Annotated in this window: 43 protein-coding genes and 1 pseudogene; 16 read left to right on the forward strand and 28 right to left on the reverse strand. The window is 42.1% G+C overall.

The window, feature by feature from the left end:
- Positions 1-98: 98 nt before the first annotated feature.
- The 3 genes from cysW to ACM0OY_RS28950 all read right to left on the reverse strand — a co-directional run bounded on the left by cysW (position 99) and on the right by ACM0OY_RS28950 (position 3,219).
- Positions 99-980 (reverse strand): sulfate ABC transporter permease subunit CysW, encoded by an 882-nt coding sequence (gene cysW / locus ACM0OY_RS28940; RefSeq protein ID WP_414572227.1) that lies wholly within the window; start codon positions 978-980, stop codon positions 99-101.
- On the reverse strand, positions 967-1,827 hold the full coding sequence (cysT, locus tag ACM0OY_RS28945) for a sulfate ABC transporter permease subunit CysT (protein ID WP_414572228.1): 861 nt from the start codon (positions 1,825-1,827) through the stop codon (positions 967-969). The genes cysW and cysT overlap by 14 nt, the downstream gene beginning before the upstream one ends.
- 246 nt (positions 1,828-2,073) lie before the next feature.
- A complete protein-coding gene (locus tag ACM0OY_RS28950; protein ID WP_414572229.1) occupies positions 2,074-3,219 on the reverse strand; it encodes a sulfate ABC transporter substrate-binding protein in 1,146 nt (381 codons plus the stop codon).
- 585 nt (positions 3,220-3,804) lie between these two features.
- Here ACM0OY_RS28950 and ACM0OY_RS28955 point away from each other — a divergent pair.
- A pseudogene (locus tag ACM0OY_RS28955) lies at positions 3,805-4,076 on the forward strand (gamma-glutamylcyclotransferase).
- On the opposite strand, the gene ACM0OY_RS28960 reads toward ACM0OY_RS28955, so the two are convergent.
- The 7 genes from ACM0OY_RS28960 to ACM0OY_RS28990 all read right to left on the reverse strand — a co-directional run bounded on the left by ACM0OY_RS28960 (position 4,073) and on the right by ACM0OY_RS28990 (position 10,936).
- The gene (locus tag ACM0OY_RS28960) at positions 4,073-4,837 is read right to left on the reverse strand and encodes a sulfite exporter TauE/SafE family protein (RefSeq protein WP_414572230.1); all 765 of its coding nucleotides are present in this window, start codon (positions 4,835-4,837) and stop codon (positions 4,073-4,075) included. The pseudogene ACM0OY_RS28955 and the gene ACM0OY_RS28960 overlap by 4 nt on opposite strands.
- A 426-nt stretch (positions 4,838-5,263) precedes the next feature.
- Positions 5,264-6,043 (reverse strand): class II glutamine amidotransferase, encoded by a 780-nt coding sequence (locus ACM0OY_RS28965; RefSeq protein WP_414572231.1) that lies wholly within the window; start codon positions 6,041-6,043, stop codon positions 5,264-5,266.
- Between the two features lie 39 nt (positions 6,044-6,082).
- Entirely contained in the window at positions 6,083-6,256 is a 174-nt protein-coding gene (locus ACM0OY_RS28970) for a hypothetical protein (protein WP_414572232.1), read from the reverse strand.
- Positions 6,257-6,446: 190 nt separating this feature from the next.
- Positions 6,447-6,746, reverse strand: coding sequence for a putative quinol monooxygenase (locus tag ACM0OY_RS28975; protein WP_414572233.1), 300 nt, complete (start codon positions 6,744-6,746; stop codon positions 6,447-6,449).
- 66 nt (positions 6,747-6,812) lie between these two features.
- The gene (locus ACM0OY_RS28980) at positions 6,813-7,511 is read right to left on the reverse strand and encodes a DevA family ABC transporter ATP-binding protein (RefSeq protein WP_414572234.1); all 699 of its coding nucleotides are present in this window, start codon (positions 7,509-7,511) and stop codon (positions 6,813-6,815) included.
- 805 nt (positions 7,512-8,316) lie between these two features.
- Positions 8,317-9,492: an ABC transporter permease DevC gene (gene devC, locus ACM0OY_RS28985; protein WP_414572269.1), complete on the reverse strand. Its 1,176-nt coding sequence runs from the start codon at positions 9,490-9,492 to the stop codon at positions 8,317-8,319.
- Between the two features lie 136 nt (positions 9,493-9,628).
- Positions 9,629-10,936, reverse strand: coding sequence for an HlyD family efflux transporter periplasmic adaptor subunit (locus tag ACM0OY_RS28990; RefSeq protein ID WP_414572235.1), 1,308 nt, complete (start codon positions 10,934-10,936; stop codon positions 9,629-9,631).
- 473 nt (positions 10,937-11,409) lie between these two features.
- Here ACM0OY_RS28990 and ACM0OY_RS28995 point away from each other — a divergent pair, with 473 nt between their 5' ends.
- Complete coding sequence (locus ACM0OY_RS28995; protein WP_414572236.1) at positions 11,410-12,027, forward strand: TetR/AcrR family transcriptional regulator; 618 nt, start codon at positions 11,410-11,412, stop codon at positions 12,025-12,027.
- 118 nt (positions 12,028-12,145) lie between these two features.
- Here the strand turns inward: ACM0OY_RS28995 and ACM0OY_RS29000 are convergent, their stop codons facing one another.
- Positions 12,146-12,361: a hypothetical protein gene (locus tag ACM0OY_RS29000; RefSeq protein ID WP_414572237.1), complete on the reverse strand. Its 216-nt coding sequence runs from the start codon at positions 12,359-12,361 to the stop codon at positions 12,146-12,148.
- 399 nt (positions 12,362-12,760) lie between these two features.
- On the opposite strand from ACM0OY_RS29000, the gene ACM0OY_RS29005 reads away from it, so the two are divergent.
- The 6 genes from ACM0OY_RS29005 to ACM0OY_RS29030 all read left to right on the forward strand — a co-directional run bounded on the left by ACM0OY_RS29005 (position 12,761) and on the right by ACM0OY_RS29030 (position 18,503).
- A complete protein-coding gene (locus ACM0OY_RS29005; RefSeq protein ID WP_414572238.1) occupies positions 12,761-13,246 on the forward strand; it encodes a glutathione peroxidase in 486 nt (161 codons plus the stop codon).
- Positions 13,247-13,638: 392 nt separating this feature from the next.
- Entirely contained in the window at positions 13,639-14,463 is an 825-nt protein-coding gene (locus tag ACM0OY_RS29010) for an SDR family oxidoreductase (protein ID WP_414572239.1), read from the forward strand.
- A 21-nt stretch (positions 14,464-14,484) separates the two neighbouring features.
- Complete coding sequence (locus tag ACM0OY_RS29015; protein WP_414572240.1) at positions 14,485-15,414, forward strand: alpha/beta fold hydrolase; 930 nt, start codon at positions 14,485-14,487, stop codon at positions 15,412-15,414.
- A gap of 76 nt (positions 15,415-15,490) precedes the next feature.
- On the forward strand, positions 15,491-16,225 hold the full coding sequence (locus tag ACM0OY_RS29020; RefSeq protein WP_414572241.1) for a redoxin family protein: 735 nt from the start codon (positions 15,491-15,493) through the stop codon (positions 16,223-16,225).
- A 202-nt stretch (positions 16,226-16,427) separates the two neighbouring features.
- Positions 16,428-17,675: a hypothetical protein gene (locus ACM0OY_RS29025; protein ID WP_414572242.1), complete on the forward strand. Its 1,248-nt coding sequence runs from the start codon at positions 16,428-16,430 to the stop codon at positions 17,673-17,675.
- A gap of 66 nt (positions 17,676-17,741) precedes the next feature.
- Entirely contained in the window at positions 17,742-18,503 is a 762-nt protein-coding gene (locus ACM0OY_RS29030; RefSeq protein ID WP_414572243.1) for a phosphatase PAP2 family protein, read from the forward strand.
- A 46-nt stretch (positions 18,504-18,549) separates the two neighbouring features.
- Here the strand turns inward: ACM0OY_RS29030 and ACM0OY_RS29035 are convergent, their stop codons facing one another.
- Positions 18,550-19,281, reverse strand: coding sequence for a class I SAM-dependent methyltransferase (locus ACM0OY_RS29035; RefSeq protein ID WP_414572244.1), 732 nt, complete (start codon positions 19,279-19,281; stop codon positions 18,550-18,552).
- 157 nt (positions 19,282-19,438) lie between these two features.
- Entirely contained in the window at positions 19,439-20,092 is a 654-nt protein-coding gene (locus ACM0OY_RS29040; protein ID WP_414572245.1) for a hypothetical protein, read from the reverse strand.
- Positions 20,093-20,712: 620 nt separating this feature from the next.
- Between ACM0OY_RS29040 and ACM0OY_RS29045 the strand changes: the two genes are divergently transcribed.
- The 4 genes from ACM0OY_RS29045 (at position 20,713) to ACM0OY_RS29060 (ending at position 24,441) form a co-directional block, all read left to right on the forward strand.
- Positions 20,713-22,170: an APC family permease gene (locus tag ACM0OY_RS29045; protein ID WP_414572246.1), complete on the forward strand. Its 1,458-nt coding sequence runs from the start codon at positions 20,713-20,715 to the stop codon at positions 22,168-22,170.
- Between the two features lie 114 nt (positions 22,171-22,284).
- A complete protein-coding gene (locus ACM0OY_RS29050) occupies positions 22,285-22,920 on the forward strand; it encodes a cadmium resistance transporter (RefSeq protein ID WP_414572247.1) in 636 nt (211 codons plus the stop codon).
- 104 nt (positions 22,921-23,024) lie between these two features.
- Positions 23,025-23,861 (forward strand): sulfite exporter TauE/SafE family protein, encoded by an 837-nt coding sequence (locus ACM0OY_RS29055; RefSeq protein WP_414572248.1) that lies wholly within the window; start codon positions 23,025-23,027, stop codon positions 23,859-23,861.
- Position 23,862: 1 nt separating this feature from the next.
- Entirely contained in the window at positions 23,863-24,441 is a 579-nt protein-coding gene (locus ACM0OY_RS29060; RefSeq protein ID WP_414572249.1) for a DUF1634 domain-containing protein, read from the forward strand.
- 89 nt (positions 24,442-24,530) lie between these two features.
- Here the strand turns inward: ACM0OY_RS29060 and ACM0OY_RS29065 are convergent, their stop codons facing one another.
- The gene (locus ACM0OY_RS29065; protein ID WP_414572250.1) at positions 24,531-24,803 is read right to left on the reverse strand and encodes a hypothetical protein; all 273 of its coding nucleotides are present in this window, start codon (positions 24,801-24,803) and stop codon (positions 24,531-24,533) included.
- A gap of 267 nt (positions 24,804-25,070) precedes the next feature.
- Between ACM0OY_RS29065 and ACM0OY_RS29070 the strand changes: the two genes are divergently transcribed.
- A complete protein-coding gene (locus tag ACM0OY_RS29070) occupies positions 25,071-25,532 on the forward strand; it encodes a hypothetical protein (RefSeq protein ID WP_414572251.1) in 462 nt (153 codons plus the stop codon).
- A gap of 206 nt (positions 25,533-25,738) precedes the next feature.
- Entirely contained in the window at positions 25,739-26,104 is a 366-nt protein-coding gene (locus tag ACM0OY_RS29075; RefSeq protein ID WP_414572252.1) for a class I SAM-dependent methyltransferase, read from the forward strand.
- Here the strand turns inward: ACM0OY_RS29075 and ACM0OY_RS29080 are convergent.
- Positions 26,059-26,832 carry a class I SAM-dependent methyltransferase gene (locus ACM0OY_RS29080; protein WP_414572253.1) on the reverse strand — a complete coding sequence of 258 codons (774 nt, stop codon included), beginning with the start codon at positions 26,830-26,832 and terminating at the stop codon, positions 26,059-26,061. The genes ACM0OY_RS29075 and ACM0OY_RS29080 overlap by 46 nt on opposite strands.
- Before the next feature lie 384 nt (positions 26,833-27,216).
- Here ACM0OY_RS29080 and ACM0OY_RS29085 point away from each other — a divergent pair, with 384 nt between their 5' ends.
- Positions 27,217-27,576 carry a type I secretion C-terminal target domain-containing protein gene (locus ACM0OY_RS29085; protein ID WP_414572254.1) on the forward strand — a complete coding sequence of 120 codons (360 nt, stop codon included), beginning with the start codon at positions 27,217-27,219 and terminating at the stop codon, positions 27,574-27,576.
- Positions 27,577-27,680: 104 nt separating this feature from the next.
- Here ACM0OY_RS29085 and ACM0OY_RS29090 read toward each other — a convergent pair whose 3' ends face one another.
- From ACM0OY_RS29090 to trxA, 6 genes are all read right to left on the reverse strand, one after another.
- Positions 27,681-28,370, reverse strand: coding sequence for an SDR family NAD(P)-dependent oxidoreductase (locus tag ACM0OY_RS29090; RefSeq protein WP_414572255.1), 690 nt, complete (start codon positions 28,368-28,370; stop codon positions 27,681-27,683).
- Between the two features lie 4 nt (positions 28,371-28,374).
- Positions 28,375-29,667: an MFS transporter gene (locus tag ACM0OY_RS29095; protein WP_414572256.1), complete on the reverse strand. Its 1,293-nt coding sequence runs from the start codon at positions 29,665-29,667 to the stop codon at positions 28,375-28,377.
- Between the two features lie 112 nt (positions 29,668-29,779).
- Positions 29,780-30,445, reverse strand: a complete 666-nt coding sequence (locus ACM0OY_RS29100) for a nitroreductase family protein (RefSeq protein ID WP_414572257.1) — start codon at positions 30,443-30,445, stop codon at positions 29,780-29,782.
- A gap of 31 nt (positions 30,446-30,476) precedes the next feature.
- Complete coding sequence (locus tag ACM0OY_RS29105) at positions 30,477-31,589, reverse strand: alkene reductase (protein ID WP_414572258.1); 1,113 nt, start codon at positions 31,587-31,589, stop codon at positions 30,477-30,479.
- Positions 31,590-31,679: 90 nt separating this feature from the next.
- Complete coding sequence (locus tag ACM0OY_RS29110; protein ID WP_414572259.1) at positions 31,680-32,474, reverse strand: SDR family NAD(P)-dependent oxidoreductase; 795 nt, start codon at positions 32,472-32,474, stop codon at positions 31,680-31,682.
- 161 nt (positions 32,475-32,635) lie between these two features.
- Positions 32,636-32,959, reverse strand: coding sequence for a thioredoxin (gene trxA / locus ACM0OY_RS29115; protein WP_414572260.1), 324 nt, complete (start codon positions 32,957-32,959; stop codon positions 32,636-32,638).
- 81 nt (positions 32,960-33,040) lie between these two features.
- Here trxA and ACM0OY_RS29120 point away from each other — a divergent pair, with 81 nt between their 5' ends.
- Complete coding sequence (locus ACM0OY_RS29120) at positions 33,041-33,409, forward strand: ArsR/SmtB family transcription factor (RefSeq protein ID WP_414572261.1); 369 nt, start codon at positions 33,041-33,043, stop codon at positions 33,407-33,409.
- A 16-nt stretch (positions 33,410-33,425) separates the two neighbouring features.
- Here the strand turns inward: ACM0OY_RS29120 and ACM0OY_RS29125 are convergent, their stop codons facing one another.
- The 7 genes from ACM0OY_RS29125 to ACM0OY_RS29155 all read right to left on the reverse strand — a co-directional run.
- Positions 33,426-34,205, reverse strand: coding sequence for a nucleotidyl transferase AbiEii/AbiGii toxin family protein (locus ACM0OY_RS29125; protein ID WP_414572262.1), 780 nt, complete (start codon positions 34,203-34,205; stop codon positions 33,426-33,428).
- On the reverse strand, positions 34,202-34,438 hold the full coding sequence (locus ACM0OY_RS29130) for a hypothetical protein (protein WP_414572263.1): 237 nt from the start codon (positions 34,436-34,438) through the stop codon (positions 34,202-34,204). Before ACM0OY_RS29130 ends, ACM0OY_RS29125 begins: the two co-directional genes overlap by 4 nt.
- A 78-nt stretch (positions 34,439-34,516) precedes the next feature.
- Entirely contained in the window at positions 34,517-35,809 is a 1,293-nt protein-coding gene (locus ACM0OY_RS29135; RefSeq protein ID WP_414572264.1) for a glycosyltransferase, read from the reverse strand.
- A gap of 294 nt (positions 35,810-36,103) precedes the next feature.
- A complete protein-coding gene (locus tag ACM0OY_RS29140; protein WP_414572265.1) occupies positions 36,104-36,997 on the reverse strand; it encodes a hypothetical protein in 894 nt (297 codons plus the stop codon).
- Between the two features lie 31 nt (positions 36,998-37,028).
- Positions 37,029-37,613, reverse strand: a complete 585-nt coding sequence (locus ACM0OY_RS29145) for a Uma2 family endonuclease (RefSeq protein ID WP_414572266.1) — start codon at positions 37,611-37,613, stop codon at positions 37,029-37,031.
- A complete protein-coding gene (locus tag ACM0OY_RS29150) occupies positions 37,586-38,029 on the reverse strand; it encodes a hypothetical protein (protein ID WP_414572267.1) in 444 nt (147 codons plus the stop codon). Before ACM0OY_RS29150 ends, ACM0OY_RS29145 begins: the two co-directional genes overlap by 28 nt.
- A gap of 33 nt (positions 38,030-38,062) precedes the next feature.
- On the reverse strand, positions 38,063-40,671 hold a 2,609-nt coding region (locus ACM0OY_RS29155; RefSeq protein WP_414572268.1), incomplete at its 5' end, for a CHAT domain-containing protein.

A 40,671-nucleotide genomic window follows, 5' to 3' on the forward strand; every position in this document is an offset into this window, starting at 1 on the left:
ACACCTCCCACACCTCCCACACCTCCCACACCTCCCACACCTCCCACACCTCCCATACCTTCCACACTTCCCACCCCTTCCACACTCCTAATGCCACACTATTCAACATCTTTAATGCGGGTTTTTCGTTCTAAAATCTCTTTCAGCACTAAGGTGACTACTGCTAGTAAGGCTAACAGTACAGCGGCAGAAAAAGCAGCTTCGGTTTCATACTGTTTGTAAGCGTCTTCCACAAACAGTGGTAAACTCTGGGTTTGGTCAGCAATGTTGCCCGATACCACGGAAACTGCGCCGAATTCACCCATTGCTCTGGCGTTGGTCAAAATTAAACCGTAGAGTAAGCCCCAACGGATGCTGGGTAAGGTAACACGCCAAAATATTTGCCAATCTTTAGCACCTAAAGTTCTAGCTGCTTCTTCTTGATCTTTGCCAAATTCTTCTAATACAGGAATTACTTCCCGCGCTACGAAGGGCATACTGACAAAGGCTGTAGCCAACACCATACCAGGAAAGGCAAAGATAATTTTGATATCATGCGCCTGGAGCCAAGGGCCAAACCAGCCATTGCGTCCGTAAAGTAGGACAATCATCAATCCTGCGACTACCGGGGAGATGGAAAAGGGCAGGTCAATAATGCTCAAAACTACAGCGCGTCCGCGAAATTTATGGCGAGCGATCGCCCAAGCTGCACACAAACCAAATACTGTATTTAATGGTAGAGAAATTGCAGCTAATAACAGTGTCAACCAAGCTGCATGAAGAAAGGCTGGCCTACTCAGGTTAGATAGAAACGGCCCGACTCCTTTGCTGAAGGCTTGGATAAAAACGTTAATTGCAGGGATATATTGAACTAAAGTTAAATAGGCGATCGCTATACCAATTAAAACTATTGGTACCCACTTTTTCTGCTCTTTCGGTTTGGCTGTATATGGAATATCATCAGATGCAGATGAGTGAAAACTTGGCTTATCTACTGTCATACCGCCTTGCCCATGCTTGTAAAAAATTAATAGCTAATAGCAACACTAACGAAATTGATAGTAGAACTATGCCAATTACTGTTGCACCAGAATAGTCATACTGCTCTAATCTTTGGAAAATCAGCACAGGTGCGATTAAATCTTGGTATGGTGTATTGGAAGAAATAATCACTGTTGAACCATATTCCCCAACTGCACGGGAGAAACCTAAGGCAACACCAGTCAATATTGTCGGAAATAATGGCGGCAAAATCACTTTCCAAAAAGTCTGCCATTGAGAAGCACCCAGACACCAAGCGGCTTCTTCAATTTCATGTTCCATTTCCTGAAGTACTGGTTGCACGGTTCTCACCACAAAAGGCAGTGAGATAAAGATCATTGCCACTGCTACTCCCGTTCGAGTAAAAGATACTTTAATTCCTAAAGGTGATAATAGGGAGCCTATCCAGCCGTTATCGCTATAAACTGTTGCCAGTGTTAACCCTGCTACCGATGTTGGCAACGCAAAGGGTAAATCTACTGTGGCATCAATCAAGCGTTTAAAGGGAAAGTCGTAGCGCACTAAAACCCAAGCAATCAAAGTACCAAACACACCATTGAGCAGAGCAGCAAATATTGAAGTAATAAAAGTTACATTATATGTTGCTAAGGCAATATCACTAGTTGCGATCGCCCAAAACCTAGCCGGAGGTTCAGTACTCGCTTTCAGGAACATAGCAACTATGGGCATAAATAACATTACTGTCAAGTATGCAATGGTGATTCGCCAAGTCCAGGGAACTCGCTGCAATGTCTTCCAAAAAGGTTTTTTACGTTCGACTTCTACAGAATGAGATACAGTCGTCATAATCAAAAATGCAAAATAGAATTCAAAAGTCAGAATTCAGAACAGGACTTACGCATGGGTAACGGAAAAACGTAGACGCTGCATCGGCTTAAGGCTGGATACCACAAAGGACGCAGAGTCCACGATAAATAAGAGTTTGAGAGGTTTTTTCCGTAAGTCCTAACAAATTACGTTAGCGCAGCGGGGCGTAGCCCATTACGAATTACGAATTACGAATTACGAATTACGAATTACCTAATTACCTAATTACCTTTTCTTTTGGGCTTGTATCTTATCAAACACACCCCCATCTGCGAAGAATTTCTTATCAATTTCTTCCCAACCACCAAAGTCCTGAACTGTACCTAGAGTTTTCACCTTGGGAAATTTATCTGTGACTTCTTTAGTTTGGGCTACAGTCTCATCCACAGGTCTGAATCCTAATTTAACAAACTCTTGTTGTGCTTCTGGAGTATAGAGAAATTTCACAAAACCTTCAGCAACTTCCCGTGTACCGTGCTTATCGACGTTTTTATCTACTACAGCGATGGGATTGTCGATAGATATATTTACTTCGGGAACGACATAATCAACTTTCTCACCTTTTTGTTTTGCCAGAATAACTTCGTTTTCGTAGTTAATTAAGGCATCTCCTTGACCCTGCTTGGCAAATGTGTCTGTGGCTTCCCGCGCATCTTTAGTTAGGATTGGCACGTTATTGTAAACTGTTGTGACAAATTCAGTAGCTTTAGCATCATCTCCACGGGTTTTAATCACGGAGTTCCACAGTGCCAAGAAATTCCACTTAGCAATGCCTGAGGTTTTGGGGTCAGCGGTAATCAGTTTTGTATCTGCTTTGGCCAAATCTGCCCAAGTTTTTATACCTTTAGGATTGCCAGGGCGAGTTATTAGCGCCGCCACAGATTTAGAGACGATCGCATTATTGGGGACTTCTTTTTCCCATCCTGGCTGAATTAATCCAGCCTTCTCAATTTTTGAGGTGTCTCCTGCTAGTGCCAGGTGGACAACATCTGCTTCCAAACCATCAATAACGGCGCGAGTTTGAGAACCAGAACCGCCATAACTCTGCTTAAAGGTGACAGTTTGGTTATGATCTTTTTTCCACTGTTCTACAAATTTAGGAATGATGGCTTCGTGAGCGGCTTTGGTAACTGCAAAGGAAACGAGGGTTAATTCAACATTACTTTTACTTGCAGCCACAGGACTAGCAGTGGGGTTTTCTGTGGAAGAATTGCTCCCATCTCCACCGGAGCAGGCGGCAAGCGCCACACTCAATAAAGCCCCTACTAAAAATAGCGATACAAAACCTTTGAGCGAATTCAGTCTGAACCGATTGGTTCTATGTTCAGCGATCGCTTGTAATATTTTCAGTGGGCGCTGCCACAAACTCATCCTAATTTCCTCCGCTAAATCTACGCTTACTAGATGGGAATACAGTTATATACTGTAGTATATTACTAGATTTTTACAGCAATTTGTTACAAATACACAAAAACCTCATATTCTCGATAGAAATTATGGTGATTCTATCAGTTCTATGGACAATTACAAATACCTGAATTTGAAATATTAAATTGTCATTACAATGAGTTAGCGAATAATCCAGCAACTTGATAGCAAAGAAATAATTATGTCACTGAGTCGTAGCGACCTCGAAGCCGGAAACGAACAGACGAGGCTATTAGAAGGATCGCACTGCTGATCTGGAATCAAGCTAATACCAATTCTGTATGAAGCGCCAAACTATAATAAGGAACGAACCGCAAAGGGCGCATTCGCGCAGCGTCTCGTTAGAGAAGAACACAAAGAAACAAACAAGGAAGGAAGCCAAGAGAATTTGGCGCAGCCTCCCAAAGAAATAGTACAACTACCCTGAGCAAAGAAGAGTTACAGCGATCGCTTGATGAAACACTACAACAGCATCCACCAAATTCTGATATCTGGATATTTGCCTACGGTTCGCTGATTTGGAATCCCTTGATTGCATATGTTGAGCGCCGTGCTGGCATCGTTTACGCTTCTGTACATGGATGATCCTCGGTCAGGGGACTCCAGAGAATCCGGGATTACTCTTAGGACTCGATCGCGGCGGTAGTTGTCGCGGCGTTATTTATCGAATTGCTGCTGCTGACGTACCAAAGGAATTACTGCTGATTTGGCGACGGGAGATGATAGCTGGTGTTTATCTTGCTCATTGGGTAAGGGTGTTTGATGGTACAGAGGAATTCAAAGCGATCGCTTTTTGTTAACCTAATGCAGGAAAATCAAGTAAGGTCTTGAGTCCAAGAACAATTACTGTAGTGATAAATATACGCCGTAACCAGATGTTGTTGAGTTTAAGGGCAACTTTCGAGCCGACGATTCCGCCAATAAACATAGTAATACTAAGAATAATACCAAGCTTATAATCCACTATTCCTTGTGTTAGGAAAATAATAGTAGCAATTAGCGAAGAAAAAATATTAATCAACTTTGTATTTGCTACCGCTTGAACAAATGTCATTCCAAATAGGCTGACATAAACTGCTGTCAGCATTGTGACATAGCCGCCACTAAAGAAACCGCCATAAACACCAAGCACAAAGGTCGCTATATATCCACCAATTTCTACTATTACTGATGGATTCTCTATTGTTGAAATGACTCCAGCATTCCGATTTGCAATTGAAAATATAGTAACTACAATCATCAAAATCGAGATAATTACAGGCATCGATTGTGAAGGTATAACTAAAACGAGTAACGCACCTATAATTGAACCTAAAATTGTTAAAAAAATGATTATGGGCAGGCGATTGTAGTCAATTAATTTTTTCCCAAGAAAAGGCAATGTACCACCAATACTCATAAAGGTTAATGCCAGCATATTGGTGGCAAGAGCAGTACGCGGTTCAATGCCAAATTGCAACATTACAGGGACGGTAATTAAAGAAGTGCTTCCTGTAATCACACTGATGACACTTGTTATAAAGAAAATTGCTATGAGCAATATTAATTGAACATCATACATAAATATTTTTTGTTGTTACCAATAAATTTTTGGCAAGTGCTTACAATAGCCAATAGATATTTTTGGCTATGAAAATTAGAGCATTAATTTTCACTATCTTAATACAGCTAAAATCCAGTGTAAATTTATTTTTTATACCAATAAAAGCGGTATTTACTATAAAATAAATTGGTAACAACTAAGTTGGGTATATTCTCAAAAATTGGTAAATTGTAACTATTTTATAATAGGTGAATTACAGCAAAATAAGAGTCTCTGTAAAAGTATTGTTATACAGCATTTTCAGGTAAATAAATACCTTTAATCGTAGGGGCACAACATGTTGTGCCCTTACCCGTGTACTTCATTTGCCTGTTGCCTGCTATAAAGAAAACTACGAAGTATTTGTTGAGTAATATTATCTATTTACCCAACCTACACCTACTCTTAACTGTGGGTATATTTCAAGGGCAATCCGTCCTGAAATACTAGCAATTCGCCGGGTTGGATTTGTGTCCAAACTTCGTTGTCAGTCAAGGGAGTGGTAGCGATGACGGCGACGCGATCGCGTTCGGTAGTTACTTCCCGAAAATCTACGGTCATATCTTGGTCAATCAAATGGGCAGCAGCAAAGGGCGCTTGGCGTACAATATAGCTGAGTTTGGTTGAGCAATAGGCAAAAAAGTGTTCTCCATCTGATAGTAAATAGTTAAATATACCTAGTTTAGCGATTACTTCAGTAATTTCTTGCAGCACAGAATAGAGTTCTTTAATGGAAGGCTCACCTTCAGGAAAGCGTTCTCGTAATGTTTCTAGCATTAAACAGAATGCTTTTTCGCTATCAGTATCACCTACAGCTTGATAAAAGCCCATCTTTTCTGGCTGAAAATCTGGTAAATTACCGTTGTGAGCAAATACCCAATACTTGCCCCACAATTCTCTACGGAAAGGATGGCAGTTGTGTAAAGCAACTTCACCCTGAGTGGCTTTGCGGATATGGGCTATGACATGGGTTGAGTGGATGGGATAACTCCGCACAAACTCCGCTACGGGAGAAGCAACAGAAGGTTGGGCATCTAAAAACATCCGACATCCCTTTCCTTCAAAGAAAGCAATGCCCCAACCATCGCTATGATGATCTGTTTTTCCTCCCCGCGCAGAAAAACCTTCAAAAGAAAAGCAAATATCCGTTGGGACATTGCAATTCATTCCAAGCAATTGGCACATACATGTTGCAGCTTTCAATTTTCGACTAAGGCCTCAGGATCAAGATACTTCAGAATGTTGCCTTGATTCTGGAGCGATCGCTTCAATCTGAAAATTTCGCTGAAGCAGGCAATAGGCAATAGGCAATAGGCAAGAGGCAACAGACTTAAAAGTCTCTTGCTGTCGGGGTTTGGGGATTGGTTTAACGTGAGATGTATAGTATTTTGACCTCACCCCCAGCCCCTCTCCTTCAATGAGCTACGATGTACACACAAGTCTTCTAGAGTTGCGCCGCAGCCTTTCGATCCCCCCAACCCCCCTTAAAAAGGGGGGCAAAAACTTCTCAAAGTCCTCCTTTTTAAGGAGGATTTAGGAGGATCTACGAGGATTTGGTTTTCTACACCAGATGTGTGTACATCGTAGCCTATGCCAAAAGATGGTAACGGCGGATATCTGGCGTAGTAGCTACCAAACCTTGGATTTTAGCTGCTGCTGCTTGGAAATGGGGTGAGTCCATATGAGTATTCAAGGCTTCACTAGAAGTCCACTCTTCCACAAAAGTAAACTCTGTTGGGTCATACTGATTTTGCAAAAGTTCATACTTGATTGCACCTGGTTCCTGTCTGGTTGGTTCAATAAGTTCTAGCAACACAGCTTTAATTTCTTCTACTTTGTTAGGCAAAGCAATAACACGAGCAACAACGCGAATAGTTTGGTTAGTCATTGGGGATTGGGGATTGAAAAAAGAATATTTTCATCCGTTCTGGTGTACTCAGTTGATGATGGCTATTTAAGTTAGTGGCACAACAGCACGATCGCTTACTAGTTTGCCATCTTCCATGTGGACAATGCGATCGCCAATATCTAAAATCCGGTTGTCATGAGTAACTAAAAGAATTGTAGAACCTTGTTCTTTTGTCAATTTTTGCATGAGGTTAACTACATCTCGTCCCGATTTACTATCAAGGGCGGCGGTGGGTTCATCTGCTAAGACAATTTTAGGACGGCTGACTAAGGCGCGGGCGATGGCGACTCTTTGCTTTTGTCCTCCCGATAAGTCATCAGGATAATAATTGAGGCGATGTTCTAATCCTACCTCCTCTAACATTTGGGCTGACCGAGCTTTCATTTCTGAGGGCGAAATATCCTTGTGTACTTCCAAGCCCATTTTCACGTTCTGGAGTACGGTGAGACTACCGTGGAGATTGTGCGCTTGGAAAATATAACCGTTACTGCGTCGCGCTTGGGTGAGTTGTCCTGCCTTAGCACCACAAAGTTCTTGTCCTAAAACCTGCAAACTACCAGATTGAGCAGAACGCAACCCACCTACTAACGTCAGCAATGTAGTTTTACCAGAACCAGATGGCCCTGTCATAATAATAATTTCACCAGCATTAATTTCTAAGTTGATATCAAACAGAACTTGTTTGCGAAGCTGACCGCGACCAAAGTAATGGTCGAGATTTTTAACAGAAATCACAGGAAGCATAAGGATTTTAGATTTTAGATTTTAGATTGGGCATAGGGCATGGGGCATTGGGCATTGGGAATAGTGAATAGACCTCTTGCAAAAGTCCCTAACACCCCACCCCCAACCCCTGCCCTTAGCAAGGCTACGGTGTATACACAAGTCTTCTAGAGTTGCGCCGCAGACTTTTGATCCCCCCCTTTTTAAGCTATCCATTACCCGGATCTTTCTCAACATTTGCGAGAGTATTCACTCACGTTTCTTACAACCCTTATTGGTCTGTTGTTAATTCTCAATAAAAACCTAATTTTAGCGAGAATATTAAGAGCCAATTTGTCAAGTATGCCTCACACCTCAGTGTTTAAGATGCCTACAAAACAAACGTTTCAAGATTGTAAAGAAAGATGTGACTAATGGATAGCCTTTTTAAGGGGGGCAAAAATCTCTCAAAGTCCTCCTTTTTAAGGAGGATTTAGGAGGATCTACGAGGATTTTGGTTTCTACACAGATGTGTGTACACCGTAGCCTTAGCAAGGGGAGGGGAGACAAAGCGTAGCTTTGGCGGGGTGGGGTTCTTATTTTCGATTTATGCAAAAGGTCTAATGAGCCTTTGAACTCCATTAATGAGTATTTGAACTCCGTTAATGAACCTCTGAACTCCATTAATGAACCTCTGAACTCCATTAATGAGGCTTTGAACTCCATTAATGAGGCTTTGAACTTCGTTAATGAGGCTTTGAACTCCGTTAATGAGGCTTTGAACTTCGTTAATGAGGCTTTGAACTCCACTTCTCTACCTCAATGCCCAATGCCCAATGCCTATTTTTTAAAACATATCTGCGGGGTCAGCAGACTGTAGTTTACGAGTGGCGATCGCGCCGGAAATGATACACATAATCATAGTCAGCACTAGTACCGTTAAGGCTCGTGCTAAGGTCATATATACAGGTAAATTTGTGGCATTTCGAGTTAGGTGATAAAGTCCCAAGGGCACGATCGCACCTGGGATAAAACCCAGTACTGCCAGAATTACTGCCTCTTCAAACACCACACCTAGTAAATAAAAATTGCGATATCCCATTGCTTTGAATGTGGCATATTCCTTTACATGGGCGTTTACATCAGTAGACAGGACTTGATAAACGATAATTACCCCTACCAGAAACCCCATCATTGCACCCAAGCTAAAAATAAAACCGATGGGAGTGTTTTGCTGCCAATAGTCTTTCTCAAAGGCAATAAATTCCTTCTGGGTAAGGACTTTAACATCATCGCCTAAATATGATTTTAAGTTTTTTGCTACTTGTTCTGGCTCATAGCCTGGTTGTAGTTGAACCAAGCCTAAACTGACGCTGCTTGCCTGTTGTCTGGGAAATAGCCGCAAAAAATTCTGATCGCTAGTGATTAGACTACCGTCAGCGATAAAAGAAGCCCCGACTTTGAATAAGCCACCAATAGTAATTGTTCGCCGTTCTATTTCGGTTGTGACTGGTTTACCTTTTTCAATTTGGGCGATCGCTTCTGTATAATCTCCCCTAGAAGCACTGTCGAACAACACAGTGTCCGGTAGCTTAATTGCCTCTAAATTGCGGTTAACTTCTGGCAAGTCAAGCATTTGGCGATCGGGATTGAACCCTATAACTAGCACTGCTGTATCCTGGCGTGTTTGGGGATTCTTCCAATCGATAAAGCTGAGATACATTGCTTCTGCTGACTTTACCCCCGTTATATCCATTGCTTGGTACAGCCGCCGCCGAGGAAAGGTAGACATATTAGCTAGGTTACGTGCCTGGGGACTGACTAACATAATGTCTCCCTGCATACTGCCATGTAACCTAGTGTTACTGTCAAACAGAGCATTCTGAAACCCTAGCTGCATGAACATCAGAACATCAGCAAAAGCAATGCCTGATAATGCTACTAAAAAACGCCCTTTCTCGTGACTCAGTTGCAACCATCCTAGAGGTGTTCGCCGACGCAGTTGTTTAATCAATCCCATAATTACGAATTGGGGAGTAGGGGGTAGGGGAAGCGGGGGAAAAGGGAAAAGGTTAAAGGGAAAAGGAATAAATTTAATCTTTCCCCTTTCCCCTTTCCCCTTTACCCCTTTCCCAATGACTAATGACTAATGACTAATTTCACAATTCAATTACCGCCTTGACTTGCAGATTTGTGAAGTTAGAAGCTTTAATGCTGGATATTCGATTGAGTTGCACGTGGACTTCCACTACTCTGGCATCGATATTGCTGGAAGGATCGGCGTTGATGATGTTTTGCCGCTTTATCTGCATTCCAACCCAATCTACTTTTCCTAATAATTCATGGGGAAGGGAATCGCTGGTTACCCGTACCTGCTGCCCTGGCTGCACTTTGTGGATATCACTTTCGTAGACTTCTGCTACTACATACATTTGGTCAGTTTGACCGAAATCTACAATCCCCTCATTACTAACTGTTTCTCCCGATCGCGTATTAACATTTAAAATTTGACCGGATTCAGGAACTCGAACGTATGCTTCCGCCAGCTGTACTTTAATTCTATCGACTGTGGCTTGAGCGCTTTCTACTTCTGCTTGGGCGATGGCTACATCTGTGGGACGCACTTCAGCTGTCTGGTTGAGGGTGGCTTTTGCTTCGTTAATTTCCTGTTCTAGGGTAGCGATAGTTCTGTCTCGGTTGGCTTTTGCTTCGTTAATTTCCTGTTCTAGGGTAGCGATGGTTGTTGTCTGTGTGGCCTGACTTTCAATTAACTGCTGAGTGGTGGTTGCTGCACTCAAGCGTCTCCTATCAAATTCTTGACTGGAAATTGCACTTTGTTTGTATAAAGCTTCGTAGCGTTGGGCATCAGCTTGAGCATTACTTTTTTCGGCTGTTAAGCGAGTTACTGTTGCTTGTAACTGCTGCTTTCGCCCTTTTAGTTCGGCTTCTAGGCGATTAATTGTGGCTTGCTGAGTTCTAATATTTCCTTCTAATTCCGCTTGCAGACGGCTAACACCAGCTTCCCGTGCCCCGATTTCTCCCTGTTTTGCTCCTGCTTTGACTTGGGCTAGACGGTATCTCGCTACTACGACTTGTTTTTGTGCTTCGCGCAAAGTTGCTTGTAAGCGATCGCGACTATCCATAATTGCAACTACTTGCCCAAATCTTACCCTATCGCCCTCGTTAACCAACAGTTTTTCAACACGATTGCCTTGATTAGAGCTAGGTGCAGACAGCTTTATTACTTCTCCCTTTGGTGCTATCCGCCCTAATGCTGTAACTGTTTTTACTATTACTTGCGCGGCTGCTGGTGTTTCTTCCTTTTTATTTAAGGTATTTTGAGACTTTTGCACCATATAAATACTTATTCCAAGCGTAACTAAAGATGCAATTATCGCTAATAGCACAGGCAAGCGAAAAATATTCTGGGAAGACCGTGATTCTTCTAGCTGTGAATTTGGCTCCATACCGCCCCCTTTTACCAGCGGTTAAAAAAACTAAACCGTCTAGTTCTAAAATACTAAACTAAACCGTATAGTTTAGTCAATGTTACGGATCTAAATTTCCATTGATTTGTTCTAAACTAAAAGCTCTATAAAAAATATTTAGGAAGTTGGCACAATAAAACCAAACTAAGTAAAGAAAAATGAACTAAACTAAAACCTTCTTCCCTCATGCTTTCTACGTCTTGTTTCCAGTTATATCCAACAACGGATATTTACGCCGCTCTACTTTCTTTTAAGTAGGTAGACATAATTAAATGTAGAATACAAAAGTTTAAAACCCTGAGAAAAACTGGCTTTTCCCTTGTGCCTTCTACTTATTTAATCCTTGATAAATTTGCCAAATTATTTGAACTATAAAATTTATTGTCAAAAAAAGAATATTCTTAATTCTAGTTATTTTTTTAGTATTAATTAACAGTACAGGATAATTAAAAATGGCACGTACAAAAGCTAGTGAAATTGAGCGAGAAAATGCAAGCGAGAAAATCGATAAAATTTTACAAGGGTCAAAGCAAGAGTTTTTAGCGCATGGCTACACTGGCGCAAGTATGGATAGAGTAGCGATAGCAGCAGGTGTTTCCAAAGCAACGATTTACAGCCATTTTCAAGATAAAGAAGCGCTTTTTAAAGCCTTGATAGAGCAGTTAGCAATAAAAAGGTATGAGTCAATTTTTGGCGCACAAACTTTAGAAGGAGAACCCAATATTGTACTACGGCAGTTATTAGCTAAAGTCTTGACACAGATGCTCGAAGACAAGGAATTTCAAGCCTTTCAGCGCGTCATAATTGGGGAATCCGCTCGTTTTCCTGATTTAGCTCAGATTCTTTTCCGCTGCATTGCTAAACCAGCTAGTGAGATTATCAGTAAATATTTGGCTTCTCGCTCAGAACTCGATATTCCCGACCCAGAGGCAATGGTATGGGTATTGATGGGGTCAATTGTGCATTTAACCATCGCTCAAGAAATTATGCACGGCAAAGATATTTTACCAATGGAAAGCGATCGCCTAATTGATGCCTTAACACACCTGATTAGTAAATGCAGTAAATGAAAGCCCAAAAGCGGTATTGCCCAATTGGGGTATGAATCCACATCTAGAGACGTTGCAATTGCTACAGGACTTACGCAAAATTATGAAAAAACGTAGACGCGGAGCGGCTTGCCGCAGGCTACCACAAAGGACACAAAGGAATAAGAGTTTCAGAGAGTTTTTGCGTAAGTCCTATGCTAGTCTCTACAAGGCTATCTTCTGCCAACAAACGATGTAACTCTCGATTATCTCCTATAGCCCAGCAGTTAAGTTGGATGTTTAAGGGTGCGAGTTCTTGACCAATATCATTGATATCCGTGAGGATTGTATCATCTTCTAATTTGAGAATCGCCATAGCTTACCTGATATTTTTTATTTCAGCTAGAGATAACTCTCAGACAGGGCTTTATGAGATCGGACTTCTCTGTTGGTGCATCCGTGATTTGATTACTAAGGTATTGATTTTTGTATTAAAAGCAACGCAGATGTCCAAAATTTTTCCTGAAATAGCGGATTAATGGAGCAATTTACAAACAGGTTATCACAAGTTTACTCAGAGGCGATCGCTACTTAAGGGATTAGGGACTGGTGACTGGGTATCAGGTATAAGGTACTGAAAAAGTATTCCTAAATTATTTATTTCCCATTCCCCATTCCCTATTCCCCACTTTCACTACTTTTCTCAACTAAACCGAGTTTAAAGTACCTGTAATATGGGAGACTTGGCAATATTCCCTATCAATTGCGATTCCAGATGAGTAACACAATTTCTGACATCGTGGTCAAAACCATCAACGGCCAGGACAAGCAATTAAACGACTACGCAGGAAAAGTACTTTTAATCGTCAATGTGGCTTCCTACTGCGGTTATACATCCCAATACGACGGACTAGAAGACTTGAACCAAAAATATCAAGAGGCTGGGTTACGTGTTTTGGGGTTCCCATGTAACGATTTTGGGGCGCAGGAACCCGGAAGCAATGAACAGATTGTGAAATTCTGCACAAGTCAATATGGTGTTACCTTTGAATTATTCGATAAAGTTCATGCCAAAGGCTCAGAGCAGCACCCACTTTACGAACGACTTACCAAAGCTGTTGAGCCGACGGAGACTGTTGCTTGGAATTTTGAAAAATTTTTAGTGAATAAGCAAGGTGAAGTGGTAGCTCGATTTAAGAGTAGTATTCACCCATCTTCACCAGAGCTAATTAACGCAATTGAGAGCGAATTAGCAAAATAGTTAATAGTCATCATTAGTAACATAGTTTGTATTATTGGCTATTGACTGTGTGAATTTTAGATTTGAGATTGATTTGGTTCATATCTAACTAACATCGCACAATGCTAACAAGCTTTGTAGGTAATACAAATCCGAAATCAAAAATTTAAAATTCCAAAACTGTTGACTGTTTGATATGGACTGTTAAATTTATTAACGTCCAGTTTCTTAATAGAGAATATTGTCTCTAAGGAGTAGTTTAATTTATTTGAATGCCAATAATTGGGCACAATTAAACTAAACTATATGAAGAATGACAAAGTAGCTTAAAGTCCTTTTTTGTGATGCTTATAGCATAGCTGCTGAGTCTCTTATCCAACGACAAATTTTTACGCCGACCTACTTAACTTGTCATGAACGTTGCAATCATTGGTTGTGGTTATGTTGGTTATAAAGTTGCTCAATATTGGCAGCAAAATATGAATTTTGTTGTCAGTGCAACCACAACTTCTCCTGAGCGTGTTCCTGTACTACAATCAGTAGCCCAAAGAGTTGTAGTTACTAAAGGTAATGACCTAGATAGTCTAAAATCAGTTTTACAAAATCAAGATGTTATAGTTTTGAGTGTTGGTGCAAAGAGCGCGGAGGTTTATGAAGAAACTTATTTGCAAACTGCCAATACTTTAGCTTCAGTCTTGCGGCATATTCCCAGTGTGAAGCAATTAATCTACACAGGAAGTTATGCAGTGTATGGTGATAGAAATGGTGTCTGGGTAGACGAAGAAACACCGCTTGCACCTGCTAATTTCAATGCCCAAATTCTCCGAAAAACTGAGGATGTATTGTTATCAGCATCTAGCGAAAATCTCCGCGTTTGTATCTTCCGTTTGGGAGGAATATATGGGACTGGCAGGGAATTGGTGAAGATATTTGGTAGATATTCGGGTACAACTCGTCCCGGCAATGGCGAAGATATCACAAATTGGATTCACCTAGATGATATTGTTGGTGCGATCGAATTTGCCCGTCACCGTCGCTTGGAGGGCATTTATAATTTAGTAGATGATGCACATCTCACTAGTCGAGATTTACTCGATGGCTTATTTGCAAAACATAATTTACCTCAAGTTATATGGGATACTTCTGTCACAAGTACACGCCCATATAATGCTTGGGTATCTAATGAAAAGCTCAAAGAGGCTGGATACGAGTTGATTCATCCACAGATGATTTTTTAGCAAGTATTAAAACTAGGAATTATGCAACCATCTGCTGTAGCTAACACAACCGATTTGACAGCATCTCCTAGCCAATTTTACACTTGGCGGAATTATCGTTGTGCTTACGAAGTTCATCAACCAAGTAATACAATCCCTGAGGGTATTCCTTTAGTATTAATTCATCCGATTGGTGTCGGTTTATCGCGGCAATTCTGGCGAAGATTTCAAAGCCAGTGGTATAATTCAGGTCAGCGTAATTTGATTTACAGTCCTGATTTACTAGGATGTGGTGAAAGTGATATGCCCCATGTGGCTTACACTCCTAGTGATTGGGCAGAACAGCTGCAATACTTTTTGCAAACAGTAGTGCAAAAACCTGTGATTTTAATCGTACAAGGTGCGTTATTCCCAGTTGCGATCGAATTAGTTCAAAAGGCATCAAATTTAATCGCTGGACTTGTACTTTCTGGGCCACCAGCGTGGCCTGTAATTACTAAAAAATCACCAGAATGGCAGCAAAAACTCCTGTGGAATCTGTTAGATTCGCCTTTTGGTAGTGGTTTTTATCGTTATGCACGCACGCCAAAATTTTTACGTTCTTTCTCGACTCGTCAACTGTTTGCTTCTGATAATGCTGTTGATACAGAGTGGTTAAATACATTGGTTGCAGGTGCAGAAAATCTCGCTAGTCGCCATGCAGTGTTTTCTTTTTTAGCAGGGTTTTGGCGACGGGATTATAGTAGTTTGATTGCTTCTATCCACCAGCCAACACTAGTAGTTGTAGGAGAAACAGCATCAAGTATTAGCGAAGAAGGAAAAAAAGAAACGCCAGATGGACGCTTGGCTGACTATTTGGCTCATTTACCTCAAGGTCGGGGTATCAAAATTAATGGGCGCAATGTTTTACCATACGAATCAACTGCTGAATTTGTAGCAGCGATCGCCCCATTTATCAATCAAGTTTCTTAGCTAATTGACAGTTAGATGAAACCAGTAATCCGATTGTACGATATTACTGGTATTGATTACTTCAGGAAGCAAAATTATGTTGCCTAATCGCCGAGGACAAAGAGTTCCCAATGTCACTTTTCATATTCGTAAAAACAACGACTGGGTGGATGTAACAAGCGATGAATTATTTGCTAATAAGACAGTAGTTGTCTTTTCCTTGCCGGGTGCTTATACTCCGACCTGTTCATCAACTCATCTCCCCGGCTACAACGAGTTGGCTAAGGTTTTCAAAGAAAATGGTGTCGATGACATTATTTGTATTTCTGTGAATGATACTTTTGTAATGAACGAATGGGCAAAGGATCAAGAAGCAGAAAATATTACACTAATTCCCGATGGTAATGGTGAATTTACTGAAGGCATGGGAATGCTAGTAGATAAATCAGACTTGGGATTTGGTAAGCGATCGTGGCGTTATTCTATGCTGGTGAGAGATGGTGTTATTAACCAGATGTTTATTGAACCAGACGAGCCAGGAGATCCTTTCAAGGTGTCTGATGCTGAAACAATGCTCAGATATATAAATCCGCAAGCAGCCAAGCCCGAAATAGTTTCTCTGTTTGCAAAAGTGGGTTGTCCGTTCTGCGCTCGTGCCAAGGCCATGCTCAAGGAACATGGGATAGATTACGAAGAAATTACCTTAGGTAAGGATATCACCACACGCTCTTTACGAGCGGTTACAGGTGCAACAACAGTTCCCCAAGTATTTATCGATGGTAAATTAATTGGCGGTTCTGAGGCACTAGAAGCCTACTTTGCAGCCAAATAGGTTTAATAGGGTAGCACAGGTGTGCTACCCGAAAGCGTATATTTATACGAATTATTTATGAAATGCACTTAATCTTTATTAAAGAAACCGCCAAGGAAGAAATAAGTTAAGAATTATTCAGTGCAAGTTTACAGAGAATTTGTATTACAGGCGATCGCTTAAAATTAATCTTGGTTAAATTGCCATTGATTAAGAACACAATATGTTTGCCAGAATCCGCCGTCTTTTCAATCAATTTTTTAATAAATCAAGAACTATCAACAACGAACCACTAAATAAAGTGAGTTTGATTGTGATTATTTTAATTGATATTTTTATCTTAATCAATGTTTTTACAGGGTTGGATGATATTAGCAGATGGCACATTAGTCCGACTCAGGCTTATCCATGTTATTCGGAATGGCAAAATTACCGCGTCAATAATACTAAAGATAAAGATTACGAAATTGTCAAGCTTTCATTTCCCTATAGCCCCAACAATAAATATAGTTTTCAGCAAAACTATCAACAAGCCGAAACAGGACATCTTGGTAAAGTCGATGGAACATGCTTAAAGTATGGTGAGTACAAAGATAAGATTAACAATCCGCAAAATCAGCAAACAATCAAAACTATTGAGCAAAAACAAGTACAAATAAGCAACCTGGAACAAACCAACCGTAATATTCGTGCTAAATATGATTCGACTCTCTTAGAAAAAATTGCAGGTCAGCCTCGCGAACAATCAATTAACCAAGTTAGTGCCGAAAAAGCTAAACAGGAGTTAGACCAAAATAACCGACGAATTTCTACCCTAAAACAGGAAAACTCTAATCTTCAAAATCAACTAATAGGCAAACCAGAAAGCAATAGTTTTCTGAAATTTATTCAAAATGAAAATCAATTTAATGAAGTTAAAAAAGACTATCAAAAAGCATCATTTTGGTATCCAAGTATTCAGCTTGGTTTCCAGTCACTCTTTCTTTTACCACTAATTATCATTGCCTTATCAGTTCATAGATTTGCCGATGGAAGAGGATATGGACTAATTTCACTCATTAGCTGGCATTTGCTAGTTATATTTTTTATACCCCTATTAGTTAAAGTTTTTGAATTTCTGCAAATTGGAGCAATATTTCAATTTGTATTTGACATTATTAGCCGTATTTTCGGCGGATTGCTTTTCTTAATCAATTATGTTTATATCTTGCTGATTCCACTGATTGGTTTTGGAATTATCAAGTTTTTTCAAAAATTCGTTTTTAATGCTAAAGTCCAAGCAGCTAACAGAGTTCAAAAATCACTCTGTGTCAACTGTGCTAAAAAAATTCGGCGTAGCGATCGCTACTGTCCCCACTGCGGCTATTATCAATATTTGGAATGCGAAAACTGCCATCATCTCACTTATCAATATTTGCCGTACTGTAAACATTGTGGAACTTTTCAAGATTCTAGTAAAAGTATTAACTAGTGATAGATGGCATTTAATACTTGATTGAAATAAAGTATTCAAGAGTTAGAAGTCAGAATTCAGAATATGCAAAGTGCCAAAAAAACCAATCAAGAAAGTCGATCGCCCCTTTCTTTTCTAAAAAATTTATTGATTGCCCGTTGGCGATCGCTCTTACTCCTGTTCATCGGTGTATATTTACCTTTGCAGGTGTTTGAAATCTTGGCAGTTAAGGTATGGGAAAATGGAGATGGCTTTCCGTGGGATGTGCCTACTCTATTAGCAGTTCACTCGACACAAAACCCACAATTGGATGTTTTAGCGGTAATGCTGGCTAGAATTGGGTCGCCTTGGACAAGCAGTGTAATGGCAGCCGCCATCGCATTCATATTACTACTTCAAAAACGCTGGCGATCGCTAGCTTATGTACTCACCATTTCACTGGGAAGTGTCATCATCAGTCGCACAGGTAAAGAATTAATGCATCGAGTCCGTCCTCATTTGTGGGATTCCATTGCGCCTGAATTGAGTTTTGCATTTCCCAGTGGTCATGCCATAGCGAGTATAACTCTGGTAGCAATTTTGCTCATCTTAAGTTGGGCTACCCCCTGGCGTCGGTTGGTTTTCATCTTCGGTAGCTTATATGTAATAGCTATTGCATGGTGTCGTGTCTATTTAGGAGTTCATTTTCCCAGTGACATTCTCGCCGGTTGGATGGTTGCATTAGCTTGGGCAATTGGTGTGAGTCTAATTATCAAACCCTATTTAACTACAGCCAAATCTGTACATGAAGAACGCGCTAAGGATGAAACTACCTTACTACCCGAAGAGAAAAAATTGGTAAACTAATATGCATCCAATAAGTCTAATGATTAAAGCCAAAAATTCAAAAGAGTTAGTTTTGACAACTTAAACCAACGATCAAAGAGTTTTCTAAGAAATCCCGCCAGTAATCTTCTGTATACTGTTCTATAGCTTGCGGTGGAATTTCTATAGAATGCCACGTAACTTTTTTAAATCCAGCTTCCGTAGCAGCCCATTCATAAATAAACTGACTCCACCTAAAATACTTAATTACAAAAGGTGGATCGGTATTAAATTCAGCTTCACAATAATAGCCTTCGGACAACGTTTCTTCTTTCAATACTGTCAACCCGTATTTGCTACAGTTAGATTTACTCACACAGAAGTGTGGATTAATTGTCATTGCAACCAAACGCCCATTTTCTACCAAATTATTCCTAATTTTTTGGAACATCTTTAACAGATATTCTTTATTTTCTGCATAATTCAAAAGATAAATTGCAGTAACTAAATCAAACTTACCAACTTTAGGAAGCTTCCCAACATCAAACGCTTGGTACTCAATACCCAGTGGCTCTTTGTGTTCTTCCTGCCGTGCAACGCCTATCATTTCTTCTGATATATCTACACCAATAACTTTTCCAGCTCCTCTTTTTTTCAACAATCTGGTATAAAAACCCGTGCCACAAGCTAAGTCTAAGATGGTTTTTTCTTGAAAATTACTAAGGATATTAAAGAATGTAAAATTTTCAACTATTGGCAATGTAGCTTTAGTTTTATACTGCTCGTAAGTACTTCCAACAGTGTCATATTGTTCAGTCATCAAATCCTCATTAAATTTTTATCGACGACTTACTAAGTTGATTAAAAAAGCAAAGCAAGTCAGATTTAACTTGCCACGCCAGCTAAAGTAGCTTTAGTAAAATAATACTTGAGATAGCAAAATTTTGCTACCGACAAGAGGACTTTTCAAACATCCTCTAAGCCTTCTTAGTAGGTGCATTAGTCACTCGTGCATCTACAATATTTTGCGATACATTTGGGATAAACCAATTCACTTCACCAGGTTTCAAGATTTTAGTACCAGCTTGATTGAATTCGATCGCTCCAGTATCTGCATTTACCTTCAAAACTAAGTTAGTTCCATTGGGAACCTTAATCGCAATACCACCTGGCAATTCTTCCTCTTCTTTGCCTACACCCAAAGCGATGGCACTGACATCATTTGGTAGATAAACTCCTTTACAATTCCATCTATCTTGAGTTGTCTCACCATTACCCAGAAAATATAATGCAGCCCCTTCGGAGTATTCATCATCATCAACATCTGGTTCAGGGCCGTAGATAGCTAGAGTCTTGCCTGTTTGATTACTGCACTGACCCCAATCAATTCCTGACTCAAAGGCATATTTTTGCAACTCTAACTCATTGATTTTTTGGTCAATTTGCTCTGACGTTGAACCCTCTAATTGAGCTTGTGTTTCTTTGACAGTTTGCAAATTATTTAATTCTTCAGTCAAATTTATATAATCAGGATTTTCTGAATATTCGGGGCGATCGGCTAACGAAGGTTCAGCAAATACCAGATTTACAAGTAATACCATCGCCATCAAAATATATTTAAAGTTTTTCATGGTTTTGTTCAAAGTTTTAAAAATTGCACATGATGACATTTTAAACACAGTTGTCAACATTATAACTAATGTTAAATCTTAAATTATTCTCAAAAATCACCCCTAATCCATAGGTATTTTGGGGGATTACAAGCATTAATTTCAATTTTACATATCATTTAAACTGCTTTTTGCAAATACCAAATATTAAATTTGTTTGATACAGCTTTCTTTAAGTATTAGTATCGTATTAAATTCTATTTATTTATCTATCTATGTAAGCATTTCGTCATCTATTAAAATTTAATTTCACTAATTAGTAATGGTTAACCGAGTATTATTTTTAACTTTTATAAATTCATATTTATCATATTCATTAGAAAAAATTAATTTGAGATATTTTGCACAGAAAAATTCAGTTCAGATTTTTACTAATACTTGATTGTAGGAAATACATCAGGTAGTATTAAATCAATCTAGAGAAATACGTCTAAAGACATAAGTATGTAAGTGAGAGATATATCGATATCTGTAACTAGAAATCGGCAACTGGTCAACGGGAAATTTTACTCAAAAACTAAAATTTAATTACCTGTATCTCTATCGATATATGCGTCTTTCAATACATCAAAACTGGCTCAATGAAAACAGAAAAATCATCCCATCAAAGTATTCATGGTTTAAAACCAGATTGTTTATCTTTCTCGGAAGTATTGGCGCAATCTTTTGCTGTAATTGCACCGACGACAATACCAGCATCTAATATTGGTTTAATCGTTGCGCTTTCAGGAAACGGTAGTTGGCTAAGTTTTCTGATTGGTTTGATGGGGCTATTGTTTGTCAGTATCAACATCAACCAATTTGCCAGTCGCTCAGCTTCTCCAGGTTCACTGTACTCCTATATTTCTAAAGGCCTTGGTTCCACAGCAGGTGTTGTTTGTGGCTGGAGTTTGGTACTGGCTTATTTATTTACTGGGATGTCTGTTTTGTGCGGTTTTGCCAACTTCAGCGGTGTCTTAATTGGTCATTTAGGCATTCATCCCTCCAGTATTACATTGCTAGCGATCGGTGCAGGGATTTCCTGGTATGCAGCATATAAAGATATCCAACTTTCAGCTGTAGCAATGCTATTGATGGAAGCAGCTTCAGTCGTATTGATTGCAATCTTATGCATCATTATTTGGGCACACAAAGGTTTTGCGTTGGATATGTCCCAACTAACCCTCTCTGGTACGACTCCAGGTAGTGTGGCCACAGGACTTGTATTGGTAATGTTTGCTTTCTCTGGGTTTGAAAGTGCTACATCGCTAGGCGATGAAGCAAAAAAACCATTACAAACAATTCCTAAATCTGTAATGGGTAGCGTCATCCTCGCCGGTCTGTTCTACATTTCAACAACCTATATAGAAGTCTTGGGCTTTAGTGGTACCGGCGTCTCCATAACTCAAACTGAAGAACCTCTGGGTTTTTTATCCCAACAGGCAGGAGTTGGCTTTTTGGGAGAACTTGTGGCTTTGGGTGCCTTATTTAGCTTCTTTGCTTGCATCCTTGGCAGCATCAACCCAGCTGCTAGAGTGTTTTTCATGATGGCACGTCATGGTCTATTCCATTCCTCATTGGGAACAGCACACTCATCGAACAAAACGCCCCACGTCGCAGTCACGATGTGTTCGTTGATTACATTTTTAGTGCCTGCTGTTATGTCCCTATTTAATATTAAGTTGTTCGAGAGTATGGGTTATTTAGGGGCAATTTGTAGCTATGGATTTTTAACGGTGTACATTCTGATTTCCGTCGCAGCTCCCGTTTACCTATACAAAATTAGAAAACTCCGGCGCCGAGATGTAGTGTTTTCCATTGTCGGAGTTGGGTTCATGATGATCCCCGTTTTAGGTAGTGTAGGAATTCCTGGCAGTACACTTTTCCCAGTTCCCGAAGCTCCTTACAATATTTTTCCTTACTTATTCTTGTTATACATACTTGCCACTTGTGGGTGGTTCATCATCAAAAGACTACGTTCTCCAAACCTGGTTGTGAAAATGCGCCAAGGGATTGAAGAAATTCACACTAGATTCAGCGACACCAGGAAAATTCCTTAATTGACTGGGGGCTAGAGGCTGGAAATTAGGGAAGAGTTTTCCCAATACCCAATCCCCAGTCCCCAGTCCCCAGTTCCCAATGCCAAAATCCAAAATCCAAAATCCAAAATTAATATGAGCGGATTAGTTACTGCTATTAGCACAGGTGCAGCTGCCTTCAGTGCCACAAATATCGATGATATTGTTATTTTGACCCTGTTTTTTTCCCAGGTGAATGCTAAGCTTCGACGTTGGCATATAGTCACTGGTCAATATCTAGGTTTCACAGCGTTGGTGATGGCTAGTCTTCCTGGTTTCTTTGGGGGCTTAATCTTACCAAAACCTTGGATTGGACTATTTGGTTTAGTACCCATAGCAATTGGTATCAAGTGCTTGCTAAATCGAGAAGATGATGAATCAGAAGAAACAGAAACAGAGATAGAGCAGTCTGAAGGTTCGTATTTAAGTAAATTTCTCAATTTTCAAACTTACAGCGTAGCAGCGGTAACTTTTGCCAATGGCACTGACAATATCAGTATCTACGTTCCTTTATTTGCTAGCAGTACTTGGGAGAGTCTGCTAATAATTCTGGGAGTGTTTTTTATGCTAGTAGGATTTCTATGCTATGTAGCGTACAAATTAACTCATAATACAGCGATCGCCAACCTTTTGACTCGTTACGGTAACGATTTTATGCCTTTTGTCTTAATGGGATTAGGCGGTTTTATCATTGTGGATAGTGGTACCTGGTCATTAGTTATTGGTCATTAGTCATTGGTTAACAGTCAGCAGTAAACAACTTAGCATTTAAGTTTTAAAGAATACAAAAAATATTTTTGCATCCTGTTATACATTTAAAAAAAGAGGTATGAAATTTGTCGATTTTAGAATTTTCTTTATTAGTTTGGATTGGTTCATTTAGCGCTGGCTTTTTAGGGGCGTTAACTGGGTTAGGCGGTGGAGTAGTAATTGTCCCTTTATTAACTTCAGTATTTGGTGTCGATCTTCGATACGCCGTTGGCGCTTCTCTAGTATCTGTAATTGCTACTTCTTTGGGTGCAGCATCTACTTACATTAAAAAAGGCTATACCAATTTGCGGTTGGGGATGTTTTTAGAAGTAGGGACAACTATTGGTGCGATCGCCGGTGCGATGATTGCTACTTTTGTATCTGTGAAAGCGCTGACTATTGTATTGGCGATCGTCCTGATTTATTCAGCATACCTTTCACAACGACCGAGAATAGAAAACACTGAAGATGAACCAGCAGATCCCCTAGCAAACTTTCTAAAACTAAATAACTGTTATCCAACTCCTGATGGACTGATGTCTTATCAAGTCCATTCAGTACCAATGGGGTTTGGGATGATGATTTTAGCTGGGGTACTTTCTGGATTACTGGGTATTGGTTCTGGCGGATTCAAGGTCTTAGCGATGGACCAAGCAATGCGCCTACCCTTCAAAGTTTCTACCACCACTAGCAATTTTATGATCGGCGTGACAGCAGCAGCCTCAGCCGGAGTTTATTTAGCACGAGGTTACATAGATCCGGGACTATCCATGCCAGTAATGTTGGGAGTATTACCTGGTGCTTTTTTAGGCGCACGAGTTCTTGCAGGGACTCAAACACAGATTTTAAGAACTATTTTCAGCGTTGTGCTGGTGGTAATGGCTTTAAAGATGGTCTACAACAATTTAATAGGGGGGCTGTAAAATGTATAAATTGAATGCTGGTTTTCGCTGGGCATCATGGCCACAGCCAGAGAGTAAAGTAATTACACTAACCTTACCGCCAGAAAATTCCCACTCTGATATTGAAAAGTTAGAAGAACAGCAAGTTAGCAAAGTGGCAGAATTGCCGAATAGCTCTCAAATTGATGTTAACAATGATGTAACGAAAACATCAAGCGAGCAACAATTAGAATATTTGCTCAGTAATCTACTTAAATATGGTGTTTTAATAGCTAGTGCTGTGGTTTTGTTGGGGGGTATCCTCTACTTGATTCATCACGGTGGCGAACCTGCTAGATATCAGTTTTTCCGGGGAGAACCATTGCAATTTCGCTCACCAGCAGGTGTAGTGGAGGCAGTTTTATCAGGTAGCGATGCCTACGACGGGCTACGCCTACGCGGTATTATTCAACTGGGACTATTACTACTAATTGCTACTCCAATTTTACGCGTAGTCATTTCTCTATTGGCTTTTCTGCTCAAGGGAGAATTTATTTATGTAATTGTTACCTTATTAGTACTAGCTAGTCTGACTTACAGCCTTCTCGGAGCTTATTATTAATTCTACTTTCAACAGTTAAGGGTAAATTAACGCTTTTACCCTTAACTGCAATGTATTTAAATTACCCAAATTTCAATACTTTCCAATCATTATGAACCTTGCAAAAGTTCATTAATTGAGCTTAGACTCTGTTGAATTAGCTCCACTAGATAAGTTCTTAACGAATCAAGATTTGCCACTGAGAAATTTAATAATCCCACAGCATATAAAAGACTTGAAATCCCAATAAGTAAAGCCAAAAATCTGCCAAAGCAACCTGGATTAATTTCAATAAAACCTAATTTAGATTGCCCGATGACAGCAATTGTTATAAACACAATTCCTGCTATGACAAATGTGTTATTTGCAGTTAAATCTGTCATTTTCCTATTCAGATAGTTCAGTAGTTTTATTGTAGCTATTATTATTTAAAATTTATGCAACAGCTATATGCATTGAAGAGATGGGGAGATGGAGATCTGAGGGGCACACGGGCAGAGGAGAGAATAATTAATAACCAGTGGCTAATGATTAATGACAATTGGTAGAACTTTTAGTGCCAACAACCCAAAATTGTATCACTAGTGTACTAGACTTTGGTCTAGCTTTTAGTTTAAACTACACTAAGTAGATAGGAATAGTGGTTTTTTATGCAAAGCATCCAGAAAGTAAGTCAAGAGTTGAGCCTCGAAAACCAGACAATGACTGAGCAGTTAGAGCCAACTATTTCAAAAGAGTTCAAAAAAGACATTTTCAAAAAGCTCAGAGGTGGATTCTTTCTAGTACTCGGATATTTATTGTCACCACTATGTTGGTGGAATGACTTACTTTTTAATTTGCCAATAGCTTATGGTTTTGGCTATGGATGTAGTTTACTTTTCCCAAAATTACTTTTGCCTTGTTCTATTATAGGGTACTGGCTTTCTAATATTGTGGGAATTCTTTTAATGCAATTTGGTTCTAAGGATATATTTCAAAAAGAACCCAAAGAGCATAACCTCAAAAAAGAGTTATTTACGGGTTTAATTTCTTCAACAGCTTATACCTTATTGATTTTGCTATTGATCCAGTTGAAGATTCTCGATTCTCCCGTTTTATTCTCCAACAATTAAATTAGTAGCTCTCTCTAACCTTCTCCTCAAAGCACAGGGTTAGGGAAAAACTTTTGTTGCTGAAATAGGGATTTCATATCATGTTCGGGTGAAGACTTATCATTAGGACTGACGCGGAAGGGAACGCTCTGACGCGGAGAAATTTTAATAATAAGTGATTATCCGAACTTGATATTATATTTTTTGCTAGAGAAAAGGAGCAAAGAATGACGGGTGACCCTGCCATCGATCGCGAGGCATTTAAACAGTTTGAGCGTGATGGATTTTCCAGGGTGGCTCAAGGATACGATGGAGCGATCGCTCAGGTAACATCTCAGAACAATGAAACCATATTAGATGCCGTAGAAACTGGGTATGGTACTCGATTGCTGGATGTCGCTTGTGGTACAGGCTGGCTGAGTGCGGCAGCATTGAAGCTACAGGCTATAGTTACTGGATTAGACTACGCTGAGAATATGATAGTGATTGGGCGATCGCAATTTCCCCAAGTAGAATTTCAGCTTGGGGACGATACCAGTTTGAATTATTACTGGGGCTGCGGTGATTTGGCGATCGCTGCCCACACTCGATGATGAACTTGTAGAATTGGTGTGGGATATTTAGCTTCGAGTAATACCGCCAATTCCCGGTCAAATACTTCTACCTTTTCTGGTGTCAAGCTGGCTCCTACACCTGCACTAGCACGAATTCGTCCCCGCCAATCTTCATGTGTATAAGATACAAAAACATCGTAAGAAAATGTGCGGATATCTCGAAATCCTCCTTCTCCAATGTCTTGTAACCACTCAGGATGCAATCCATTACCGCCAGCCATATTCCAAGCTGGATTATGAGCTTTTATAAGTTGCTCTGTTGCTTCAACGACATTACCTTTTAAAGGTATCCAATCAAAATGAGCGATCGCAATTAAACCATTTGCTCTCAGTATCCTGGTAATTTCCTTGACAGCACGCGGACGGTCAAACCAATGCCAACACTGTCCAGCAGTTACTACATCAGCACTTGCGTCTGGTAACTCAGTATTTTCGGCAGTTGCGACTCGGTAATCTACTTTGATTTGGGCAGATTCACTTAACTGTCTGGCTTGTTCTAGAAGTGAAACTGATGGGTCGATGCCAATCACATAAGCACCTCTATTAGCAAAACCCCGTGCTAGCGTTCCTGTTCCTGTACCCAGGTCAACAATGTTCTGCCCTGGTAAACCAATACCATATTCAGACAGTTTGTTAAATAATGAATTGGGAAAACCAGCGCGGTGTTTTGCGTAATCAACAGCAGTTGCACCAAAATCAATTTTCATAAGTCAGGAGTTATTGGTTAGTTGTGAGTATCTCCCCCTAATCCCCATTTTCTTTGAGTTCTAATTATATGTAACGTCTCCCACAATCAATATAGAGCATTAGTGAGAGATTAAGACAATCTTTATTTTGTCAATTAGAAATTATGCTGAAAATTTAGGAAAAACGGAGGTATGAAGTTAACTATTTTACTTAACTTATGGGTCAAGAATAAATCATGCGTATGGGGAAAGGAAAATTCTATTCCTTTACCTTTTCTTACTTCCCCTTTACCCCACTTCTGCAAGAAGTCTAATGTATACCTTTTTGAACAACCGTAAAATTACTGTAATAATATACTTAAATCAAGCAAAAAGCTGTATTCTAGAGAGTGATTTTTCTCAAAATTGCTGATAAAAAATAATTTTGGCGGCTTCAAAAAACCTGAAGCGTTTGACGTTTTTGTTTTCAGCGGCGCAGACTCGTTTGTTTATACAAATATCAAGGATGCGGGCGATACGATCGCTGACTTTGAAGTAGGTACAGACAAGATTGTGCTGGGACAACTTTTCCAGCAATATGGTCTGACCTTGGACTTTGCCAGTGCCATCGCTAGCGGCTACTTGAGCTTTAAGACTCAGGGAACTAATGCGATCGTCTTAATTGACCAAGATGGTTCCTCTGGTGGGGGTCATGCAATTAAGTATATTCAGGTCAACAATGTGTCAGTGGCTGCTTTGAAAAACGCGATTAATTTTGCATTCTAAGATTAAATCGGCAATAGACCTCTTGCAAAAGTGCTTTTCCCACTTCTGCAAGAAGTCTAATGAACAAGTGTCCTGCGTAAGTCCTGAGTAGGCAAAATATCTCGTCAAAAATGCTCTACCCACGGACGTAGTTCCACCTCCCATGTCCAAGCACTGCGGGGTTGGCGGAGGATACTGAGATAAGTTTGGGCGATCGCATCCGGATCGAGAGTACTATCAGTATTATCCACTGGATCTGGGCGGACTGCCGAGCGAATTGCCCCATCAATTATGAAATGTGCCACATGGATATTCTTTGGTGCTAGTTCCTTAGCAATGCTCTGAGCTAAACCGCGTAGTGCAAATTTACCCATTGCAAAAGGAGCAGAGTGAGAAAAACCCTTAACACTCGCTGTGGCTCCAGTAAAGAAAATCGCACCACTCCCCTGCTGCAACATCCGTTTGGCAGCAGCTTGGGCAACCAAAAAGCCGCCGTAGGCAGTCACTTCTAGAGTTTTTGCCACACCGTCAGGATCTAGTTCAATCAAAGGCCCCCGGACGCGGAAACTAGGGTTATAAATTACGATATTTGGCGAACCTAGCTGATTTTCAACATCAATAAATAATTTTTCTACCTCATTAGGTTTTGAGGCATCAGCGGCGAAACTAAGCGCCCCAATTTCATTAGTTAGCTGAGTCAGTTTCTCTATTTGGCGAGCAGCTAAAGCGACACTTATTCCCTCTTTCGCAAAGGCGCGGGCTAAAGAGGCACTTAGTCCGCTACCCGCTCCCACTATCAATGCTGTTGTTGCCATAATTTCAAGTTTCCTGTTTTAATAGCTGGGAATTGCCCCTAGTCGGAGTTTGACCAATCCGCAGTACGCAAACTGCGGCAATCAAGCAGAGAACGCCTGATAAAATAAACGCCTGTAAATAAGTGCCCATCCAAGTTCTTAGCACCCCGGCTCCGAATGCTGCTGTAGCTGCACCGATTTGATGTCCTGCTACAATCCAGCCGAACATCACACCGACGTTTTCTTTACCAAAGACATTAGCAACAAGACGTACCGTAGGCGGTACGGTGGCAATCCAATCAAGTCCATAGAAGATAGCAAACACCGAAAGTCCGTAGAAGGAAAAATCGAAACTGAAGGGTAAGAAAATCAAAGACAAACCCCGCAGTCCGTAGTACCAGCACAACAAGTAGCGATTATTCCAGCGGTCAGATAGCCAGCCGGAAATAGTTGTGCCAAAAAAATCAAATAGACCCATGATTGCCAAAAGCCCAGCAGCCTTGACTTCTGGGATACCGTTATCGATACAAGCGGGAATCAGATGAGTCCCAATTAAGCCATTTGTGCTAGCACCGCAGATAAAAAAGCTACCAAATAAAAGCCAAAAGTCGCGGTTACCCATTCCCAGCCAAAGGGTGTTGAAGGTAGAGGCGATGGAATTTGCTTTCGGCTGCGGTACTTCAGCAGTTTCGCTGTTGTCACCAAAGGGTCGCAAACCGACTTCCGCAGGTCGATCGCGCATAAAAATAGCGATCGCTGGAATAATTAAAACTGCTGCACCAGTGAGAATCCAAGCCGCAGTTCGCCAGCCAAAGCGATCGGTAATTGAAGCGAGTATAGGTAAAAACACTAGTTGTCCAGTAGCTGTACTAGCAGTCAAGATACCTAAAACCAAACCCCGTCTTTCAAAAAACCAGCGGTTAACAACAATCGCACCCAAAACCAGGGCGATAACTCCACTACCACAACCGACAACTATGCCCCACAGCAAAACTAACTGCCAGGGTGCTGACATTAAAGTAGTTAAACCAACACCCATCGCAAGTGCAGCCAAGGCAAACACCATCATCCGACGAATGCCAATCCTTTCCATAACTGTGGCAGCAAAAGGGCCGATTAGTCCGTAAAGTACCAAGTTCAGGGAGATTGCCAAAGATATAGTAGCTCTACTCCAGCCGAATTCCTGTTCAAGAGGCACTATAAAAACTCCGGGAGCAGAACGAATTCCAGCTCCCACCAACAAAGCGAGAAATGTTAAACCCGCGACGAGCCAGCCATAGTGAAGCGAACGACGGGCGAGGAATGAGGCTAGGGACATGATTTGAGGTATGGGGCATGGGGCATGGGCGAGATGAGGGAGTGTGGGGGGCAGGGAGCAGGGAAGAAGAGTTTTTCCCCTCTGCCCCCCTTGCCTCTTCCCATACCCAAAATTAACTTTGATATGGGTTACCAATTCTGTCTACAGAGACGTTGTAGGAAAAGGGCAAACGACCGGGATTTAAGCGTGGTTCTGCTGCATAGCCAACGGGAACTAAAACGGCGATCGCTAAATCTGGATTATCCGTAGCGCCAATCACTTCTTTGACTTTTTCCTCAATCCAACCGTTCATAAAACAAGTGGACAATCCCAAACTTTCTGCTGCTAATACCAAATGGGTAGAGGCAATGATCGCATCTTTGATAGCATATTCGCGTTTCTTGTCGCCTAACCCACCTTGGAATTGTGGGATGGCGGTTTTAAAGTAGTCTACGGTCTTTTCGTTCCATGCCCCAGTCTGGAGTGCCTGCTCAAAAATCGGGGTCAAGTCTTGTTCGCCTCCGTTAGGATTGGCAGCAAACACAAAGGTCACAGGTGCTTGAACGATTTGCTGTTGATTCCACGATGCTGCTGCTAGCGCCGCCTTTTGCGCCTCATCCTGCACAAGAATAATTTGCCAGTCCTGGATATTAAAACTGCTCGGCGCCGCCACAGTTAACTCTACCAATTGCTTGAGCAGTTCTGGAGCGATAGGGTCTGATTTAAAAGTTTTGATTGAACGACGTTGAGCGATGGCAGTTGGCACATCTAAAGGTTGGATTTGGGTGATTGGACTCATGAGATTCTCCTGATATTGGGTGATGACCGAATTATGAGTTGGCTACTGGTTCGCTAGCCGCTGACCAAAATGGGTAATCTGTATATCCCTTTTCATCGCCACCATAAAATGTGGCTTGATTGGGTTCATTTAGTGGTGCATTCAAAGCCAAACGTCGAGGTAAATCTGGATTTGATATAAATAATGTACCAAAAGCAACTAAATCTGCTGCTTTGTTTGCGATTACAGCATTGCCTTTTTCACGAGTATAACCACCATTGACGATGAGCGTATTTGTAAAGCGATCGCGTATATGACTAGTGGGTACAATTATTCCCCCATGTCTAATATCTGCGTCTGTTGCTTCATAAATATGCAGATATGCCAAATTAAACTGGTTCAACGCATCAGCCGCATAACCAAATGTCTCCAGAGGATTGGAGTCACGCATATCGTTAAAAGTCCCACTGGGAGAAAAACGTACTCCCACTCGATTAGAATCCCACACACTAGTTACCGCCTCTGTCACCTCCAACAAAAATCGAGTCCGATTTTCAATGGAACCCCCATATTTATCTGTGCGCTGATTTGTACCATCCCGCAGAAACTGATCTATTAAATAACCATTCGCTGCGTGAATTTCTACTCCATCAAACCCAGCCGCTAGGGCATTTGCCGCTGCTTGACGATACTGTTCCACTATCTGCGGTATTTCTGAAGTTTCTAAAGCACGGGGAATCACAAAGGGTTTAGGCCCCTCAAAAGTTGAAGCTTCACCTTTGGCAGCAATGGCAGAAGGAGCCACAGGTAAAGCTCCATCCGGTTGTAAATCAGGGTGAGAAATCCTGCCTACATGCCATAGTTGCAGAAAAATTCTCCCTCCCTCCTGATGCACAGCATCGGTTACTAACTTCCAGCCCTCCACCTGTTCTGGTGAATGAATTCCTGGTGTAGCCGGATAGCCTTGTCCTTCTGGACTTACCTGTGTTGCTTCAGAAATAATCAGTCCAGCAGAAGCACGTTGGGTATAATAGATAGCATTAAGTTGGTGTGGTACGTTTCCTTCACCCGCCCGATTTCGGGTTAACGGTGCCATCACTACCCGGTTCGGTAGTTCCAGATTCCCTAATTGATAAGGAGAAAATAAGTTAATATCAGTACTCATTGGTTATATCTCCAAATTGTCATTAGTCAATTGTCATTAGTCATTAGTCATCTGTTATTCCCCGCTTCCCACACTCCCTACTCCCCCACACTAAACAATCGACCGAATAACGCCACCATCTACTCGCAAAGCTGCACCATTGGTTGCTGAAGCTAGAGGACTCGATAGGTAAACAACGATCGCTGCTACTTCTTCATTGGTTGCAAAGCGTTTAATTAGGGAACTTGGACGCACATTTTGGAAAAATTCCGCCTCAACTTGGTCTGGACTAATACCACGTTCCTGCGCTAGGTTGGAAATAAAATCTTCAACGCCTTCTGAACGGGTTGGCCCTGGTAAGACGGAGTTCACTGTGACTCCAGTACCAACGGTCATTTCTGCTAGACCCCGCGCAATGGCAAGCTGCGCTGTCTTAGTTGTGCCATAGTGAATCATTTCCACAGGAATTTGAATGCCAGATTCACTAGAAATAAAAACAATCCGCCCCCAGTTTTGCTGTAGCTGCTTTTGGAGATATTGCCGACTCAAACGTATTCCACTGAGTACGTTGATTTCAAATATTTTTAACCAGTCTTCATCGCTAATCTCAAAGAAGGTTTTTGGTTCATAAATACCTAGATTGTTAATTAGGATATCAACGTGAGGAACTTCTTGAAAAAGTTGTTCTACTCCTGCTTTTGTACCTGCGTCACCAACAACACCAGAAACTTTCGCTTCGGGAATACTTTGCTGAATTTTGGCGATCGCCTGTGCTACTCTTTGCTCAGACCGACCGTTAACAATCACTGATGCACCCTCTTCGGCTAACCCTTGGGCTATGGCAAAACCAATGCCTGCCGTTGAGCCAGTTACCAGCGCGGATTTACCATGCAATTTTAAGTCCATTTCGCTCTTTCCCCTTTAATTTCTTCTGGGACTGGGGATTGGGGACTGGGGAGATGAAGGAGTGTGGGGAGTGTGGGGAGTGTGGGGGGAAAGAGAATTTATGCCCCCCTCTCTTCCCACACCTCCCACCCCTCCAGCTTGCCCTATGCCCTTTACCTAGATTAAAGATGCTGTGCTAAGGTCTTATTCAAGGTGGTCTTCGGAACTGCCCCCACCACAGTATCGACTTGGCGACCTTCTTTAAAAACCATCAGCGTCGGAATGCTACGAATTCCATAATGACTGGCGACAGTAGGATTTTGATCTGTGTTCAGTTTCACCACTTTCACCTGTCCTTCGTATTCAGTAGCAACCTCGTCTACAACCGGAGCCACCATCCGACAAGGGCCGCACCAAGGTGCCCAAAAGTCCACTAAGACTGGAATTGTACTTTCCAAGACTTCTTGCTTGAATGTGGCTTCTGTGACATTTGTAATGGATGACATAAAATTGCCTTCCTAATTAATTCTATTATTCGATAATATCGAATAATAAAAATATATGCTACTTGATGAGATAATGCAACTATGAGATTCCTTTATCATCCAGATAGAAAAAATATTTCTTTACCGGGAGTGTTGTATGCATTGGGCGACCCGGTACGGTTAGAGATTGTGCGGTTGTTGGCCAGTGAGGGTGAACAATGCTGTGCCAGATTTGATTTTGCGATCGCCAAGTCTACCATGTCCAATCACTTTAAAATTTTACGCGAATCGGGCGTAGTATTTACACGTAAGGAAGGGACACAGCACATTAATATCCTGCGCCGTGAAGATTTGGAGATGCTGTTTCCAGGTTTGCTGGATGCGGTGTTGAAAGCCGCTCAACCATTGTCTGTTGACCCCGCCAGTAGTAAACAAACAGCCTCAACTAGAGGTAGGGGGCTGAACTGGTGATGCTAAGGGTGTGTGTTTAAAAATCTTCTCGTTTTTCTTTTTGTGTTTCTAAATCAGCAAAGATATCATGTTGTTCTCGAAAAACCCTTGGAGTGTGAGATAAACCCAAATCTGTAGAGAGTAAATCAACACCATCGATAATTTTGGGTATCTGCGCTCGATCGATTTGCAGACCGAGAAAGCATTTTTGCCTGTAATCTGGTCTTTGCTGAAAGCGTTCGACCGATTTTTTCAAAGGGCGCATAACCTCATAGGCCTTTTCAGCCTTCTCAATTGATGCTTGAGGGATTGGAGATTGCAGCCTGAGAATTGCTAGATCGATTAAATCTCTTGCCTCAACGCTGTCATCTGCGTAACGGTCAGAATTTGACAGCAGCTTAGAGGTAAAACAGTCATTGAAGCTTAAGCAGGGAACAGGTGACCAGTTTGGATATCTTGGTGGGTCTAGTTGAAAACGAGTTTCGGCAATGATTTCCGTTTTAATAGGCAGATCATCTACAATCACTATCATCCGAATTCCATATTGGTCAGTTGTGCTACGTCCAACTTGGATTTTACTTAAATCACGAAATAATGCTTCATGCCCACCCTCAAATACCACTGTACGTAAATATTTATAGCCTTCTGTACTAATCGAAGCAATAAAATCAACGTCTTTACTTCTGCGATACTCTTCAAAATCAAGCGCAAGAAGGGTTCCGCCACCGAAGTAAGCAGAACCTTTCGTAAGGATGTCAGAATCCAAGCATTCGAGAACTGTGAAAATTTTGTTATGGTGTTCTAACCTAAAGGTCATAAACAAACTTGCAACCAGGATTTATAGCGTCTGGCAAGTTCCTTAAGGAAATTGAGTTCTTCACCCTCAAGATTATTAAATAGGTTGCGATATTGCCAACCGCGCTCGTAGCGACTCAGCATTTCTTCAGAAGTAAAGCGATATACATCGGCAGTTTGCCAACAAATAGACTCCAGAAAAGGCAGTTTTTTGGGGACAAAAATGGTGTTATTTGTCGGTGTTACCGTTGTCATAAATCTTTTATTCAACCACTTTCGGTTTAGTTCAATTTAGATTAGGATTACCAATTATGTAATTCAATTTTATCTCAACTATAAATTATTTGGGTTGGGATATACTCTTCCTTTCCAGTTGCCGCCCCGCCCTTGCCAGTGACGGAGTGCAGAATCTACAGTCATTAGGGTATAGAGAAAAGCGATCGCGGGTAAACTAAAAGCTAACCAAAAAGAACATTTATAAAAGCGGATTGTCGGGTAGTAAGCCAAGGTCATTAATAACCAAGCCAATAAACCTGTAAATGTGATCGCCCAATTACCCCAAACTACACCCAAAAGCAAACCCACAGGTGGAACTAGATAAATTAAGCTCATCCCTACCAAAGTTCCTAATAGTAATAATGGAGAATAATTCAATTGTGTATAGGCAGTACGGGCAATCATATCCCAAATTGTCGTCAGAGAATTATAGGGACGCAAACTGCGAGTTAAAGTACTCAATCCCAGCCAGATACGACCTGTTGGAGAAGACACGGAGATGGGGAGACGCGGTGAGGAAGTTGGAGTCTTGGCGGTTCCCGTCGAGTCCAAACTTCCGAACCCGAAGGGGGACGCGGGGAAAGAAAATATCTCCGCTTCCCCACTCTTCTTAACCGCCTTAGCCAAAGCGCAATCATCAATTAAAGCTTGGCGAATCGCTTGAATACCGCCAATTCGCTCTAAAGCTTGTTTGCGAATCAGGATCGAACCCCCAGCAGCAGCGGCTATGGGATGGTTGGGATTATTCACCCAGCGGAAGGGATAGAGTTTTTGGAAGAAAAAGACGAAAGCGGGAATCAATAGTTTTTCCCAAAAGCTTTCACACCTGAGTCGCACCATTACTGAAACTAAGTCTAAATTTTCCTGCTCAGCTTTAGCAACGAGTCGGTACAGATTACTCACGTCATGTTCGATATCTGCGTCGGTGAGGAAAAAATAATCAGGTGTCAGTTTACTAGCATTCTTTATACCTTGCTCAACAGCCCAAAGTTTGCCTGACCAACCGGGAGGTAGTGATTCCCCCAAGATAATATGTAATTGCTGGGGTTTACCAACGGCGTGGGCGACTCCTTCAGCAAAATTTGCTGTACGGTCTGTGCTGCGATCGTCTACTAAAAACACATCCAAAGAACCAGGATAATCTTGGAGTAAGAGCGATCGCAAGCTGATTGGTAGTAATTCCGCTTCGTTACGTGCCGGAACCACCGCACAAACCACTGGTAAAGATTTTAGCGGAGTTTCCGTAACCTCTAATTGCTGGTCTAACCGCCAAAACTGCCCCCAAAAATACAGTAATCCTAACCAAATTGCCAAGGATAAAAGCACCAATCCGAATAAAATTACACCCATGACTGTCCCTATCTGCTACTACATAAAACTTGGATAAAGCTATATCTTATACCAGGTTCGGGCGAACACTTATAATTAAGATTGACACAAAGACGCAAAGAATTTGCTGAATTATCAAGCGATGTCTATTGACAAAAAATATTAAATATGTATAAATTCAAAAAAATCATATCTGTTGTAGGGGCACAGCGCTGCCCATTGGACGCAAAGCCGGGGTGGGGTGACTCCGGATTAATTGGTAAATCAGTGTAGCAACTCAAATTCTCAAATTCTGGCGATCGCCTATTCCAAGAATCACAAGCCCCAGCCCCGCCAGAAGTATTCGGTAAGTTGCCGTCCCACGCGGCGTTCTTCATTGGGATCAGGGGGCAAATTCCAACGCAGAGATTGATAGAGCAGATGGCGGTGCAGGTCAAAGGTGGCTTCGATGAGTTCACCATAGTTTCTGGCAGCCTCAAGCGCCCAGTAGCGATAAATAAAGATGGCAGAGAAGATGCCCACAGGAGCCGCCCACCATGCCCAAAATGTCCAGACGATAAATAGTAGACTCCAGAACCAAAAGCGGACAGCGGTGTTGAGGTCGGCGCGGGCTTCTTGGAGGTCTTTTTTGACAGCATCGGGGAGGAGAAGCCAGAGGCGTGACCAGCAGACGATCGCATCTAATCCATATTTTTCCAGAGGCCACTGTTCCGCAGCACGCAGGATGTTGCCCAAGCGAGTGGGCATAATTTGGTTTTCCAGGGGTAGGTAATGTAGTTGCAAGTCAAGTTGGATCAGTTCGTCACGCTGTTCGGTGGTGATTTGGTTAGGGTTGAGGCGTTGAAGTTTTTGAAGTTCTTGCCAGCGATCGTTAATTCTTTGACTGCGTTTTTCTTCTCTGGCAATCAACCAACGCCGCAAAGGCCGCAGCCAAGGATGCCAGTAGCCTTCCAGAAAGCGCAGTACAGCCAAATCGAAGCGTTGCACCACGAAAGCAGAGGCGACAATCAGGCAGAAAACCCCGACGAGGAAGGCGATTTGTAACGGTTCGGGTTGTTGGCTCAACCAAGTGCTAGCACGTTTCCAGCCGAAGCGCTGTAGTCCTGCGGCGGCTCCCCCTGCCCAAAAGACAAAAGCGGGGGTGAGGAGGGTGGCAACCCATTGTTCGGCGAGTTTGCTGCCAAAGCTTTCCAGGAATTTTGCAGACATGGCATGACCGAGAGAGTTGATAGGGCTGGGGCTATTCGGTTAGCCAACTGAAGAGTTTACCAACAGTGAGGCTGAAGGATTCGGCAAAGGGTGGGACGGGTAAGCCATCGCTTTCTTGTTCATACAGGGCAATGGTGCGTAGGCTTTGCCCACCGTAGGTATCGCTAAAATAAACAAACACGAGTTCCTCCTCTGGGTCAATCAACCATCCCATTTGGGTACTGTGGGCAAGGCTATGGAGGATGTTGCGGATAACTTTGGTTTGGCTTTGGTCGGGGGAGAGGATTTCTATTGTCCAGTCGGGGGCGATGGTAAAATTATTGGACACTTTGCCGTTTTGATCGCGGGGAATGCGTTCCCAAGTGAAAACTGCAATATCTGGAACAATCGACCTACCGCCAAAGGTGCAGCGGAGTTCCGAATAAGCGCGGGCGATGTGTCCAGGTTTAAGTGCTTGGTTGATGTCAGTACCAAGGTCAACCTGCACTGTACTGTGTTTTCCTTGGGGCATAGGTTTTTGGATAATCTGACCGTCGATGAATTCACTAGCAGGTTTGGTTTCCGGTAGCTGGAGAAATTCATCGAGGGTCAGGGGTTTGGCGGGAGTTTGAACCATTGCCGTTTGTGGTGCGTGGGTTGTGAGTATTGTATCGTTATGCTAACGGGTTCGAGGGGAACATTGTGAGTGGGACACAGGGGCGTGGGGCGACCAATGCGATCGCGCGACCAAGTTTCGTCGCACTGAGGACATTTAAATTGGCGTGCAGAAATTTCAGATATTGAACCAGCTGGTCGATCGTATCCTTTTTGAGTTGCATTCGTTTCCTGGAATTGGGTTACCCAGTTGCGAGTGGCTCTCGTGCCCGTCAGTAACTCCCAGATAGAATCCTCGACGGCTTCTCCAGCTTGAGCCTGTTGTAGGAGTTCATCAAGTTCTTGGCACATTTGTTCTCCAGCTTCAGTACCCAGTAATTGCCAGAGGCGGGGACGAATCGCCAGAGCAGTTTCTAAAATTGAAAAATTATCAGTCATGATTGCTTGAAGAAATAACAGGTTAAATAATGTTTAAACTCCCGTGTAGCTGAAGGCTGCCCAGTAATAGGGATGGGAGAAATCTAATAGTAGCGATCGATATAAATCCCCTTTTTTGGATGCCAGTTCGGAAATAAATGTTTCACAGTGAGCAACTATATCACGCGGTTCGGCATCCCGGAGCCATTTTTGGGCTGTGATTAAAGCTTGTGATGGCTCTAGGTGTTGGTCGCGCCAAAGTGTGTAAAACCGAGTTAGTAGAACCATTGTACTGAGTTCTGAAACTTTCCAAAGGGAAGCAGCAACCCCAGCGACACCTGCCTGAAGTAAGCCTGTGGGTAGGCTGATGGCTTCATCCGCTAGTTCAATTCCTGGCAGTCCAGTTTCACAAGCCGAGAGAATGGCAACGCGGATACCACCCTGGTTATTTTCCACCAGTTTGAGGTCGAGGAGGTCGCGCAGGGTAAGTATGGCTTCACCTGTCATAGCAAGACCACTTTTGAGGGGTGCTTCTAAGTCAGCTTTGCCGTGGCAAGAACAGTGTAAAATTTTGTAATGCGGTAAGGCAGCGAGAACAGCCTCTCTGGTTGCTTGTTCTTGGGTGAAAACTTGGGAATTTTGGAAAGTGGCGATCGCAGCTTGAACTTCTCGTTGTGAGTTGGGTAAGGGTTTAGCGCCATCATGTTTGGGTTCATCAATTGCTAGTATCGAATCTGCGAAAGTCCGTTGAGCGATTTCTTGAGCTGTTGAGAGCGATCGCGCATTGGGGGCATAGGTAAAGTGGATAGCATCAAGGGCGTAGTACCTCTTAGTAAGAGCGTTAGAATCTTCAACCCAGGCGGCGTGGAGGGGCAGAAAGCTGAGGAGTCCCGTGGGAATGAGGATGGCTTGCTGGAAATTGCGCTGCTGGAGGTGGTTGATTAGGGGTGACATCAGGGGTTGCCAAAGTTGGCGAGTGCCTTGGTCAATGGCATTTAGCCAAGCCTGATGGTTGGTTTGCGATTGGTCATAATAAGTCCTGAACCAGGCTAAGAAGATTTCTTGTAGATTGTTTTCCGTGAGGTCATCCAACCAAAGCTCATCAATGTTCTCTTGGGTGAGGATGAGAGCAAGGCTGCCAGCAGAAGTGGTTACGAGGTAGACGAGGGGAATATCGGAGCGCAGAGTTTGGCGGATATCATCGAAGGTGGGTTGAGCCAAAAATTCTTCGTAGCTGGGAACTTGACGGATTTGCTCAATGATTTTTGTCAAGGTTTCGTGTATTTGCAGGGCTTCGGTGCGGAGAGCTTCGGGGGTGAGACTATGGCGCTCATCTGAAGTCATTCGCAGGCGTTCTTGGCTTTCGAGGTTACGGCGTTGGTTAGCGATATCTCTGTATTGAGTATAAAGACTGGGGGCGAGTTGCTGAAGTTGAGTCAGGTCGCTTCTGTCTCGGTCTAGAGTTTCACTGAGTCCACGGGCGCGACCTCGTTCTAGGGTGAGGACAGCTGCTTGTAAATCGCCAGTACGGGCGAGGGCATAGGCAGCACGGCGGGGCAGGTTGTTGGTTTCGGCAAGTTCGGCGGCTTTGCCATCGAGTAAAATGGCAGATTGGTAGAGGATTTCGCCTGCTTCAAAGGCGAGAGCGTAGTTACTAGCGGCTTCTGCCCAAGCTTGTTGCTCAAAGTGAAGGTTGCCGAGGTTGCGGGCAGTATGACGGCAATCTTTGGGAAATGCCTTACAGGTAAAAACTTGCAGGGCAAGTTGACAAGCGGCAATGGCTTGTTTGAGGTTATCAGTCCTTTCTCCCCTAATCCGATCCTTATATGCTTTTGCTAGAAAAGTTTGGGTCATTGCCCATTGTTGGGGGAAAGCCTCATGGGTAAAAACTTGCAGAGCGAGTTGATAAGCAGCAATTGCTTGTTCGAGGTTATCAGTCCTCTCGCCCCTAATCCGTTTGCTATAGGCATCTGCCAGATAAACTTGGGTACCTGCCCAGTGTTGGGGAAAAGCCTCATGGGTCAAAACTTGCAGGGCAAGTTGACAAGCGGCAATGGCTTGTTCAAAGTTGTCAGCCCTCTCTTCTTGAATCCAGTTGCTATAGGCATCTGCCAGATAAACCTGGGTCATCGCCCATTCTTGAGGAAAACCCTCACGGGTATAAACTTGCAGGGCAAGTTTAAAAGCGTCAACAGCTTGTTCGAGGTTCTTTGCATTTTTCCCTCGAATCCGGTTGCTGTAGGCATTTGCTAGATTCTGCTGGGTCATTGCCCAATCGTGGGGAAACTCCTCATGGGTATAAACTTGAAGGGCAAGTTGAGAAGCAGCGATGGCTTGTTCAAAGTTGTCAGCCCTCTCACCTCTAATTCGGTAAAGATAGGCATTTGCTAGATTATTCTGAATACCTGCCCAGTAGTGGGGAAACTCCTCACAGGTATAAACTTGAAGGGCAAGTTTAAAAACTTCAATGGCTTGTTCGAGGTTTTCTGCTCTCTTTCCCTTAATCCGTTCCTTATATGCATTTGCCAGATTATTCTGAATACTTGCCCATTGTTGAGGAAAAGCCTCACGGGTATGAACTTGAAGGGCAAGTTGACAGGTGGCGATCGCTTGTTCGAGGTTTTCTGCTCTCTTTCCCTTAATCCGTTCCTTATATGCATTTG

This window comes from Nostoc sp. CCY 9925 (assembly GCF_963920935.1).
GTDB lineage: Bacteria > Cyanobacteriota > Cyanobacteriia > Cyanobacteriales > Nostocaceae > Nostoc.

What these genes read in the sequence shown, in the direction of transcription:
- ACM0OY_RS29135 (WP_414572264.1), bottom strand. Translation starts at nt 35,809, where the DNA reads ATGGGTGTAATTTTATTCGGATTGGTGCTTTTATCCTTGGCAATTTGG.
- ACM0OY_RS29090 (WP_414572255.1), bottom strand. Translation starts at nt 28,370, where the DNA reads ATGGCAACAACAGCATTGATAGTGGGAGCGGGTAGCGGACTAAGTGCC.
- ACM0OY_RS28980 (WP_414572234.1), bottom strand. Translation starts at nt 7,511, where the DNA reads ATGCTTCCTGTGATTTCTGTTAAAAATCTCGACCATTACTTTGGTCGC.
- ACM0OY_RS29080 (WP_414572253.1), bottom strand. Translation starts at nt 26,832, where the DNA reads ATGAAAATTGATTTTGGTGCAACTGCTGTTGATTACGCAAAACACCGC.
- ACM0OY_RS29100 (WP_414572257.1), bottom strand. Translation starts at nt 30,445, where the DNA reads ATGAGTCCAATCACCCAAATCCAACCTTTAGATGTGCCAACTGCCATC.
- ACM0OY_RS29030 (WP_414572243.1), top strand. Translation starts at nt 17,742, where the DNA reads ATGCAAAGTGCCAAAAAAACCAATCAAGAAAGTCGATCGCCCCTTTCT.
- ACM0OY_RS29075 (WP_414572252.1), top strand. Translation starts at nt 25,739, where the DNA reads ATGACGGGTGACCCTGCCATCGATCGCGAGGCATTTAAACAGTTTGAG.
- ACM0OY_RS29150 (WP_414572267.1), bottom strand. Translation starts at nt 38,029, where the DNA reads ATGACTGATAATTTTTCAATTTTAGAAACTGCTCTGGCGATTCGTCCC.
- ACM0OY_RS29025 (WP_414572242.1), top strand. Translation starts at nt 16,428, where the DNA reads ATGTTTGCCAGAATCCGCCGTCTTTTCAATCAATTTTTTAATAAATCA.
- ACM0OY_RS29145 (WP_414572266.1), bottom strand. Translation starts at nt 37,613, where the DNA reads ATGGTTCAAACTCCCGCCAAACCCCTGACCCTCGATGAATTTCTCCAG.
- ACM0OY_RS28975 (WP_414572233.1), bottom strand. Translation starts at nt 6,746, where the DNA reads ATGACTAACCAAACTATTCGCGTTGTTGCTCGTGTTATTGCTTTGCCT.
- ACM0OY_RS29070 (WP_414572251.1), top strand. Translation starts at nt 25,071, where the DNA reads ATGCAAAGCATCCAGAAAGTAAGTCAAGAGTTGAGCCTCGAAAACCAG.
- ACM0OY_RS29005 (WP_414572238.1), top strand. Translation starts at nt 12,761, where the DNA reads ATGAGTAACACAATTTCTGACATCGTGGTCAAAACCATCAACGGCCAG.
- ACM0OY_RS28990 (WP_414572235.1), bottom strand. Translation starts at nt 10,936, where the DNA reads ATGGAGCCAAATTCACAGCTAGAAGAATCACGGTCTTCCCAGAATATT.
- ACM0OY_RS29000 (WP_414572237.1), bottom strand. Translation starts at nt 12,361, where the DNA reads ATGGCGATTCTCAAATTAGAAGATGATACAATCCTCACGGATATCAAT.
- cysW (WP_414572227.1), bottom strand. Translation starts at nt 980, where the DNA reads ATGACAGTAGATAAGCCAAGTTTTCACTCATCTGCATCTGATGATATT.
- ACM0OY_RS28950 (WP_414572229.1), bottom strand. Translation starts at nt 3,219, where the DNA reads ATGAGTTTGTGGCAGCGCCCACTGAAAATATTACAAGCGATCGCTGAA.
- ACM0OY_RS29095 (WP_414572256.1), bottom strand. Translation starts at nt 29,667, where the DNA reads ATGTCCCTAGCCTCATTCCTCGCCCGTCGTTCGCTTCACTATGGCTGG.
- trxA (WP_414572260.1), bottom strand. Translation starts at nt 32,959, where the DNA reads ATGTCATCCATTACAAATGTCACAGAAGCCACATTCAAGCAAGAAGTC.
- cysT (WP_414572228.1), bottom strand. Translation starts at nt 1,827, where the DNA reads ATGACGACTGTATCTCATTCTGTAGAAGTCGAACGTAAAAAACCTTTT.
- ACM0OY_RS29105 (WP_414572258.1), bottom strand. Translation starts at nt 31,589, where the DNA reads ATGAGTACTGATATTAACTTATTTTCTCCTTATCAATTAGGGAATCTG.
- ACM0OY_RS29120 (WP_414572261.1), top strand. Translation starts at nt 33,041, where the DNA reads ATGAGATTCCTTTATCATCCAGATAGAAAAAATATTTCTTTACCGGGA.
- ACM0OY_RS29050 (WP_414572247.1), top strand. Translation starts at nt 22,285, where the DNA reads ATGAGCGGATTAGTTACTGCTATTAGCACAGGTGCAGCTGCCTTCAGT.
- ACM0OY_RS28965 (WP_414572231.1), bottom strand. Translation starts at nt 6,043, where the DNA reads ATGTGCCAATTGCTTGGAATGAATTGCAATGTCCCAACGGATATTTGC.
- ACM0OY_RS29140 (WP_414572265.1), bottom strand. Translation starts at nt 36,997, where the DNA reads ATGTCTGCAAAATTCCTGGAAAGCTTTGGCAGCAAACTCGCCGAACAA.
- ACM0OY_RS29060 (WP_414572249.1), top strand. Translation starts at nt 23,863, where the DNA reads ATGTATAAATTGAATGCTGGTTTTCGCTGGGCATCATGGCCACAGCCA.
- ACM0OY_RS29020 (WP_414572241.1), top strand. Translation starts at nt 15,491, where the DNA reads ATGTTGCCTAATCGCCGAGGACAAAGAGTTCCCAATGTCACTTTTCAT.
- ACM0OY_RS29010 (WP_414572239.1), top strand. Translation starts at nt 13,639, where the DNA reads ATGAACGTTGCAATCATTGGTTGTGGTTATGTTGGTTATAAAGTTGCT.
- ACM0OY_RS28995 (WP_414572236.1), top strand. Translation starts at nt 11,410, where the DNA reads ATGGCACGTACAAAAGCTAGTGAAATTGAGCGAGAAAATGCAAGCGAG.
- ACM0OY_RS29040 (WP_414572245.1), bottom strand. Translation starts at nt 20,092, where the DNA reads ATGAAAAACTTTAAATATATTTTGATGGCGATGGTATTACTTGTAAAT.
- ACM0OY_RS29110 (WP_414572259.1), bottom strand. Translation starts at nt 32,474, where the DNA reads ATGGACTTAAAATTGCATGGTAAATCCGCGCTGGTAACTGGCTCAACG.
- ACM0OY_RS29035 (WP_414572244.1), bottom strand. Translation starts at nt 19,281, where the DNA reads ATGACTGAACAATATGACACTGTTGGAAGTACTTACGAGCAGTATAAA.
- ACM0OY_RS29125 (WP_414572262.1), bottom strand. Translation starts at nt 34,205, where the DNA reads ATGACCTTTAGGTTAGAACACCATAACAAAATTTTCACAGTTCTCGAA.
- ACM0OY_RS29065 (WP_414572250.1), bottom strand. Translation starts at nt 24,803, where the DNA reads ATGACAGATTTAACTGCAAATAACACATTTGTCATAGCAGGAATTGTG.
- ACM0OY_RS29130 (WP_414572263.1), bottom strand. Translation starts at nt 34,438, where the DNA reads ATGACAACGGTAACACCGACAAATAACACCATTTTTGTCCCCAAAAAA.
- ACM0OY_RS29045 (WP_414572246.1), top strand. Translation starts at nt 20,713, where the DNA reads ATGAAAACAGAAAAATCATCCCATCAAAGTATTCATGGTTTAAAACCA.
- ACM0OY_RS29015 (WP_414572240.1), top strand. Translation starts at nt 14,485, where the DNA reads ATGCAACCATCTGCTGTAGCTAACACAACCGATTTGACAGCATCTCCT.
- ACM0OY_RS28960 (WP_414572230.1), bottom strand. Translation starts at nt 4,837, where the DNA reads ATGTATGATGTTCAATTAATATTGCTCATAGCAATTTTCTTTATAACA.